Source organism: Corallococcus sp. AS-1-6 (assembly GCF_020037015.1).
GTDB lineage: Bacteria > Myxococcota > Myxococcia > Myxococcales > Myxococcaceae > Corallococcus.
Genome location: NZ_JAIQDE010000028.1, coordinates 1 through 55134 on the forward strand (window position 1 = coordinate 1; position 55134 = coordinate 55134).

52 protein-coding genes (1 of these 52 only partly in view) are annotated in these 55134 nt (G+C 70.7%); 27 read left to right on the forward strand and 25 right to left on the reverse strand.

What is annotated here, in order from left to right:
- Positions 1 to 118: 118 nt before the first annotated feature.
- On the reverse strand, positions 119 to 1792 hold the full coding sequence (locus K8612_RS30475) for a R3H domain-containing nucleic acid-binding protein (RefSeq protein WP_223764846.1): 1674 nt from the start codon (positions 1790 to 1792) through the stop codon (positions 119 to 121).
- 160 nt (positions 1793 to 1952) lie between these two features.
- Here K8612_RS30475 and K8612_RS30480 point away from each other — a divergent pair, with 160 nt between their 5' ends.
- Together K8612_RS30480 and K8612_RS30485 are read left to right on the forward strand one after the other, a co-directional pair.
- Entirely contained in the window at positions 1953 to 3515 is a 1563-nt protein-coding gene (locus tag K8612_RS30480) for an ATP-dependent DNA helicase RecQ (RefSeq protein ID WP_223764847.1), read from the forward strand.
- Positions 3516 to 3728: 213 nt separating this feature from the next.
- On the forward strand, positions 3729 to 4181 hold the full coding sequence (locus K8612_RS30485) for a response regulator (RefSeq protein ID WP_373692150.1): 453 nt from the start codon (positions 3729 to 3731) through the stop codon (positions 4179 to 4181).
- Here K8612_RS30485 and K8612_RS30490 read toward each other — a convergent pair.
- Positions 4115 to 4693 (reverse strand): GNAT family N-acetyltransferase, encoded by a 579-nt coding sequence (locus K8612_RS30490; RefSeq protein ID WP_223764848.1) that lies wholly within the window; start codon positions 4691 to 4693, stop codon positions 4115 to 4117. The genes K8612_RS30485 and K8612_RS30490 overlap by 67 nt on opposite strands.
- A gap of 364 nt (positions 4694 to 5057) precedes the next feature.
- Here K8612_RS30490 and K8612_RS30495 point away from each other — a divergent pair, with 364 nt between their 5' ends.
- The 4 genes from K8612_RS30495 (at position 5058) to K8612_RS30510 (ending at position 7657) form a co-directional block, all read left to right on the forward strand.
- A complete protein-coding gene (locus K8612_RS30495; RefSeq protein WP_223764849.1) occupies positions 5058 to 5687 on the forward strand; it encodes a class I SAM-dependent methyltransferase in 630 nt (209 codons plus the stop codon).
- A gap of 45 nt (positions 5688 to 5732) precedes the next feature.
- Entirely contained in the window at positions 5733 to 6656 is a 924-nt protein-coding gene (locus K8612_RS30500; RefSeq protein ID WP_223764850.1) for a DUF2381 family protein, read from the forward strand.
- 10 nt (positions 6657 to 6666) lie between these two features.
- Complete coding sequence (locus K8612_RS30505) at positions 6667 to 7164, forward strand: hypothetical protein (protein WP_223764851.1); 498 nt, start codon at positions 6667 to 6669, stop codon at positions 7162 to 7164.
- A gap of 139 nt (positions 7165 to 7303) precedes the next feature.
- Positions 7304 to 7657, forward strand: coding sequence for a hypothetical protein (locus tag K8612_RS30510; protein ID WP_223764852.1), 354 nt, complete (start codon positions 7304 to 7306; stop codon positions 7655 to 7657).
- A 2-nt stretch (positions 7658 to 7659) separates the two neighbouring features.
- Here K8612_RS30510 and K8612_RS30515 read toward each other — a convergent pair whose 3' ends face one another.
- Positions 7660 to 8958 (reverse strand): Fic family protein, encoded by a 1299-nt coding sequence (locus K8612_RS30515; protein ID WP_223764853.1) that lies wholly within the window; start codon positions 8956 to 8958, stop codon positions 7660 to 7662.
- A 179-nt stretch (positions 8959 to 9137) separates the two neighbouring features.
- On the opposite strand from K8612_RS30515, the gene K8612_RS30520 reads away from it, so the two are divergent.
- From K8612_RS30520 to K8612_RS30550, 7 genes are all read left to right on the forward strand, one after another.
- A complete protein-coding gene (locus tag K8612_RS30520; protein ID WP_223764854.1) occupies positions 9138 to 10226 on the forward strand; it encodes an outer membrane beta-barrel protein in 1089 nt (362 codons plus the stop codon).
- Between the two features lie 117 nt (positions 10227 to 10343).
- Positions 10344 to 10433: a K(+)-transporting ATPase subunit F gene (gene kdpF / locus K8612_RS30525; protein ID WP_223742579.1), complete on the forward strand. Its 90-nt coding sequence runs from the start codon at positions 10344 to 10346 to the stop codon at positions 10431 to 10433.
- A 9-nt stretch (positions 10434 to 10442) separates the two neighbouring features.
- The gene (gene kdpA, locus K8612_RS30530) at positions 10443 to 12161 is read left to right on the forward strand and encodes a potassium-transporting ATPase subunit KdpA (protein ID WP_223764855.1); all 1719 of its coding nucleotides are present in this window, start codon (positions 10443 to 10445) and stop codon (positions 12159 to 12161) included.
- A gap of 2 nt (positions 12162 to 12163) precedes the next feature.
- Complete coding sequence (kdpB, locus tag K8612_RS30535; protein ID WP_223764856.1) at positions 12164 to 14224, forward strand: potassium-transporting ATPase subunit KdpB; 2061 nt, start codon at positions 12164 to 12166, stop codon at positions 14222 to 14224.
- A gap of 23 nt (positions 14225 to 14247) precedes the next feature.
- Positions 14248 to 14847: a potassium-transporting ATPase subunit KdpC gene (gene kdpC, locus K8612_RS30540; RefSeq protein WP_223764857.1), complete on the forward strand. Its 600-nt coding sequence runs from the start codon at positions 14248 to 14250 to the stop codon at positions 14845 to 14847.
- Positions 14848 to 14860: 13 nt separating this feature from the next.
- Positions 14861 to 16024 carry a sensor protein KdpD gene (locus tag K8612_RS30545; RefSeq protein WP_223742575.1) on the forward strand — a complete coding sequence of 388 codons (1164 nt, stop codon included), beginning with the start codon at positions 14861 to 14863 and terminating at the stop codon, positions 16022 to 16024.
- On the forward strand, positions 16021 to 17856 hold the full coding sequence (locus tag K8612_RS30550) for an ATP-binding protein (RefSeq protein ID WP_223764858.1): 1836 nt from the start codon (positions 16021 to 16023) through the stop codon (positions 17854 to 17856). The genes K8612_RS30545 and K8612_RS30550 overlap by 4 nt, the downstream gene beginning before the upstream one ends.
- Positions 17857 to 17865: 9 nt before the next feature.
- Here K8612_RS30550 and K8612_RS30555 read toward each other — a convergent pair whose 3' ends face one another.
- A complete protein-coding gene (locus K8612_RS30555) occupies positions 17866 to 18327 on the reverse strand; it encodes a hemerythrin domain-containing protein (protein WP_223742573.1) in 462 nt (153 codons plus the stop codon).
- A gap of 106 nt (positions 18328 to 18433) precedes the next feature.
- Positions 18434 to 19771: a sigma-54 dependent transcriptional regulator gene (locus K8612_RS30560; protein ID WP_223764922.1), complete on the reverse strand. Its 1338-nt coding sequence runs from the start codon at positions 19769 to 19771 to the stop codon at positions 18434 to 18436.
- A 230-nt stretch (positions 19772 to 20001) separates the two neighbouring features.
- Here K8612_RS30560 and K8612_RS30565 point away from each other — a divergent pair, with 230 nt between their 5' ends.
- From K8612_RS30565 to K8612_RS30575, 3 genes are all read left to right on the forward strand, one after another.
- Positions 20002 to 20376, forward strand: coding sequence for a hypothetical protein (locus K8612_RS30565; protein WP_223764859.1), 375 nt, complete (start codon positions 20002 to 20004; stop codon positions 20374 to 20376).
- Positions 20377 to 20784: 408 nt separating this feature from the next.
- Positions 20785 to 22377: a methyl-accepting chemotaxis protein gene (locus K8612_RS39395; RefSeq protein WP_306799752.1), complete on the forward strand. Its 1593-nt coding sequence runs from the start codon at positions 20785 to 20787 to the stop codon at positions 22375 to 22377.
- A 146-nt stretch (positions 22378 to 22523) separates the two neighbouring features.
- A complete protein-coding gene (locus K8612_RS30575; RefSeq protein WP_223742571.1) occupies positions 22524 to 22874 on the forward strand; it encodes a DNA-binding protein in 351 nt (116 codons plus the stop codon).
- 8 nt (positions 22875 to 22882) lie between these two features.
- Here K8612_RS30575 and K8612_RS30580 read toward each other — a convergent pair whose 3' ends face one another.
- Complete coding sequence (locus K8612_RS30580) at positions 22883 to 23251, reverse strand: hypothetical protein (RefSeq protein WP_223764860.1); 369 nt, start codon at positions 23249 to 23251, stop codon at positions 22883 to 22885.
- Positions 23252 to 23383: 132 nt separating this feature from the next.
- Positions 23384 to 25036 carry a formate--tetrahydrofolate ligase gene (locus tag K8612_RS30585; RefSeq protein ID WP_223742569.1) on the reverse strand — a complete coding sequence of 551 codons (1653 nt, stop codon included), beginning with the start codon at positions 25034 to 25036 and terminating at the stop codon, positions 23384 to 23386.
- 178 nt (positions 25037 to 25214) lie between these two features.
- Here K8612_RS30585 and K8612_RS30590 point away from each other — a divergent pair, with 178 nt between their 5' ends.
- On the forward strand, positions 25215 to 25994 hold the full coding sequence (locus tag K8612_RS30590) for a hypothetical protein (protein ID WP_223764861.1): 780 nt from the start codon (positions 25215 to 25217) through the stop codon (positions 25992 to 25994).
- A 4-nt stretch (positions 25995 to 25998) separates the two neighbouring features.
- Here K8612_RS30590 and K8612_RS30595 read toward each other — a convergent pair whose 3' ends face one another.
- The 6 genes from K8612_RS30595 to K8612_RS30620 form a co-directional block, all read right to left on the reverse strand.
- Complete coding sequence (locus K8612_RS30595; RefSeq protein WP_223764862.1) at positions 25999 to 26667, reverse strand: hypothetical protein; 669 nt, start codon at positions 26665 to 26667, stop codon at positions 25999 to 26001.
- An 11-nt stretch (positions 26668 to 26678) separates the two neighbouring features.
- Positions 26679 to 27341: a DUF4276 family protein gene (locus K8612_RS30600; protein WP_223764863.1), complete on the reverse strand. Its 663-nt coding sequence runs from the start codon at positions 27339 to 27341 to the stop codon at positions 26679 to 26681.
- A gap of 3 nt (positions 27342 to 27344) precedes the next feature.
- The gene (locus K8612_RS30605; protein WP_223764864.1) at positions 27345 to 28508 is read right to left on the reverse strand and encodes an AAA family ATPase; all 1164 of its coding nucleotides are present in this window, start codon (positions 28506 to 28508) and stop codon (positions 27345 to 27347) included.
- Between the two features lie 98 nt (positions 28509 to 28606).
- Positions 28607 to 31318: an AsmA family protein gene (locus K8612_RS30610; protein WP_223764865.1), complete on the reverse strand. Its 2712-nt coding sequence runs from the start codon at positions 31316 to 31318 to the stop codon at positions 28607 to 28609.
- Between the two features lie 218 nt (positions 31319 to 31536).
- Positions 31537 to 32001, reverse strand: a complete 465-nt coding sequence (locus K8612_RS30615; RefSeq protein ID WP_223764866.1) for a fibril protein — start codon at positions 31999 to 32001, stop codon at positions 31537 to 31539.
- A gap of 160 nt (positions 32002 to 32161) precedes the next feature.
- Positions 32162 to 33043 carry an iron-containing redox enzyme family protein gene (locus K8612_RS30620; protein ID WP_223742563.1) on the reverse strand — a complete coding sequence of 294 codons (882 nt, stop codon included), beginning with the start codon at positions 33041 to 33043 and terminating at the stop codon, positions 32162 to 32164.
- 220 nt (positions 33044 to 33263) lie between these two features.
- Between K8612_RS30620 and K8612_RS30625 the strand changes: the two genes are divergently transcribed.
- Entirely contained in the window at positions 33264 to 34079 is an 816-nt protein-coding gene (locus tag K8612_RS30625; protein ID WP_223764867.1) for a dimethylarginine dimethylaminohydrolase family protein, read from the forward strand.
- Positions 34080 to 34152: 73 nt separating this feature from the next.
- On the opposite strand, the gene K8612_RS30630 is transcribed toward K8612_RS30625, so the two are convergent.
- The gene (locus tag K8612_RS30630; RefSeq protein ID WP_223742595.1) at positions 34153 to 34905 is read right to left on the reverse strand and encodes a sterol desaturase family protein; all 753 of its coding nucleotides are present in this window, start codon (positions 34903 to 34905) and stop codon (positions 34153 to 34155) included.
- A gap of 357 nt (positions 34906 to 35262) precedes the next feature.
- On the opposite strand from K8612_RS30630, the gene K8612_RS30635 reads away from it, so the two are divergent.
- Positions 35263 to 35598 (forward strand): hypothetical protein, encoded by a 336-nt coding sequence (locus K8612_RS30635; RefSeq protein WP_223742561.1) that lies wholly within the window; start codon positions 35263 to 35265, stop codon positions 35596 to 35598.
- A gap of 15 nt (positions 35599 to 35613) precedes the next feature.
- Here K8612_RS30635 and K8612_RS30640 read toward each other — a convergent pair whose 3' ends face one another.
- The 3 genes from K8612_RS30640 to K8612_RS30650 all read right to left on the reverse strand — a co-directional run bounded on the left by K8612_RS30640 (position 35614) and on the right by K8612_RS30650 (position 41217).
- The gene (locus tag K8612_RS30640; protein ID WP_223764868.1) at positions 35614 to 36714 is read right to left on the reverse strand and encodes a hypothetical protein; all 1101 of its coding nucleotides are present in this window, start codon (positions 36712 to 36714) and stop codon (positions 35614 to 35616) included.
- A 29-nt stretch (positions 36715 to 36743) separates the two neighbouring features.
- Complete coding sequence (locus tag K8612_RS30645; RefSeq protein WP_223742559.1) at positions 36744 to 38261, reverse strand: VWA domain-containing protein; 1518 nt, start codon at positions 38259 to 38261, stop codon at positions 36744 to 36746.
- 109 nt (positions 38262 to 38370) lie between these two features.
- Positions 38371 to 41217 (reverse strand): PAS domain S-box protein, encoded by a 2847-nt coding sequence (locus K8612_RS30650; RefSeq protein ID WP_223764869.1) that lies wholly within the window; start codon positions 41215 to 41217, stop codon positions 38371 to 38373.
- A 230-nt stretch (positions 41218 to 41447) separates the two neighbouring features.
- Here K8612_RS30650 and K8612_RS30655 point away from each other — a divergent pair, with 230 nt between their 5' ends.
- Positions 41448 to 43169, forward strand: a complete 1722-nt coding sequence (locus K8612_RS30655; protein WP_223764870.1) for a HAMP domain-containing sensor histidine kinase — start codon at positions 41448 to 41450, stop codon at positions 43167 to 43169.
- Positions 43170 to 43189: 20 nt separating this feature from the next.
- Here the strand turns inward: K8612_RS30655 and K8612_RS30660 are convergent, their stop codons facing one another.
- On the reverse strand, positions 43190 to 43705 hold the full coding sequence (locus K8612_RS30660; protein ID WP_120526938.1) for a GreA/GreB family elongation factor: 516 nt from the start codon (positions 43703 to 43705) through the stop codon (positions 43190 to 43192).
- A gap of 85 nt (positions 43706 to 43790) precedes the next feature.
- On the opposite strand from K8612_RS30660, the gene K8612_RS30665 reads away from it, so the two are divergent.
- Complete coding sequence (locus K8612_RS30665; protein ID WP_223742555.1) at positions 43791 to 44072, forward strand: rhodanese-like domain-containing protein; 282 nt, start codon at positions 43791 to 43793, stop codon at positions 44070 to 44072.
- Between the two features lie 17 nt (positions 44073 to 44089).
- The gene (locus tag K8612_RS30670; protein WP_223764871.1) at positions 44090 to 44980 is read left to right on the forward strand and encodes a DMT family transporter; all 891 of its coding nucleotides are present in this window, start codon (positions 44090 to 44092) and stop codon (positions 44978 to 44980) included.
- Positions 44981 to 44990: 10 nt separating this feature from the next.
- Here K8612_RS30670 and K8612_RS30675 read toward each other — a convergent pair whose 3' ends face one another.
- The 3 genes from K8612_RS30675 to K8612_RS30685 all read right to left on the reverse strand — a co-directional run bounded on the left by K8612_RS30675 (position 44991) and on the right by K8612_RS30685 (position 47507).
- Positions 44991 to 45923, reverse strand: coding sequence for an alpha/beta fold hydrolase (locus K8612_RS30675; RefSeq protein ID WP_223764872.1), 933 nt, complete (start codon positions 45921 to 45923; stop codon positions 44991 to 44993).
- Positions 45924 to 46081: 158 nt separating this feature from the next.
- A complete protein-coding gene (locus tag K8612_RS30680; RefSeq protein WP_223764873.1) occupies positions 46082 to 46654 on the reverse strand; it encodes a class I SAM-dependent methyltransferase in 573 nt (190 codons plus the stop codon).
- A gap of 49 nt (positions 46655 to 46703) precedes the next feature.
- A complete protein-coding gene (locus tag K8612_RS30685) occupies positions 46704 to 47507 on the reverse strand; it encodes a prolipoprotein diacylglyceryl transferase (RefSeq protein ID WP_223764874.1) in 804 nt (267 codons plus the stop codon).
- A 536-nt stretch (positions 47508 to 48043) separates the two neighbouring features.
- Here K8612_RS30685 and K8612_RS30690 point away from each other — a divergent pair.
- Together K8612_RS30690 and K8612_RS30695 are read left to right on the forward strand one after the other, a co-directional pair.
- A complete protein-coding gene (locus K8612_RS30690; RefSeq protein WP_223764875.1) occupies positions 48044 to 49453 on the forward strand; it encodes a S8 family serine peptidase in 1410 nt (469 codons plus the stop codon).
- A gap of 57 nt (positions 49454 to 49510) precedes the next feature.
- Positions 49511 to 49972 (forward strand): hypothetical protein, encoded by a 462-nt coding sequence (locus K8612_RS30695; RefSeq protein ID WP_223742548.1) that lies wholly within the window; start codon positions 49511 to 49513, stop codon positions 49970 to 49972.
- A 155-nt stretch (positions 49973 to 50127) separates the two neighbouring features.
- Here the strand turns inward: K8612_RS30695 and K8612_RS30700 are convergent, their stop codons facing one another.
- On the reverse strand, positions 50128 to 50730 hold the full coding sequence (locus K8612_RS30700) for a malonic semialdehyde reductase (protein ID WP_223764876.1): 603 nt from the start codon (positions 50728 to 50730) through the stop codon (positions 50128 to 50130).
- A 130-nt stretch (positions 50731 to 50860) separates the two neighbouring features.
- Here K8612_RS30700 and K8612_RS30705 point away from each other — a divergent pair, with 130 nt between their 5' ends.
- On the forward strand, positions 50861 to 51211 hold the full coding sequence (locus K8612_RS30705) for a helix-turn-helix domain-containing protein (protein WP_223742546.1): 351 nt from the start codon (positions 50861 to 50863) through the stop codon (positions 51209 to 51211).
- Between the two features lie 28 nt (positions 51212 to 51239).
- On the opposite strand, the gene K8612_RS30710 is transcribed toward K8612_RS30705, so the two are convergent.
- The 3 genes from K8612_RS30710 to K8612_RS30720 all read right to left on the reverse strand — a co-directional run bounded on the left by K8612_RS30710 (position 51240) and on the right by K8612_RS30720 (position 53841).
- Positions 51240 to 51986, reverse strand: a complete 747-nt coding sequence (locus K8612_RS30710; protein ID WP_223742545.1) for an SDR family oxidoreductase — start codon at positions 51984 to 51986, stop codon at positions 51240 to 51242.
- Between the two features lie 158 nt (positions 51987 to 52144).
- Positions 52145 to 53368 carry a PLP-dependent aminotransferase family protein gene (locus K8612_RS30715; protein ID WP_223764877.1) on the reverse strand — a complete coding sequence of 408 codons (1224 nt, stop codon included), beginning with the start codon at positions 53366 to 53368 and terminating at the stop codon, positions 52145 to 52147.
- Positions 53369 to 53370: 2 nt separating this feature from the next.
- Entirely contained in the window at positions 53371 to 53841 is a 471-nt protein-coding gene (locus K8612_RS30720) for an Lrp/AsnC family transcriptional regulator (RefSeq protein WP_120620617.1), read from the reverse strand.
- Between the two features lie 255 nt (positions 53842 to 54096).
- On the opposite strand from K8612_RS30720, the gene K8612_RS30725 reads away from it, so the two are divergent.
- Complete coding sequence (locus K8612_RS30725) at positions 54097 to 54807, forward strand: TetR/AcrR family transcriptional regulator (protein WP_223764878.1); 711 nt, start codon at positions 54097 to 54099, stop codon at positions 54805 to 54807.
- Positions 54808 to 54816: 9 nt separating this feature from the next.
- A protein-coding gene (locus K8612_RS30730) for a 3-oxoacyl-ACP synthase III family protein (RefSeq protein WP_223742542.1) crosses the window boundary here: on the forward strand, positions 54817 to 55134 show its 5' portion. 678 nt of this gene lie beyond the right edge of the window; 318 of the gene's 996 nt are visible here — the first part of the coding sequence; the start codon lies at positions 54817 to 54819; its stop codon lies off the right edge, out of view.

Sequence of the window (55134 nt, forward strand, 5' to 3'; positions counted from 1 at the left end):
TTCTTGCGATGTCACCCCACCTCTATGCGGCTCGTAGGACTGCTTATTCCGCGCAGACCTCCAGTCGGACAGGTTTCTCCAGGTCGCCGCCAGCGGGGAGCCCCCCGGGCCCGATGGCCTACGAGGCGCCTTCGTCCGGGGACGAAGCTTCCAGGCCTTCGCCCTCGTCTTCCTCCGGCCCCTCGCCCACGGCCGACGTGTCGTCGTCCTCCAACTCATCGTCCGGTTCCGGCGCGTCCAAGTACTCCGGCGCGCTGTCGGACGCCTCCGTGAGGACGGTGCCCAGCGGGTAGATGACCAGGTGGCGCTGGGGCTCGCTGCCCACGCTCACGGCCTCCAGGTGGTTCTTCACCACCAGCGTGTGCTGCACCTTCCGCAGGCGCGACGGGCGCGGCGCGAGCGGCAGGCTGATGCCCTCCGCGAGCACGCGCTGGATGGCCTCCTCCGCGTCCGCGACCGCGGCGTGCACGTCCGCGGGGTCCACGCCCTCCAACAGGTGGAACTCCGTGCGCAGCGCGCGGCGGATCTCCGTGGCGCTGTTGCGCTTGATGGCCAGCACCCGCGCGCCCACGCGTTCCGCCGCGCGGCGCAGCCGGGGCGAATTCGCGCGGCTTCGCAGCGTGAGCACCACCTCCGCGTTCTCCGGACGGCCCACCACCACGGCCTCCACCGGCAGGTCGCGCAGCACGCGCTCCAGCAGCTCGCGGCTCACCGCGTGCGCGGCGATGCGCGTGGGCCCGGGCCGGGGCGCTCCCAGCGCGGGCGTCCCCTTCGGCACGCGGCCTCCCGGTGGCGTGGCCTCCACCACCTCCGGCGCGGCCTCCACGTGCACGGCGCCGTCCTGTTGCCGCCGCTTCTCTCCGCCCACCTCCGCGCCCGTGAGCAGCCGGTCCACCGCGCCGGCCGTGTCGCGGTGCACGCGCACCTCGTCGCGGCTCACCATCTCCACCACGATGTCGAACGTGGGCGTGCCCTTGCGCTCCGTGACGGTCTTCTGCGTGCCCCGGCGCCGGGCCTCGTCGTCGCTCAGCGTGACGGTCTGCACGCCGCCCACCAGGTCGGACAGCGTGGGGTTCAGCACCAGGTTCTCCAGCGTGTTGCCGTGCGCCGTCGCCACCAACTGCACGCCGCGCTCCGCGATGGTGCGCGCGGCGGCGGCCTCCGCGGCGGTGCCAATCTCATCCACCACGATGGCCTCGGGCATGTGGTTCTCCACCGCCTCGATCATCACGTCGTGCTGACGGTCCGGCCGGCTCACCTGCATCCGCCGAGCGCCGCCGATGCCGGGGTGCGGGATGTCCCCGTCGCCGCCAATCTCGTTGGACGTGTCCACCACCATCACGCGCTTGCCCAGCGTGTCCGCGAGCACGCGCGCCACCTCGCGCAGCTTCGTCGTCTTGCCCACGCCCGGCCGCCCGAGCAGCAGCAGGTTGCGCCCGGACTCCACCAGGTCGCGCAGCATGTCGATGGTGCCCTGGATGGCGCGCCCCACGCGCAGCGTGAGCCCCACCACGCGGCCCTGGCGGTTGCGGATGGCGGACACGCGGTGGAGCGTGCGCTCGATGCCCGCGCGGTTGTCGCCGCCCACCTCGCCCACGCGGGCGAGCACCGCCTGGAGCGCCTCCTGCTCCACGGGCGCCTCCGACAGCCGCGCCACGCCGTGCACCAGCCGCGCCTCCGGCGGCCGCCCCAGGTCCATCACCACTTCCAGCAACTCCGCTTCAGGCAGCCGCCGCACCGCCTCCTGGAGCGACGGCGGCAGCACCGCCACCAGCAGGGCAAAGTCATCCATCCCCCAAAGCTGCCTCGCCCCGCCAGGCCGCGCACGGCTTTCCTGCGCGAGTCCTCGAACCGAACCTCTGGGAGTACACTCCCTCCCAGCCCGGCAGGCGGCCAGGCGCACCCCGCGTGACAGGGAGGAGCCGGGCGGGGGCCATCCCTACCTTCAGGCCATGCCCACCGCGACGCAGGACCGCTCCCCCCTCTGGCCCCAGCTCGAGCAGGAGGCGCGCGAGCGCTTCGGCGTGGAGGACTTCCGGCCCGGCCAGCGGGACATCATCGACGCGGTGCTCGCGGGGCGCGACGTGCTGGGCGTGCTGCCCACGGGCGCGGGCAAGAGCCTCACCTTCCAACTGCCCGCCCTCTTCGTGCCCGGCGCCACGCTGGTGGTGAGCCCGCTGCTCGCGCTGATGCACGACCAGCGCGAACACCTCACGGAGCGCTACGACCTGGACGCGGCGAAGCTGGACTCCACGCTGAAGGCCGGCGAGCTGCGGGCGCTCCAGAAGGAGATCCGCCGGGGCGAGCACGAGTTCATCTACGTCACCCCGGAGCAGTTGGAGAACCCGGAGCGGCTGGCGTTGCTCCAGCGCGCGAACGTGAGCCTCTTCGTGGTGGACGAAGCGCACTGCGTCTCGCAGTGGGGCCACGACTTCCGGCCCGCGTACCTCGCGCTGGGGGACGCCATCCGCGCGCTGGGCAGGCCCCGGGTGCTCGCGCTCACGGCGACCGCCACGCCCCGCGTGCGCGAGGACATCCGCGCGCAGTTGGGACTGGAGGACCCGGTGGTGGTGCGCACCGGCATCCAGCGCGACAACCTCACGCTGGAGGTCCACCGCACGGTGAACCCGGAGCTCAAGCGCCAGAAGCTGCTGGAGCTGCTGCGCGCCAACGACGGCAGCGCCATCGTCTACACGGCCACCGTGCGCAAGGCGGACGAGCTGTGGCGCTGGCTGCGCGCGGAAGGGCTGGAGGCGGGCCGCTACCACGGCAAGCTCAAGGCCTCCGAGCGCGAGGAGAACCAGCGCTGCTTCATGGACGGCACCACGCCGGTGGTGGTGGCGACGAAGGCCTTCGGGCTGGGCATCGACAAGCCGGACCTGCGGCTCGTGGTGCACTACCACTTCCCCGACTCGCTGGAGAGCTACTACCAGGAGGCGGGCCGGGCGGGCCGCGACGGGCTGCCCGCGAAGGCGGCGCTGCTGTACCGGCTGGAGGACCGGCGCATCCAGGGCTTCTTCCTGGGAGGCAAGTACCCGCGCCGCGACGAGAGCCAGCGCCTCTACCAGGCCGCGAACACGCTGTGCGCGCAAGGCAGGGCCGTGGCCCTCAAGCGGCTGGCCGAGGCGAGCGGCCTGGGCGACAAGCGCACCCGCGTGCTGGTGGCGCAGCTCGTGGCCGCGGGCGTGCTGGAGAAGGGCGCGCGAGGCCTCAAGCAACTGCGCGCGTTCGAGACCCCCGAGGAGCTGGACGCGTACCTGCGCGCCTACGAGGACCGCCACCAGGGAGACCGCGAGCGCCTGGACGCGATGATGCGCTACGGGAGCACCACCGCGTGCCGCTGGAAGGTGCTGGGCACCTGGTTCGACGAGCCGCTGGAGGACGACTGCGCCCGCTGCGACAACTGCCGCGCCCGCGCCGAAGGCCGCTTCGAAGCCCGTCCTCCCGCCCGCGCGAGGCCGCCCCTTCTTCACCGGGAGTCTCTGTCCGGGGTCGCCGTCGCCCCTGCGGCGTAGGGCCCTTTTTCCCCACCTCCGCGCGACATCGAGCCCTGGAATCCGTACTCAAAGTACAGGTCTCCCGGGTCTTCAGGCTTGGGGGCATTGTGCGCGAATACAGTTATGGCGTATATTGCACAGCATACCTGGACGTAATGCACTTCAGACCTTTCCCCCGAGGTCTTGAAAGGCGGAGACGCGATGGCGGAAGGCAAGTTGAAGGCGCTTGTGGTGGATGATGACCCACTCGTGCTGGAGCTGGTGGAGCGCTCCATCAGCCGCTACGGCTTCGAGGTCGTCACCACGCGCGCGGCGCTGGGCGTGGCCAACCTGCTGCGGACCGAGCAGCCGGACATCGTGCTCCTGGACGTGAACATCCCGGCGCTGAGCGGCGACCGCATCCTGGGCGTGGTGCGCCAGTTCGCGGGACCGGACACGCTCTTCATCCTGTACTCGTCCATGGACGAGTCGCGGCTGCGCGAGCTGGTGCGCGCGTCCGGCGCGGACGGCTACATCCCCAAGGGTGTCACCGGTCCGGAGCTGGCGCTGAAGCTGTCCGGCCTGCACCACAAGCGGATGGCGAACCGCCCCACGCCGGTGCGCGCGGATCCCCTGCTTCAGCGCGACGTGCCCGCGCCCCAGTCCCAGAGCACCACGGCCCAGGTGTCGCTGGCGTCGCGGTAGGTGTGGATGGTCTCGAACCCGACCCGCGCGTGCGCGCGCAGGGAGCGGGGGTTGCGAACGGAGACCTCGGTCACGACGCAGTCGAAGCGCGAGCGAAGCTGCTCGCGGTGCTGGTGGTAGAGCGCGTCGAAGAGGCCCTTCCCCCGGTGGGCCTTGTCGACGCACACCTGCCCCATCACGTAGAAGCGCTGGTCCCGCAGCGGCCGGCCCCGGTGTTCGAGCCCTTCGAGGAGCGCGAACATCGGGTCCAGGACCGGAACCCACGCGCGGCACTCGCGGGGCATCACCAGCGCGTACGCCACGACGTCGGAGCCCTGCACGGCGATGACGCTGGGCTCGAGCGCGTGCATGTGCTCCAGCGTGGCCAGGTCATGCTGGACGGTGACGAAGCCCTGGGCGTGCTGCTCCTCGGGTGACAGCGAGGGAGGCAGGTTGCGGCGCTGAAGGGCCAGCACCTGCTCCAGCTCGTCACGGGACTGCACGGCCCTCACGACATACGGATGCGACGTCATGGCGCACGAGCATAGGCCCGCGCCATGCCTCGAGGCGTCAGCGTTCGAAGACTGCCAGCCCCGGCGGAGGCCTGTCCGGCGGGTCGTCCTGGGGCGCGTCGCGCGGGCCCATGCCGCCGGGGAGTGCGGCGGGCGTTGGCGGAGGAGGGCAGCGACAACGGGGTCATCGGCCCGCTGCGCTCGTCGCTGGGCCGGTCGTGAGGAGGACGCCATCGAAAGATCCGCTGATTCCGTCTGAATCCCCGCTCTGCCATTCCGCGCGGGGTCAACGCATCTTCCGGTCATGACCCACGAACACTCCGCACATGCGCCGGTGCATGGCTTTGGAGCCGACCGCGCGCCCCATTACGACGCACAGGCAGCGGTGAGTCTCGCCGGCTATCAGGCGGCCTACGAGCTGGGCGTCAGCGCCCTGGCTGCGCACCTGGACGGACAGGAGACGGCGTCACTGCTCCACGTGGGCCTGGGCACGGGCGCGGAGCTGCTGCCCTATCATCGCTTCAACGTGCCGGGCTGGCGCTTCACGGGCGTGGAGCCCTCCGCGCCGATGCTCGCCGTCGCACGCAAGCGCCTGGAGGAGGAGGGGCTGCTCTCGCGCACGCAGTTGCACGAAGGTGAGCTGCGGACGTTGCCGCAGGGCGAACGCTTCGACGGCGCGCAGTTGATGGGTGTGCTGCACCACGTGGAGGGCGAGGAGGCCCGCCTCGAATTGCTGCGAGAGGTCGCGCGGAGGCTCAAGCCGGGAGCGCCGCTGGTGCTGGGCTGCCGCATCGGCCAGGACCTCGAGCTGACGAAGATCGAGTTCCGGCGGCTGCGGGCGTACGGCGTGGCGACGGAGAAGCTGGAGGCCCGGAGTCAGGCCATGGCGAAGATGCAGCCCATCGCGTCCGACGCCGCCCTGTTCGCGATGTTCGAGCGGACCGGCTTCGTGGCGCCGAAGACGCTCTTCGTGTCGCTCCAGTACAAGGTCTTCCTCGCGCACCGCGCGCCCTGAGCGCGGCTTGGTCCGCCAGGAGGTGGATGCTATGTCCCGGGTTGTATGCGAATCACTCTACCTGGGACGTGGGCACTGCTCGGGACGCTGCTCGCCGGGGCCGCCGTGGCGGAGGAGCACGAGCACGCCGTCATCCGGACGCTCTTCCTTCCCGAAGAGCCCGAAGCCGCGCCCCAGCGCATCTACGTGAAGGGACAGGTCGTGACGGTCCTCCGCTTCGAGCAGGACCTCGCGCCGCTCCGGGCACGGCTGGTGGGCGGAGAGGGGCGGTTCGAGCCGGTGGGCGTCGTGGGCCGGAAGGTGGTGCTGGAGCCCCGGCGCGACCTGGCTCCGGAGGAGGGCTTCTCCCTGCTCGTCACGTTGTCGGATGCGCGGGAGGTCCCCTTCCTCCTCCGGCCGCCGGGACGGCGCGAACATGGGAGCGCGGACCAACAGCTCAACGTCTACAAGGACCGGGACAGTTACGAGGCCATGGCTTCGGCGCTGTTGGATTCGGAGAAGGAGAACAAGACCCTCCGCGAGGAGAACGAGCGGCTCCACAAGGAGGAGGTCTCCGAGGACCATGCGCTGGCGGCCCTGCTGACCACGGGCGCGGTGGCGCAGACGCCATTCGGTGTCGCGGATCATTTCTCCGGCACGGATGGCGACACGGCAATGGATGGCACCGTCTACCGGGGCACGGGCAAGGCCGCGGTCGTGTTCAAGGTGAAGAACCTGACCGCTCGGCGCCCGTGGAGCATGAGCTCCGTGCGGCTCGTGGGCAGGTCGGACACGCGTGAGCGGCCGTTGGCGGTCCGGTCATCCTCCGCGGTGATTGCACCTGGGACCTCGGGCGTTATCGGGCTTGTCGTGGACGGGAGCGCGTTCGTGGACGGCGGGACCCTGACCTCCCTGTTCCTGGAGCTGTACCGGCACGATGGACTGCGGCAGGCGGTTGTTGAGTTGAGCCCGAGCTTGCTCGGGAAGTAGGAACAGCCGCATGACCTCGCGTCGATACGTGCTCGTGGCCTGGATGGGCCTGCTGGCCCTTCATCCGGGTTGTGCGACGACCCTGGGCGACGTCCGCCTGCATGCGGATGGGACGCCCATGTCGGAGAAGTGCCCGGAGAAGTCGCTGGAAGTGATGCGGTACCTGCAGCTCTACGTGGGCGAAGCCGCGTGGGTCCAACTGGATGCGAACCAGAGCCGGGCGGAGCACATCACGCTTCACGACGGGCCTATCGAGAGTGTGCTGGATGAAGACATCGGGACGTTGGAGGCGCCCATGCGCCTCTACGGTCGCGTCTGGACGGGCGGAGAGCAGCCGGTCATCCGGTACTACGAAGCGCAGTTCCTGAAGGGAAAGGACCGCGTGCCCATCTGCGCGGTGGCGAGGCTCGGCTTCGGGCAACTGCGCAAGCGCCCTGAGTCCAAGCCGGGGACAGCGATCCTCAACTCCTCGCGTGCGGGCGTGTACATCGTGGATGAGTTCCGCTGAGCCCTGAGCCGCCAGGGATTCGAGGCGGCATCAGAATTCCGAGGCCGCCACCTGCCGCCAAGCGCGCGGAATCGCTGAGCCACCCTTCTGGTCCACAGCTTGCTCCCGGCATGAGGCTTCACGATTCCAAGGAGCCACGATGCGCTGGATGCGGATGCTGGGCGGTTGTTTGGCGGTGATGACCCTGGCGGCCTGTGGGTCGGGTGACGAAGGCGGGCAGGGGAGGCTGAAGCTGAGGGAAGGGCAGTCGCTGGACCTGGCGCAGGAGTGCGGCGTGGACCTGCCCCAGTGTCCGCAAGGCCTGTCCTGCCTCGTGCTCAAGCTGGACGGCGTGTCAAAGGCACGCTGTGTGGACGATTCCAAGGTCTGCACCGAGCTCGTGTCCTGCACGGGCGGCACCACGTGCGCCATCCTGGACTCGTACCCCGGACAGGTCGCCTGCTCAGGCAAGTGCACCTCGGACTGCGACTCGTCCGTGTCCAGCAGTCCGTGAGGTCAGCGGAGCTGAAGCAGGTGCTGTATGGCGGCGGTCCAGAACTCCGTGGCAAGCTTGATCACGGAGACATCGGACTCGGCCTGACTGTCGTTCCCGTCGCTCACGACGCGAAAGGTGTGCCCTGTGGGAACCGCCTCGATGCGGTGGTCCCGGGGCGCGGCTTCCGTGCCGGGAAGGGTCAGTCGAACGCCAGTGCCCTCCTTGTTCCATCCGCCAATCCCTCCTCCCGGAGGGATCGCGCTGAAGGAGAGATCCATGTGGGCGCCGTGGCTGTCACCCACCAGACCGAAGAGCCAATAGGGAGCTTTCTGGATAGAGGCCCACTCACGCTCAGTCAGTGCAGGAAGGTCAGACACCTGCAGGCGCGGTCGATTGCCCTCCGGGAACTTCGCCATCAACTGCCCCGCGAAGTCCACGAGTGAGCCATGAAGCACACGGACGGCCTCGTACCAACGGCCGAACTGGGATGACGTCGCGGCTCGCGTCTTGCCCAACTGCTCCGCCAGGTAATCAATCGCGGGCTCACGGACCTCGGTGAGCTCACGGGACGCGCGCTCGTATTCTTCGAAGCTTTGGTCCAGACGGTCGAGCGTCAACTCTACCATCGCGGTGATGTCTCCCGAATGGGATGCATCGAGCGCCAGGTAATACCGGGCCCGGTCCTCGACGAGCAGGACGATGGCGGGGTAGTGCTCCCGCATCAGCAACAGGTTGGCGAGCAACCTCCCTGTTCGTCCGTTTCCATCCACGAAGGGATGAATCGTCTCGAACCACGCATGCGCGATGGCGCAGACGACCACCGCATGCTCGGTCTTGGCTCCAGCCAACCATTCGCCGAACGTCTGCATCTCCTCAGGTACCTGGACCGCTTGCGGAGGCACGTGCTTCGTTCCGCCGATCCGGACGTTGATGCGCCGATAGACACCGGCGTTCTCAGGATCAATGACGCGCAGGACGACGCCGTGTATCTCGCGCACGTCCCGCTCACCCAACACGGTCTCCTTGCTGGCCAGCGCTTCAACGAAGTCGAGCGCGTGCGCGAGGTTCACCGCCTCGAAGTGGTCCTTCAGTGACTTGCCCGCGATGGTGATGCCGTCCTCCACCACTGCGCGCGTCTCTGGCAGGGTCAGACGGTTCCCTTCGATCGCGTTTGAATTGTACGTGTGGTGGATCCGGAACCAGTGTCTCAGGTTCTCCACTGCGGCCGGTGGCATCCGAGTAGCACGCAGCCGACGCATCCGCTCGGTCGCCTGCTGAAGTCTGGGTTCGATGCTTTCGCTCCACCGGTACGGATGCACGCCAACCACCTCCGCCCCCCACTGTAACGCCGCCGCCCCCTTTCACCTCGCAGGGGCGCACGGGGTCGGTTCGTGCACATTGCAACCCGGGCATGAACCGTGCCCCCGCAACCCCTTGGAATGGTTGGGCCTGACCGGGGGCCGCTCCGGTACGGCGGATGCTCATGGGGGAGCCCGGTATGTGTGCTCCCGAACTCGCCTCCCGGCTGCTTCCCCTGCTCCTGTCCCAGGCCTCCCCCGAAGCGCCCTCCGCGCTCTCCCGGCTCCAGGTCGAGGGCGGGGTGGACGCCTACTACGGCTACAACCTCAACCGCCCCGGCAGCGACGTGAACTTCCTGCCGGGCACGGGCACCACCGCCCGGCGGCACGATGAAATCACCGTCAACCTGGCGTCGCTGGGAGTGAGCCTGGCGCCGGAGCCGGTGGGCTTCCGCGTCCTGCTCGGCTTCGGCACCGGCATCGACGTGCTGCACCGCGCGGAGCCCGAGGAGGACGCCACCGGCCCGGACGTCTGGCGTTACGTGCAGCAGGCCTCGCTGTCCTTCGCACGGGGCCCGCTCACCCTGGAGGCGGGTATCTACCCCAGCCACATCGGCTTCGAGTCCTTCCAGTCCCAGCTCAACTGGACCTACACCCGCTCGTGGATGGGCGAGTTCTCGCCCTATTACCAGACAGGCCTCAAGGGGACCTGGCGCTTCGATGAGCGCTGGAGCGCGCAACTGCATCTGCTCAATGGCTGGCAGACCATCGGGGACAACAACGACGGCAAGGCCCTGGGCACGCAGGTCGCCTACGCGGGCGACCGGCTGAGCGCGGCCTTCAACACCTTCGTGGGCGACGAGGGCGCTGACGGCGACGAAGGCCTGCGTCTGTTCGCGGACACGGTCGTCACCCTGAAGGTCACCGACGCGGTGAGCATCGCCGGCAGCGCGGACCTCGGCCGGCAGGCCCGCCCCGGGGCCTCCGCCGCCCTCTGGTATGCGGCGGGCGCGAACGTGCGCGTGCAGGTCGCGGGGCCCGTGGCCATGACCGCGCGCGCGGAGGTGTACCGCGACCGGGACGGCCTGCTCAGCGGCACCGCGCAGACCCTGGTCGAGGGCACCCTCACCCTGGAAGTGAAGCCCGCTGAACACCTCGTCCTCAAGGCCGAGGCCCGCCACGACCACTCGACCCAGAACGTCTTCGACGGTCCGGCGCGCGGGACGCAGCCGCCCCTGCCGCGCCAGCACCAGACGTTGTTCGTGGTGGGCGCGGCCGCCACCTTCTGAACCCCGAAGTGGAGCTTTCACCCATGGACCTCGTCCTCATCCTGGTGACCATCGGTTTCTTCGCGCTCTGCGCGGCCTACACCCACGGCTGCGAGCGCTTGTGAGGAGTCCCCTGCCATGACCTTCGAATACGTCGCTGGCATCGCGCTCGCGGTGCTGCTGTCCCTCTACCTCGTCTACGCCCTGCTCCAGCCGGAGCGCTTCTAGGACTCCGCCATGACCCTCGTCGGCTGGTCGCAGCTCCTGCTGTTCTTCGCCCTGGTGCTCGTGTTGACGAAGCCCGTGGGGACGTACCTCTTCCGCGTCTTCGAATCCGGGACGCCGCCCCTGCCGCGCGTGCTCGGCCCCGTGGAGCGGGTCCTCCTGCGCCTGTGTGGCGTGAACCGTGAACAGGAGCAGACCTGGGGCCAGTACACCGCCTCCCTGCTCGCCTTCAGCCTGTTCAGCGTGCTGGGCGTCTACGCGCTCCAGCGCCTCCAGCACGTGCTCCCCTTCAACCCCCAGGGGCTGCCCGCGGTGGGCCCGGAGCTCGCCTTCAACACCGCCGCCAGCTTCACCTCCAACACCAACTGGCAGTCATACGGCGGAGAATCCACGATGAGCTACGCCACCCAGATGTGGGGCCTGACGTGGCAGAACTTCGCGTCCGCCGCCGCCGGTCTGGGCGTCGCGCTCGCCCTCGCGCGCGGCCTCACCCGCCGCGCCGGTCCGGAGGGCCGCGAGACGCTGGGCAGCTTCTGGGTGGACCTGGTGCGCGGCACCCTCTACGTGTTCCTGCCCCTCAGCTTCGTCGTGGCCCTGTTCTTCGTGTCCCAGGGCGTGCTCCAGAACCTGGCCCCCTACCACGGCGTCTCCACCCTGGAGGGGGCGAAGCAGACGCTCGCCTTCGGCCCCGTGGCCTCGCAGGAGGCCATCAAGATGCTGGGCACCAACGGCGGCGGCTTCTTCAACGCCAACAGCGCCCACCCCTTCGAAAACCCCACCCCGCTCACCAACCTGGTCCAACTGCTGCTCATCTTCGTGCTGCCCGCGGGCCTCACGTACACCTACGGCAAGATGACCGGCGACACGAAGCAGGGCTGGGCCCTCTTCGCGGCCATGTCCATCCTCTTCCTCGTGGGCGCGGCGGCAAGCTACGCCGCGGAGGCCCAGCCCAACCCCGCGCTCGCCTCCGCGAGCGTCGCCCAGGCCGGGAACCTGGAGGGCAAGGAGACGCGCTTCGGCGTCGCGGCCTCCGCGCTGTTCGCCACCGTCACCACGGACGCGTCCTGCGGCGCGGTCAACTCCATGCATGACAGCTTCACCGCGCTGGGCGGGCTGGTGCCCCTGGTCAACATGCAACTGGGCGAGGTCATCTTCGGCGGCGTCGGCGCGGGCCTCTACGGCATCCTCGTGATGGCGGTGCTCGCGGTCTTCATCGCGGGCCTGATGGTGGGCCGCACGCCGGAGTTCCTCGGCAAGAAGATCGAAGCGCGCGAGATGAAGCTCGCCATGCTGTACGTGCTCATCTTCCCGCTGGTCATCCTGGGGCTGTCCGCGGTGGGCGCCGTGACTCCGCAGGGCACGTCGTCCCTCAACAACGCGGGCCCCCACGGCCTGTCGGAGATCCTCTACGCGTTCACCAGCGGCGTGGCCAACAACGGCAGCGCCTTCGCGGGCCTCAACGCCAACACCCCGTTCTGGAACATCGGCCTGGGCCTGGCCATGCTCGCCGGACGCTTCCTGATGATGGTGCCGGTGCTGGCGCTGGCCGGTTCGCTGGTGGGCAAGAAGGCCGTGGCCCCCGGCCCGGGCACCTTCCCCACCGAGGGCGCCCTCTTCACCGGCCTGCTCGTGAGCGTCGTCGTCATCGTGGGCGCGCTGACGTTCTTCCCCGTCCTGTCCCTGGGCCCCATCGTCGAGCACTTCCTCGGCGCGGCCGGAAAGGTGTACTGACCATGGCTCCCGCCAACAAGCCGGCCTCCCTGCTGGATCCGGCGCTGCTCAAGCCCGCCGTCTGGGAGAGCCTCAAGAAGCTCCACCCCCGCGACGTGGCCCGCAACCCCGTGATGTTCGTGGTGTGGGCCGGCAGCCTCCTCACCACGGTGTTCGTCATCAAGGACCTGGTGGCCCGCCAGCCGGACAGCGCGCCCGTGTGGTTCACCGTGATGGTGATGCTGTGGCTGTGGTTCACCGTCCTCTTCGCCAACTTCGCGGAGGCCGTGGCGGAGGGCCGCGGCAAGGCCCAGGCGAGCGCCCTGCGCCGCATGCGCCAGGACACCCAGGCCCGCCGCCTCACCCAGGACGGCCGGGAGGAGCGCGTGGGCGCCCCCGCCCTGCGCAAGGGAGACCGCGTGGTGTGCGAGGCCGGAGACCTCATCCCCGGCGACGGCGAGGTGGTGGAGGGCATCGCCAGCGTGGACGAGTCCGCCGTCACCGGCGAGTCCGCCCCCGTCATCCGCGAGTCCGGCGGCGACCGCTCCGCCGTCACCGGAGGCACGAAGGTGCTGTCCGACCGCATCGTCATCCGCATCAGCGTGGACCCGGGCGAGTCGTTCCTCGACCGGATGATCGGCCTGGTGGAGGGCGCGGCCCGCAAGAAGACGCCCAACGAAATCGCGCTGCACATCCTGCTGGTGGGCCTCACGCTGGTGTTCCTGCTGGCGTGCGTGACGCTGGTGCCGCTGGCGCTCTACTCGGGCGTGCCGCTGTCCGGCACGGCGGTGGTGGCGCTGCTGGTGTGCCTCATCCCCACGACCATCGGCGGCCTGCTGAGCGCCATCGGCATCGCGGGCATGGACCGGCTGCTGCGCAAGAACGTGCTCGCGCTCAGCGGGCGCGCGGTGGAGGCGGCGGGGGACGTGGACACGCTGCTGCTCGACAAGACGGGCACCATCACGCTGGGCAACCGCATGGCCTCGGAGCTGCTGCCCATGCCGGGCGTGCGCGTGGAGGAGCTGGCGGAGGCCGCGCAGCTCGCGAGCCTCGCGGACGAGACGCCGGAGGGGCGCTCCGTCGTCACGCTGGTCAAGGACACGTACAAGATGCGCCCGCGCGAGCTGCGAGCGCACCAGGCCACCTTCGTCCCCTTCACCGCGCAGACGCGCATGAGCGGCTGTGACCTGGTGGATCCGCATCCCCGGAGCATCCGCAAGGGCGCGGTGGACGCCATGGTGCGCCACGTGCAGGCGCAGGGTGGCACCGTGCCGGAGGCGCTGACCCAGGCGGCGGGCCGCATCGGTGACGCGGGAGGCACGCCGCTCGCCGTGGCGGACGGCGGGCGGGTGCTGGGCATCATCCACCTCAAGGACGTGGTGAAGGGCGGCATCAAGGAGCGCTTCGACCGCTTCCGCGCCATGGGCATCCGCACGGTGATGATCACCGGCGACAACCCGCGCACCGCGGCGGCCATCGCGAAAGAGGCCGGCGTGGACGACTTCCTGGCGGAGGCGACCCCGGAGGCGAAGCTCGCGCTCATCCTCGCGGAGCAGGGCAAGGGCAAGCTCGTGGCCATGACGGGCGACGGCACCAACGACGCGCCCGCGCTGGCCCAGGCGGACGTGGGCGTGGCGATGAACACCGGCACCCAGGCCGCCAAGGAGGCCGGCAACATGGTGGACCTGGACTCCAACCCCACCAAGCTCCTGGAGGTGGTGGAGGTGGGCAAGCAGTTGCTGATGACGCGAGGCACGCTGACGACGTTCTCCATCGCCAACGACGTCGCGAAGTACTTCGCCATCCTCCCGGCCCTCTTCATGGGCGTCTTCCCGCAGATTGCCCCGCTCAACGTGATGGGCCTGACGTCGCCGTTCAGCGCCATCCTGTCCGCCGTCATCTTCAACGCGCTCATCATCGTGGCGCTCATCCCGCTGGCGCTGAAGGGCGTGCGCTACCGCCCGCTGGGCGCGGCGGCCCTGCTGCGCCGCAGCCTGCTGCTCTACGGCGTGGGCGGCGTCATCGTCCCGTTCGTGGGCATCAAGGTCATCGACGTGCTGCTCACCACCGTGGGCCTGGCCTGAGCACACAAGAAAGGAACACCCTCATGGTCTCCACGCTCCTCACCGCCCTGCGCGTCAGCGCCGTCACGCTGGCCCTCACGGGCGTGCTGTACCCCCTGGCCGTCACCGGCGTGGCGCAGGTGCTGTTCCCGCATGAAGCCAACGGCTCGCTCGTGAAGGACGACCAGGGCCGGGTGGTGGGCAGCGAGCTCATCGCCCAGGGCTTCACGCAAGCCGGCTACTTCCAACCGCGCCCCTCCGCCGCCGGCGCGGGCTGGGACGCGACGGCCTCCGGCGGCAGCAACCTGGGGCCCACGTCCCGGAAGCTCCAGGACCGCGCGGTGGCGGAGGCGGACCGGCTGCGCCGCGAGAACCCCGAGGCCGAGGGCCCGGTGCCCGCTGAATTGGTGACCGCCTCCGCGTCCGGGTTGGATCCGCAGGTGTCGCCGGAGGCGGCGCTGTGGCAGGTTCCCCGCGTGGCGCGGGCGCGCGGCGTGGACCCGGCGCGCGTGCGGGCGCTGGTGCTGTCACGGGTGGAGGGACGGACGTTCGGCGTGCTGGGAGAGCCCCGGGTGAACGTGCTCACGTTGAACCTCGCGATGGACCGTCAGTTCGGCGGACCCGCGCCCACGGCCTCCCGGTGAGGAGAAGGCAGGCATGACGACGCGGCGCCCTCGCGCGGAGGACTTCCTGGAGCTGGTGGAGCGCGGCCGGCGCGGCCGGCTGAAGCTCTACATCGGCTTCGCGGCGGGCGTGGGCAAGACGTTCCGCATGCTGGAGGAGGCGCACGCGCTCAAGGCGCGCGGCGTGGACGTGGTGCTGGGCTTCGTGGAGACCCACGGCCGTCCGGAGACGGAGGCCCTGGTCGAGGGCCTGGAGGCCGTGCCCCGCCAGCGCATCACCTACCGGGACGTCACCGTGGAGGAGATGGACCTGGACGCCATCCTCGCGCGCAAGCCGCAGGTGGCCATCGTGGACGAGCTGGCCCACACCAACGCGCCCGTGTGCCGCCACCGCAAGCGCTACCAGGACGTGCAGGAGCTGCTGGCCGCGGGCATCAACGTCATTGGCGCCTTCAACGTGCAGCACCTGGAGAGCCTCAACGACCTGGTGGAGCGCAACACCGGCGTCACCGTGCGCGAGACGCTGCCGGACAGCTTCCTCAAGACGGCCGACCAGGTGGTGAACCTGGACCTCGCGGTGGAGGACCTGCACGAGCGGCTCCGGGCGGGAAAAATCTACGCGCCGGACAAGGTGCCGCACGCGCTGGAGCGCTTCTTCACCGGAGACAACCTCTCCACGCTGCGCGAGCTGGCCCTGCGCGAGGTGGCGGAGAGCCTGGACCGCGCCACCGCCGGCAGGCAGGCCCGGGCGGGCGAGGACGCCTCCCAGAAGGGCGGCGCGTGGGGCCGGGTGCTGGTGGCGCTCTCCAGCCACCCGCCGCGCGCGGCGACCCTGCTGCGCCGGGGCTCGCGCATGGCGGGCCGGCTCAACACGGACTGGTTCGTGGTGTACGTGGAGACGCCGCGCGAGGCGCCGAACCTCATCGACGCGGAGGCGCAGCGGCACCTGCTGACGAACATCGAGAAGGCGAAGGAGCTGGGCGCGGAGGTGGTGCGCCTGCGCTCCAGCGACCCCGTGGCGGCGCTGCTGGACTTCGCCCGCTCGCACGGCGTGGGGCACATCATCATCGGCCGCTCCCACCAGGCGAAGTGGCGTCAGCGGCTGGGCATGACCGCGGACGCGCGCCTCCTGCGGGAAGGGGAGGGCTTCGACATCCACGTCGTGTCCTTCGAGTCCCACGAGGAGAAGCGCCCATGACGCTGCGCTCGCGTCTGCTGCTGGCCCAGGCGCCGCTGGTGATGGCGCTGCTCTTCCTGGGGGCCACGGCCGTCATCACCCTGGAGCGCGTGGGCCGCGCCGGCCAGCAGGTGCTGGCGGACAACTACCGCAGCGTGCTCGCCACCCAGCGCATCACGGAGCAACTGGAGCGCATGGACAGCGCGGCGCTGTTCATCATCGCGGGCGAACGCGAGCGGGGCCTCACCCAGCAGGCCGCGCAGCGCTCGCCGCTGGAGACGGAGCTGGGCGTCCAGCAGGGCAACATCACCGAGCCCGGCGAGGCGCAGGCCACGCGGCGGCTGCGCACCGCGTGGACGCGGTACCGCGAGGCGTTCGACGTCTTCCTCCAGGCCCGTGACCCGGACGCCGCGCGCACGCGCTACTTCGAGTCACTCGCTCCCGCCTTCCAGGAGGCGAAGGCCGCGGCGGCGTCCGTGCTCGCGCTGAACCAGGACGCGATGGTGCGCAAGAACGACCGGCTGCACCAGCAGAGCGAGCAGGTGAACACGCTGATGATGCTGGCCGTGGTGGTGGCGCTGGCCTTCGGTCTGCTCTTCACCACGTCGCTGGTGCAGCGCGCGCTCCGGCCGGTGTCCGTGCTGTCGCAGGCGGTGCGCCGCCTGGGGCAGGGCGACGTGGAGGCGCGAGCGGTGGTGGAGGGGCAGGACGAAATCGCCGGGCTCGCGCGGGACTTCAACACCATGGCGGAGCGGCTGGCGCAGTACCGCAAGAGCAGCCTGGGCGAGCTGCTCCAGGCGCAGGCGGTGTCCCAGGCGGCCATCGACAGTCTGCCCGACCCCGTGCTGGTGCTGGGCGCGGAGGGCGGGCTGCTCAACGTGAACGCCGCGGCGGAGGCCGTGCTGCGCCTGCGGCTGGACGAGGGCGGAGACGCGCTGGGCCGCGTGGAGCCGGAGGTGCGCGCCGTGCTGGAGCGGGTGCGGGCGCACGTCGTGGGCGGGCGGGGCGCGTACCAGCCCCGGGGCTACGAGGAGGCGGTGCGCGTCGAGTCGTCTCCAGAGGGCGTCCGGTGGCTCCTGCCGCGAGGCAGCCCGGTCCACGGAGAGACGGGGGACGTGGTGGGCGCCACGCTCATCCTCCAGGACGTGACGCGGCTGCGGCGCTTCGACGAGCTGAAGAACGACCTGGTGGCCACGGTGGCGCACGAGGTCCGCACGCCGCTGACGTCGCTGCGCATGGCCATCCACCTGGTGACGGAGGGCGTCGTGGGGCCGGTGACGGAGAAGCAGGCGGACCTGCTCTTCGCGGCGCGCGAGGACTGCGAGCGGTTGCAGGGCATCGTGGACGACCTGCTGGACCTGTCGCGCATCCAGTCCGGGCAGCTCCAGTTGGACGTGCGGGAAGTGGGCACGGAGGAGCTGGTGGAGCAGGCGCTGGCCGCGCAGCGCACGCTGGCGGAGGACCGGGGCGTGCGCCTGTCGCAATCCCTGTCACCGGACGTGGAGACGGTGCGCGTGGATCCGGACCGGCTGCAGTTGGTGCTGGGAAACCTGGTGGGCAACGGCGTGAAGCACACGCCGCACGGCGGCGAGGTGTCCGTGCACGTGTCGCGCGAAGGCGCCCACGTGCGCTTCGAGGTGCGGGACACCGGCGAGGGCATCCCCGCCCAGGAGCAGGCGCGCATCTTCGAGCGGTTCTACCGGGCCCCGGGCGCCCCGGCGGGAGGCGCGGGGCTGGGGCTGTCCATCGCGCGCGACATCGTCCAGGCCCACGGCGGCGAGCTGGGCGTGGTGAGCACCCCGGGGCAGGGCAGCACCTTCTGGTTCACGCTGCCTCAGCCCGAGCAGGGCTGAGGCCCGCGCTCACATCGGCGCGGACGTCTCCAGTTGGCGCATCGCTTCGTTGCGCGCGTCGGACGCGGAGCGGACGATTTCAGCGCTGGACAGGCCGAACGCGCCCGCGTCCACCTTGCGCAGGGGGGGAAGGACCTCGCGCTCCTCCTCCGCCATGTGCTGGGCCACCACCGCCTCCAACTGGCGCACCGTGGCCTCGCGGCGGCGCGGGTCGTGGCGGACGCGCAACAGTTCGGAGAGGAGCTGGGTCATCTCCCCGTGCTCCTCCACCGCGAAGTCGATGCGCGGCCCTTCGACGACGCTCCTCGCGACGGGGTACACCCAGCGCTCCTCGACGGTGCTGTGCAGTGTGAGGGTTTCCGCCAGCCGCAGGCACAGCGCGGGCTTCTCTTCGTCCGGCGCGTGGTGCCAGGCCTCGAAGAGGGCCTCGGCGTCGCGGTGCTGCTGGATGACCACGTCGATGAGGTTCATGACGGGCCAGGGTTCGCACGCGCGCGCAAGGGCGCAATCCACTCTCCAGGACGAGCGCCCCTGCACGCCCCGGCCGCCAGTGCCGGACTGCATGCACTGGCGCACGTCACGGCTCCGCTTCGTACTTCTTGCGCTTGCGCCACAGCGTGGACGCGTCGATGCCGAGCAGCCGGGCCGCCTCCTCCAGCGTCGGCACGGAGGCCATCACCCGCAGGATGTGTTCGCGCTCCACCGCTTCCAGCGTGTGCGGCCCGCCCAGCGTCACCCCCGGCCCCACCGCGGACGCGATGCGCTCCGGGAACGCCTGCGGCTCCACCACGCCCGACGCGCCCACGATGAGCGCCCGCTCCAGCGCGTTGCGCAGCTCGCGCACGTTGCCCGGCCAGGGGTAGGCCCGCAGCATCGCCTCCGTGGCGGGCGACAGCTCCGGGGCCGGACGTCGCGCGGCCTTCGCGAAGAAGGCGACGAAGCGGCGGGCCAGCGGGAGCAGGTCCTCCGGCCGCTCGCGCAGGGCGGGGAGCTTCACCTCCAGGACGTTCAACCGGTACATCAGGTCCTCGCGGAAGCGCCCCTCCGCCACGTCCTTCTCCAGGTCGCGGTGCGTGGCCGCCACCACGCGCACGTCCGCCTTGCGCGTGCGCGCCTCGCCCAGCCGCTCGAACTGCTTCTCCTGCAGGAAGCGCAACAGTTGCGCCTGGAGCGCGGGGCTCATCTCCGCCACCTCATCCAGGAAGAGCGTGCCCCCTTCCGCCTGCTCCACGCGCCCCGGCTGGTCCTTCACCGCGCCCGTGAAGGCGCCGCGCGCGTGGCCGAACAGCTCGCTCGCCAGCAGTTGTTCGGACAGGGTGGGGCAGTTGATGGTGACGAAGGGCCGCTTGCGCCGCGCGCTCATCGAATGCAGCGCCCGCGCGAGCACCCCCTTGCCCGTGCCGCTCTCCCCGCGCAGCAGCACGGAGGCGTCGGACGTGGCCGCCCGCTGGATGAAGCCGATGGCCGCGTGCATGGCCGGCGACGCCGTCTCCAGCGTGGCCTCCGGCACCGCCTGCGCGAGCTGGCCCTCCAGGTCCCCCAGGTGTGACGTCAGCTCGCGCTGCGCCTTCGCGCGCTCCAGGACGTGGTGGATCTGCGCGGGGGTGAACGGCTTGGGCAGGTAGTCGCGCGCGCCCCGCTTCACCGCCTCCACGGCCGTGTCGAACGTCGCGTAGGCGGTGATGAGGATGACGTCCAGCGCGGGGGACTCGGCGAGCAGGCGGGGCAGCAGCTCCAGTCCGGACGCGTTGCCCAGGCGCAGGTCCACGAACGCCAGGTCCGCCGGGCCCTGGGCGAGCGCCGCGAGCGCGGCCTCCGGCGTGGCGGCCTCGCGCACCTCGCAGCCCAGGCCCTCCAGGCACACGCGCAGGGTGTGGCGGATGTTTCGCTCGTCGTCCACCACGAGCACCCGCATGGGGCGCTCGGTCGCCTCGGCACTGGCACGCACTTCCATGGCCTCAGTCTAAGAGCACGCCGTGTGCCGGGCCCGTCTGTCGGATGCCGGGCGGCGCAAGGGCCGGCGGGCGCATCGCGTCCCGCACGATGTGCCCCGGATGGCGGTTGCAAGGTGCAACGTGGGACGGGCTGGTGTCTGCTGCGGCCCGGGCCGTGCGGCTGGCACGCGCCATGGATGGAAGGGAGCCCATGGGCAACGAAGGGACGCCTCCGGACGCGGGGGGCGAAGACAAGAACATCTTCGCGAAGGAGCTGGCCCCGCCGCCCAGCATCTGGCTGCGCAAGGGCACCTGGCTGGGCCTCGTCTTCGTGGCGATGGTGGGCGTCTTCATCTGGCTCCAGGGCGGGGAGAACCGAGCGCTGGACGCCATGTCCCCCTCGCAGCGCGAGGCCCTCTTCTCCGACACCCGCGACGAGTTCCGCCTGCTGTGTCTGGCGGATGGTGGCGCCTCGCGCTGGCCCAAGAAGTGCGCGAGCCACGCGGCGTTCCTCGTCCGCTTCTCCGAGTGCGACGACGCCTGCCGCCGCGAGGTGGAGCCCTTCCTCCCCCAGCCCTCGCGCTGAGGGCCACCGGGCGGCCGGCCCGGGGGCCGCCTGGACGCCCCCCCACCTCCGTCACCGCCGGTGAAGCCATGCCGGGGGGCTGGAATGATCGCGCCAGGGTGGCCCGAAGGGCCATTCCGGCTGACGTGCGGCGTCCTCCGCCACGAGTCCCACCTGACAGGGCGAAGTGTCGCGCATGACCCTGCGGGGCAATGCCGACCCGTTTCGGAGACATTTCAAGGGACGCGGGCTTGAGTCGGGGGGAGAGGTGTTGTCTATCCTACGAGTCCTGACGGAGCCCCGGCCCCCGGGAGAGCCCGTGGGGGCCGCGGAAGGATGAGCGACAATGAGCTGGCGCAGCAGGCCCGGCGCGGGAGCACGACCGCGCTTCATCGGGATGGGTGACATGGGCGCGCGAGGGGGTGCGTGATGGCGATGCGGCTCAAGCAGAAGATGATGGTGCTGCCGACGGTGGCGGCGGCGTTCCTGGTGGCCATCGTGGCGGTGACGGTGGTGCTGGGGGCGCGCACGCGGAACGCCTCGGAGCGCATCGGGTCCAGCCTGGCGCCGTCGGTGAGCCAGGCGCAGACGGCCCGTGCGGGGTTCGCGGCGCTGCACCAGGACGTGGGCGACGCGGTGGCGCTTCACGCGGTGAAGCAGGAGACGCTGGACGCGCAGGTGGCGGAGCTCCAGAAGGGGCTCACGGCGCTGCGGGCGTTTCCGGACGTGGATGGCCCCAAGGTGGAGGCGCTGCAGCAGGCCTTCACGCGCTACTGGAAGGAGGCGTCGCAGGTGGTGGCGCTGGCGGCGCGCAATGACGCGGCCGCGGAGGCCGCGCTCGCGAAGCTGGAGCCCGCGTACCGGACGGTGCACGCCGACCTGGAGTCCGTGACGGCGCAGCAGGAGGCGTCGCAGCGCGAGACCTTCGTGGAGGTGTCGTCGCTGCACGGCCTGACGCTGACGTGGGTGCTGGTGCTGTCGGTGGCGTGCATCCTGGCGCTCGCGGTGGCCACGGTGTGGCTCTTGCGCGAGGTGACGACGCCCCTGGCGCGCCTGACGGCGACGGCCACGCGCATCGTGCGGGAGGGCGACCTGTCGCTGGCCATCGACACGAGCGCGCAGGACGAGGTGGGCGAACTGGCGCGGAGCATCCAGTCGCTGATGACGCGGCTGGGCTCGGTGCCCAACACGCTGCACTCGGTTGTGACGGAGCTGACGGCGGCGGCGGCGCGGCTGAACGCGGCGAGCCACGAGCAGCTCAACTTCCTGACCAGCCAGTCGCGCAGCCTGACGGAGGCCAGCTCCACCATCGCGGAGATCGCCCAGACGTCCGGCATGGCGGCCAGCCGCGCGGAGATGGTGTTGAAGGTGGCGGCGCAGGCGGACGCGTACAGCGCCTCCGGGCAGGTCTCCATCGAGCGCAGCGCGGAGGGCTTGCAGCAGATCCGCGCGCGGGTGGGCGCGCTGGTGGGGAGCATCGGCGTGCTGTCCGAGCAGGCGGTGCACGCGGGTGAGATCATCGGCAGCGTGAAGGACCTGGCGGACCAGTCGAACGTGCTCGCGTTGAACGCGGCCATCGAGGCGGCGCGGGCGGGCGAGGAGGGCCGGGGCTTCGCGGTGGTGGCGAAGGAGATGCGGGCGCTGAGCAGCCAGTCGCTGCAGAGCACGCAGCGCATCGGGAAGATCCTCCTGGAGATCAACCAGGCCATCCGGGAGACGGTGGGCATCGCGGAGGAGGACAGCCAGAAGATGGAGGAGGGCATCGAGCAGGTGCTCTCGTCCGCGACGACGCTGAAGGACATCACGCAGGTGGTGCAGGAGAGCAGCCAGGCGGCGCGGCAGATCGTCGCCTCGGTGACGCAGCAGAACGCGGGCATCACGCAGATGACGGAAGTGGTGACGCAGTTGTCGGAGATGATGAGCGACGTGGTGATGGCCACGAGCAACGCCGAGCAGGCGGTGGGGCAGATCAACACCTCCCTGGGCAAGCTCCAGGAGCTGTCCACCACCTTCCGCGTCTAGCCGTCCAAGCCAGCGTCCAGCAGGGCCCACGGGCCGCTCCGGAACACCGGGGCGGCCCGTCGTGCATTGTGGAAGGGGGGCTGTCAGGAGGCCGCGTCAGGCGTAACTTGCATGCTACGCCCTGGATGTGAGCCTGGAGCCCTGCGATGACCCCCACGGGATTCGACCGTTACTTCGAGAAGAAGCTCAAGCGTCCGGCCTTCGCGGAGGCGTACGCGAAGGCGCGCGCCGAGGTGGATGCGGCGGACCGGCTCATCCGCGCCCTGGATGCGCGGCGTGAGGAAGCGGGCCTGAGCAAGGCGGACCTGGCCCGGAAGGCGGAGACCCCGCCGGAGGTCGTGCGCCGTCTGTTCACGGCCCCTTCCGCGAACCCCACGCTGGCCACGGTCACGAAGCTGGCCGCCGCGCTGGGCTGCCGCCTGCAACTGGTCCCGGCCCCCGTCCGCCGCAAGGCCGTGCGGCCACGGGCTCCCGCCCCCCGCGTCCGCCGCAAGTAGGGCAGCCCTCAGCCAGCCCACACGCTCCGGGGGCGGCGGCGCTGGTACTCGTCCCGGAGCGCCCGGACCCTCGCGTAGTCATGCTCGGAGAGCACGGTGCGGAACGCCTTCGTCTTCCCGGTCAGGAGGACGAGGCTCGGGCCGCCCAGGCCCAGCGCTGCCCCGTCCCGCTCCAGGAGGCAGAAGAGCCGGTAGTGACGCCGGCCCCTGCCATCCGCCCGGACCTCATGGAGCCCCGCCATGGCGCCGTGCATGGCCTCCCATTTGCCGCCGCCGCTGAAGGCGGGCGGTGGTGCGTCCGCCACGGCCTTCACGACAGCGAGCAGCTTCGCGCTGACGGTGTCCGGACACGCGTCGAGGAAGTCGCGGGCAGGCACGGTGCGCGCCGGATCCTCCTCCGGATGGCGCTGGAAGAAGTGGATGCGCCAGGGCTGAGCGTGCTTCGGGTGGGGCAGGGGCGAGCGCTCCCGTCGAGAGAAGACGGGAGACGCTACGCCCTACCCCTGACGTCACTCGCCCTGCATCAGGCCCGTGATGCTGCCGTCCGGGTGGACCGTGACGCGGCGGGCGGCGGGCTCTCTTGGCAGGCCCGGCATGGTGAGCAGCTCTCCCGTCAGCGCCACCAGGAAGCCCGCTCCCGCGGACAGGCGCACCTCTCGCACCGTCAACGTGAAGCCCCGGGGCCGGCCCGTCTTCGCCGGGTCGTCCGACAGGGACAGGTGCGTCTTCGCCATGCAGACCGGCAGCCCCGCGCCTCCCAGCGCCCTTGCCGTCTCCAGGTCCTTGCGCGCCCCCGCCGTGAAGGCCACGTCGTCCGCGCCGTACACCGTGCGCGCGATGGCGCGGATCTTCTCCTCCGGCGTCTGCTCCAGCTCGTAGAGGAAGCGCGGCTTCGGCGGCGCCGCGTCCGTCGCGTCCAGCATCGCGAGCACCGTGTCCGCCAGCTCCAGCGATCCCTCGCCGCCCTTGCCGAACCCGTCGCAGACGGCGATGCCCACGCCCCGCGCCTTCGCGAACGCGCGCAGCTCGTCCAGCTCGCCTTCCGTGTCCTGCGGGAACCGGTTCACGCACAGCACCGCCGGCAGGCCGAACGCCGCCACCGACTCCAGGTGCTTCTCCAGGTGGTTGAAGCCCTTCAGGAGCGCCTCGCGGTCCGGATCCGCCACCTTCGCCGCCGCCGCGCCGCCGTGGTGCTTCAGCGCCCGCAGCGTCACCACCAGCATCACGCCCCGGGGCCACACGCCCGCGCTCCGGCACTTGATGTCCAGGAACTTCTCCGCGCCCAGGTCGAAGCCGAAGCCCGCCTCCGTCACCACCTCGTCCGCGTACGCGAGCGCCAGCCGCGTGCCCACCACGGACGAGCACCCGTGCGCGATGTTGCCGAACGGCCCCGCGTGGACGATGGCCGGGCCACCCTCGCGCGTCTGGGCCAGGTTGGGCATCAGCGCGTCCTTGAGCAGCGCCACCATGGACGCCGCCGCGTTCACGTCGTTCGCGCGCACCGGCGAGCCGTCCGGCGCCTGCCCCACCACGATGCGCCCCAGCCGCGCCTCCAGGTCCTTCAGGTTCTCTGACAGCGCGAGGATGGCCATCACCTCGCTGGCGGCCGTGATGTCGAAGGACGTCTCGCGCGGCACGCCGTGCGCCTTGCCGCCCAGCCCCACGATGACGTTGCGCAGGAACCGGTCGTTCATGTCCATGGCGCGGCGCCAGCGCACCCGCGTGCCCTCCAGCGCCACCGGGTGGCCGTAGTACACGGCGTTGTCCACCAGCGCGGACAGCAGGTTGTGCGCGCTGGTGATGGCGTGCAGGTCGCCGGTGAAGTGCAGGTTGATGTCCGCCGCCGGCTCCAGGCTCGCCTGCCCGCCGCCGGTGCCGCCGCCCTTCACGCCGAAGACGGGCCCCAGCGACGGCTCGCGCAGCGCCGCCACCGCCCTGCGGCCCCGCTTGCGCAGGCCCATGGCCAGCGCCACGGACATGGTCGTCTTGCCCTCGCCCGGGGGCGTGGGGTTGATGGCGGACACCAGCACCATGCGGCCCTGGCGCGAGCCGCGGCCCAGGGCGTCCAGCGACACCTTCGCGCGGTCGCGGCCCCAGGGGAGGACATCTTCCGGCGCGAGCCCCAGCTCGGCGCCGACTTCAGTGATGGGACGGAGCGTCATGGCGGGGGACTCTCCGTGCCCGGCGGGAGGAGGTCAACGCTCGCGAACGGAGGGCAGGCAGGCGCGCGTCGCGGGACGTTTCCCCAGGATGCAGGCGGGTGGGAGGATGCGGACCGCAGGGCGGGGCTTTGGGGGCGCGATGGAATACGCGGCCGGGAGTTCCGTCAGGGAGAGCATCATGAACCGCATTCTCGGCATCGCATCGGTGGGGATGGCTTCGCTGGCGCTCGGGGTGGCCCTGTGGGGGCCTGGCAGGTCGGAGACCCCTGCCGTCCAGGAGGCGCCCCGCGTGCAGGACTCGACGGCGGACGTCCGGGCGCTCCAGAACCGGGTGAAGGCGCTGGAGGAGACGGTGCAGCTCCTGTCCCGGCGGATGATGGCCTTCGAGCAGGGCGGCGGCACGGCCCAGGCCGGCACGGGCGGTCCTCCGCCCGCGGGCCTGGAGGCGGAGGTGGCGAAGCTGCGCGAGGAGCTGCGCGGCGTGATGGTGGGCGAGGCGCTGAGCAACGACAGCGCGAAGCAGTCGCTGAAGGAGCTGATGCGCACGGTGCAGGACGAGCAGCGCACCGAGCAGCGCCAGCAGTGGCAGCAGCAGGTGGACCAGATGCGCGCGCAGGCGGAGACCGAGCGCTCCCAGCGCATGAAGGACTTCATCCGCAACGCGGGGCTCAACTACAGCCAGGAGCAGGCGCTGACGAAGGCGATGCAGGCCGAGGACGCGAAGCGCCAGGAGCTGGCGTCGGCGATGGCGGGAGGCCGGCCGGGGCGTGACATGCGCCAGCAGATGCGAGACCTGCGCACGCAGACCGACGCGGAGATGCAGAAGGTCCTCAGCGCGGAGCAGATGACGCAGTACCAGCAGATGCGCCGCGACGACATGAACCCGCGCGGCGCGGGCGGCCCCCGGGGCGGCCCCATCGGCGGTGGCTGGGACACGCGCGCCGCTGGCGGGCAGTAGCCGCTCAGGCCCGCAGGACGTCTTCCAGGTCGAAGGCGTCCGCCAAGGCCAACGACGGGGTGCATAGCAGCACAGGGATTCGTGAGGACGCCGCGCGAGCGGATTGGCCCCGGTCCCAGACAGCATTCGCGGGCAGGTCCACGTCCCGTTCCTCCAGGAAGAGGAACGGGACGTTCGCGTCGAAGGACTCCGCGGGCTGGACACGGAAGCCCCGCAGGAAGCCGTTCATCGCCCGCGAGGCACTGTCGGCGATCTCCCCCAGCCACGCGGCTTCTCCGTCGCCCAAGGAGACCGTGGGGCCGGGAGGGAAGGTGGAGAGAAAGGCCTCGTCGCGAGGCGCGTCGGGCTCCACGAAAGGGATTGATAGCCCCGCGCGCAGGGACAGTTCTTCCTGGACGACGCGCCACCGGCCATCCGGGAAGCGATGCAGCGCCACGGTGTAGTCGTAATCATCCACGCCCAGCACCAGCGTCACGGGACCGTCGACCGCGTCCAGCACCTGCGACTGTTGAAGCCGGCCGTGGGCCAGGTCGCGCAGCAGCGTGAATAAGGTCACCAAGTCGCGCGTGGCCTCGCCTTCCGGATCCAAGAGGACCGTCAGCCGGGGCTTCGGCACGAGATCGCGCAGCGAGCGCAGGCCCTCGGCCTGGATGCGCGTGATCCGGTTGGACATGGGCTAAGAGCCTATCCCTCCGCGAGCGCTTCGAGCTTCGACAGCCACTGGGCGAAGTGGGGGCACGCGGCGCGGATGGCAGGAAGCCCGATGCTCATCACCGCCAGTGGGCCGTGCAAGGTCTTCTGATAGCCGGGAGAAACAGACAGGACGCGCTTGGAGGGAGCTGTGTCTGGATGCTCGTTGATCTCCTCGGGAGATTGCACGCTGGCTCGGATGGCCTGGAGCTTCGTGATCTCCTCCGTGGAAAACGAGATGGAGCACTGGCTGGGGTCGGTGAACAGCAACGCCTCGAACTCGTGCAGCACCAGATGGGGAAGGAAGCGGCGATGGCCGATGTCCTCGGCGAAGGCACGTTCCACATGTTCGACGCGTGCGTAGCAGTCGCCCTGAGGACGGGTCGCGAGTCCTGGGAAGTCCTTGGGCAGGCCGTAGTAGTCGAGCATCGATGTCACGCACGACGCTCCGGTATCACCAAGCAGGCGCCGCAGGTCCCCCTGGACGAGAGCATACTGGGGAACACCGCCTTTGAAGCTGCCGCCTTCCTTGACGTACTTGGTGACCACCAGTCGAGGAATGAGTGCCAGTCCCAGGCGCAGCAGATGGGGCGCGAGCACTTCGCGGACGAAGGTCTCCTCGGTCTGCCCCTCAACGAGAATGAGGACGCGCTTCATGGCTCAGCCCGGACGACCGCCCAGGACGTTCTTCTCCCAGAGTTCTCCCAGGCTGTAGCTCTCTAACCACGAGGCCGTCTCTTCCGCAGTGGGGCGGTGGAACGTGGACGCGCGATCCTGGCGGTCCACGATGACGAGGTCCTCCGGGGTGAACTGATTCACCAGCGTCACGGACTGGGTGGAGAGGATGATCTGCGACTTCTGCGAAGCGCTGCGCACCATGCCTGCGAGGAGCTGGATGGCATAGGGATGCAGGCCGAGTTCTGGCTCATCGATGATGATCATCGGTGGGAGTTCAGGCTGGAGCAGGAGCGTCGCGAGGCAGATGAAGCGAAGCGTCCCGTCAGAGAGCGCATGCGCGTTGAAGTAATCGTCGGAGTCGCGCTCAGACCACTCCAGCAGGATCTTCTGGTCGTTGAATGGGCTGGGGCGCAGACGGAAGTCGTCGAAATAGGGCGCCGCGAGCCGGACCGTCGCCACGATGCGGCGGTAGCTCTCGAGGTGTTTCTCGCGCAGGAGATAGAGGAACGCAGCGAGGTTCGAAGCATCCGCGCGGAGCGCTTCGTTGTCGTTGATGTCATGGGTCTGCTTCAGATGGGCACCCGAACTTGTGTCCTGGAAGTGGTAGACCTTGAGACCGCTGAAGATAATTCCGACCCGATTAAGAAGCACTCTGAAGTCATTAATGCCTTGCAGCCTTGTTGGAGCCTCTGTCTCCAGCTCAGAGAAGAGTTTCTGCAGGTGCGGTTCGTATCTGCGCGACCAGCTTGCTTCAGTTAAGAAATTCTGGGCTGATGCTAAGGGTATGGCATTGAATTCCGCGCGGAGCGGAAGCATCACGGAATCATTCGTGATGATGAATGAGTCCTCATTCGTGGGTGTCAGCTCGAACTGCTGTGCAAATTGCTGTGCATTAAAAGTGAGCTTAAACCGGAGGAATGGCGTCTGTTTCCGACCGTAATGCAGCAGGCTGTCCGCGCCGCCCGCCTGCGCGATGTGTTGCTGAAGCCGACCCTCTCTCATCCTCTGAATCAGCGTGAACACGGAGATGAAGTTGCTCTTCCCCGCGCCGTTCGCGCCAATCAGGACGTTGATGGGACGCAGGTCGAGCGCCATCTCCCTGATGGACTTGAACCCCGCGATTTCAATCCGCTCCAGCGTAGGCATCGTCCACCCACCTTACGACGTCAGCCCCTGAAACAGCCACGCCGCGAAGCTCCCGGAGGAACCTCGCGGCGCGAGTGATGCCAGGCCCCTGCCGGCGCCTACTTCCCGCCGAAGATGCCCTTGAGGCGCTTCTTCGCCTCCTCCTCGGCGCGCTGCTTGGCCTTCTCCTGTTCGAGGCGGGCCTGGTCCTCCAGCTTCTTCTTCTCCTCGTTGGCGCGCGCCTCCATCTCCTGGCGCTTCGCCTCCGCTTCGGCCTTCGCCTTGTCCTGGCCGCCCGTGAGGAGGTCCTCCACGGCCTTGCCCTTCTCACCCAGCAGGCTGCCCGCCACGGACGCCCCGGCCAGCTTCAGGATGGTCGCCGCCGCCGGCTTGACGTCCACGCCCGTCACCTCCGGGCTCCACGCCTTGCCCGAAATCTTCAGCCCCACCGGGATGGACTCCGTCGGCGTCACCTTGCCCACCGTCAGCGTCTTGATGGTCGCGGGCGTCAGCGACACGCCGCCCGTCAAATCCAACGTGCCGTCCAGCCCGATGCCGCCGTCGAAGCTCATCGCCGCCTCCGGCCGCGTCCAGGTGATGGGCTTGCTCAACTGCGCCACGCCGTTCTTGATGGTCACGCTGAAGGGCAGGTCCGCGCCCAGCGACGTCACCTCGCCGCTCTTGAGCGCCTTCGCGAAGGGCAGCGCCTTGGCCAGCGGCCCCGTGACGGATGACACCAGGTCCTTGCCCAGGAACGTGCCCTCCAGCAGGTTGCCGTTGATGCCGCCCAGCAGCGTCTGCTTCAGCCTGTCCGGCGTGTAGCCCACGCCCTGCACGTCCACGTTGCCGTTGAACTTGCCCGTCAGCACCTGCTTCGGCGTGCGCGCCGCCAGCGCCTGCGCCATCTCCAGGCCCTGCACCTGCACCTTCGCGGTGAAGGGCCGGGCCTCCGGCGCGGGCCCCAGGCGGATGGTCGTCCCGTCCGCCACCACCTTGCCGCCGTAGAGGCCCGTCGAGAACTTCTCCACCGTGATGAGGTCGTCCACCATCTTCACGACGCCCGTCACGTTGGTGAGGTCCATCGCCGTGTAGCGCAGCGACCCGATGGCGAACTGGATGTCACCCCGGTAGCCGTTGAAGCGGTTGGCGTCCACCGGCGGCTCCGGCGGCGGCTTGCCGCCGTTGCGCGCCAGCACCTCCTCCTCGCTCATCAACAACTTCTCCGCATCCAGCTTCGCGGCCTTCACGTCCGCCTTGAACGTCGTCGTCGCCTTCTTGCCCGTGCCCGCGAGCGTCACCGTGGCGTTGCCCGTCACCGTGTCCTCCAGCGCGCCCAGGCTCATGCTGGAGACGTTCACCGTCATCCCGCTGCCCGTCTTCGCTGGCGCGTACGTGCCCGCCGCCGTCATCTCCAGCCGCTGCCCCGGCGCCTTGTTCACCAGCAGGCCCGGCCGCAGGTCCACGCCGTTCAAGTCCGCCTTCGCGTCGAAGCGCAGCGCGCCGCCGCTCGCCGCCGCGCCCGTCACCTTCGCGTTCAGCTTCATCGCGCCGCCGGCTTCCTTCGACAGTTGATCCGGCACCCGCAGCCGCACCGGCGTCAGGTCCACCGCGATGTTGATGGCCTGCGCCTCCTGCGTGCCGCTGCCGCGCACGTCCAGGCCGATGGGGCCGGCCACCATCCCGTTGAGCTGCTTGCGCAGCGGCGGGTAGTACTCGGCGAGCACGGCCGGGTCCAGGTTGCGGCCCACCAGCTCGAGCCCCTCCACCGCGGGCTTGTCCGTGAGCAGCCCCTTCACCTTGCCCTTGCCCGTGATGGCCGCGGGGCCCAGGTTCAAGTTCAGCTTGTCCAGCGCCAGGTCGCCGGTGGCCATGTCGCCCGTCACGTCCGTGTCGAGCACCACGTCCAGCGCCTTGCCGCCCTCGGAGCCGGCGAACTTCATCCCCAGCGCCTTGATGACGCCCACGAGCTTCGTGGGGCCCTTGCCGCCGGGCACCGCGCCGCCCAGGTCCGCCTTCCAGTCCGCGTCCAGCGTGCCCGCCTGCAGCCCCACGTCCGGGGGCAGGAACGGCCCCAGCGGCGACAGGTCGATGTGCTCCGCCTTCAGCGTCACCTGCTCAGGCGTGGGGATGAGCGTCGCCGGCAGCGGCGCCGCGGCGAGCGTCATCTTCAGGTTCTGCTTGTCCGCCAGCACCGCGGCCGCCAGGTCCACCTTCAGCGGCTGGCCCACGCGCAGGTCCTTCACCTCGATGTCCAGGTCCTTCACCGCCAGCTCGCGCGCCTTGTCGCCGCCCGCGCGGTCCACGAAGCGGATGACGCCGTCGGTGAGCGCCGCGCGCTCCACGTGCACGCCCGACAGGTCCGTGGGCTGCGTCTCCTCCTCCGGCGTCTGCTCCTTCGGCTGCTGCGCGGCCAGCTTCTCCTGGAGGCGCTGCACGTTGGTGGTGCCATCCGCCAGGCGGAGGACGTTCACGGTGAGCCCGGACACCTCCGCGTCCTGCACTCGGATGTCCTTGCCCTTGGAGGTGAGCAGCGGCATCGCCGCCACGCTCACCGTCACGTCCTTCACCTCCGCGAGCGGCAGGTCCTCGCCCTCGGCGGCGCCCACGCTGACGTTCTGGATGCGAGCGCCCACGTAGGGAAAGAGCTTCGTGGAGACGTCGCCAATCTCGATGGGGCGCCCCAGCTTCTGCGAGTACGTCGCGGCCTGGTCCCGCGCCGTCTTCAGCAGGATGGCGTCCAGGCGCCACAGCACCACCGCCACGATGGCGATCAGGAGGACGAGGATGCCTCCCAGCACATACGGCCAACGCTTCTTCTTCACAGCCGCCACGGTTCCTCCTCCGTCGGGAGAGCGGTCGAACGCTTAGCGCAGCGCCAAGGGGGCCGCACCTCCCATCCGAGAGGGGAGGTTGTAAGCGTGACGGTGAACACCCGGGGGAACGTCACACTCCCGTCGACCCTTGCATCTAGGCACGGCGGCCCCTGCTCGGAAGGGGGTCGCTTGAGTCCCCACGACTTCGCGGATTCAGGGAGTTTGGCGGCGGCGCCCTACAGGTCGATGATGTCCGGCTCCGTCCCGGAGGGCGGCGGCGCGTCGCCCTGGCCCTCCAGCAGGAAGCCCCAGGGCGCGTACACGCTCCCGCCGGTGAAGGCGTCCACGTAGAGCACCACCGGCGTGTCCAGCCCGTCGTAGGTCACCTCGAAGATGGACAGCCGGCCCTTTCCCTCGCCCTGGCCGTCCACCTCGGTGAACTCGCAGCAGTCGCCCATGCGGCGCCACGCCACCGGCTGTCCCTGCGGGCCTCGCAAGAGCTTGAAGTACGCCATCACGCCCTTGTCGCCCCAGCCCACCCGCACCGGGTTCTCCGGCCGGGTGCCGTAGGTCAGCGGATCCGGCCGCTTCGGCATCAGGGGCGCGGTGCGGCGCATCACCTCCTCCATGGACGTGCCCGGGGAGGCGCACGCCGTCAGGAGGAGCAGCGCGGCGGCGGGGATGCTTCGGAACAGGGACATCGGGACCTCCAGCTCGGCCTTGGGAAACGCCCCAAGCTGGCGCCCGCCCCGGCTCCGGCGCATCCCCGGCCCCGGGCGGACCGTCCTTCGGGAAACGCACCCCCGAGCCTGGCGCACACGCGCAAGGTCCCGGGGGGAAGGACGGCCAGGCTGCGCCGCTTCAACTGAGCGACTTCAGGTCCAGCCCCAGCTCGTGGCGGTAGCGCTCGAAGCACCGCGCGCCCGCCGTCAGCCGCAAGAGGGCCCCTTCCGCCAGGGGCCGCGCGCACGCGGGGTTCGCCTCCACCAGCGGACGCAGGACCTCCTTGTTCCAGGTCTCGGAGTGCTTCACGTCCAGCGTGGAGTGCAGCGCGTAATAGCGCCGCACGCGCATGTCGAACCCCAGACGCTTGAGGCCCTCGTTGACGCACGCGGTGCGGCCCGGCGCCGTCTCCTCCACGATGCCCAGCGCGCCCACCGCGTGGAACGTGTAGCGGCGGTTGAGCGCGAACGCGCAGAGCAGGTTCGCCAGCGCGTGCGCTTCCCACACCGTGTCCTCGTCCGTGGGCTTCAACCCCAGCTTCCGGGCCATCTCCGCGAGCATCGGCCCGTGCATCGCGTCCTCGCGCCCGCGGCCCATCTCGTCCCAGTAGTTGCGCGCCAGCTCCAGCTTCGCCCGCGTGGGCAACTGCAACTGCGTCAGCGCCACCAGGTCATCGAAGCCGGCCTCGCCCGCGACCTCCTGCGTGAGGAACCAGTCCATCTGCTCGCGCGTGGCCTGCGTGGCGAGCCACGGGAACAGCGGATCATGCTGTCCGGGACCGGACTCCTTCAGGTCCTCGAACCACGCGATGAACCCGTCCGCGTCCTCCGGCGCCTCGGCGGCCCATGCCGCCACGCGCTGTCGCTCCGCCTCCACGTATTCGCCCTCCAGCAACCGCAACTGCGTCTCCTCCTGCACGGCTGCTCGCCAGCCCTCGGTGGGAAAGCCCGGCGCCAGTCGTGCGCGGTTGAAACGCAAGAGGGTCCTGTGAAGCCGTTCGGACAGGCGTGCGTCCTCCATTCCCGCTTCCCCAGCCACCTCGCCAAGCCCGCTCATGGTGCGCACCCTCTCTTCACATACCGGAAGGCGGGAGTGCCTTCCGGTCACATGTATGGGGATGACCTTGCACACCGGCCACATCGCTCCCGCCACCTTCGCCGTCAGTCAGGTGCGTTGCGAAAAGGACCACGTCCGCTCTCGCGACTGCGCGTATCAGGTCGCATGGAACATCAACCCGCATATGAAGCCCGGCGCCGTCGCGTGGCGGCGCGCGTGCACGCAGCACCGCGAGCTGCTGCGCGCCCTGCGTGAAGCGGGCGCGGGCTTCTTCGAGCTGCCCTTCGTCCACGGCGCGTTCGACTCCGTGTTCGCCAAGGACAACGCGGTGCTCGTCTCCCAGGAGGGAGAGCTGCGCGCCCTGCTCGCCACCATGCGCCACGGCCAGCGCCGCGGTGAGCAGCTCGCGCGCGCCCGGTGGCTGTCCGCGCGCGGCTTCGACGTCATCGAGCCGCCGCGCGTGCACATCGAAGGCGGCGACGTGGCCATGCTGCCCTCGGGCCGGGGCGCCTTGCTGGGCTGGGGCATGCGCTCCACGCAGCGCGCCGCGGGCGTGCTGGAGGCGTTCCTCTCCGCGCCCGTCACGCCGCTGGAGCTGTGCGACCCGTACCTCTACCACCTGGACACCGCGCTCACCGTCCTGTCGGACGGCACCGCGCTGGTGTGTCCGGAGGCCTTCACGCCGGAGTCGCTGCGCATGCTGGAGCGCACCGAGGGCATCCAGCAGGTGGTCCCCATCGCGCGCGAGGACGCGCTCGCGTTCGGGCTCAACCTGGTGGAGGTGGGCAACACCGTCATCGTCGGCGCGCGCGTGCCCCGCGTGGAGGCGGTGCTGCGCGGCCTGGGGCGCCGGCCCGTCAGCGTGCGGTTGGATCAATTCCACCTGGCCGGCGGCAGCGCGGCGTGCCTCGTGGCGCGCGTGCACACCCTGCCGCCCCTGTCCGCCCGGCGCTTTCGCGAGGAGCAGGCGCGGGACGTGGCCCAGCCGCTCTCCGCGTGACGTGCGCATAAACGAAGACCTCCCCGGGCGACGAAGCGCGCGGGGAGGTCCGGGGTGAAGCGGGAGCGGAGGCTCAGGACTGCTGTTCGCCGGAGGCCTCCGGCGCGCTCAGCCCCTCCGCGCCCCAGAAGCGGCGCGGGTGGCCGTCACCGCGGGTGCCGCCGGAGAGCTTGTCCACCCAGGGGTACTTCCGCGCCTCTTCGGCCGTGTAGCCCAGGTTGAAGACGGTGGGGCTCTTGGGCTTGTCGGAGGCCTTCTCGTACAGCGTGCCGAACACGCGGTCCCAGAAGTAGTTGGTGATGCCGTAGTTGCCCTGCTCGTTGTGGAAGTGGTGGGACATGTGCAGCCGCTTGATGTCCTTCAGCCACTTCTGCTGCGGGGCGTAGTTGAGGTGCTGGATGCAGTGGCAGAACTCGTAGAAGCACGTGGTCACCATGCCCCAGCCCAGCGCCGCCGCCGCGCCGGCCTTGCCGCCGATGAGGTAGCCGATGGGCGTGAGCACCAGCGCGATGGTGGGCAGCGTGGTGTGCAGCGCGCCGAAGAGCACGCGCAGGTCGTGCGGGTCCTGGTGGTGGTCGAAGTGGATGCGCTTCCACGTCACCGCCGTCGCCGCGGACTTGTAGAGGAAGCGGCCGTGCAGGATGTACCGGTGGATGAGGTACCAGCCGAACGGGTACGCCACCGTGGCCAGCAGCACCGCCGCGCCCATGCGCACCGGCGCCTCGAACCACTTCACGGACAGCACGATGCAGGTGATGCCGATAAGGATGTAGGCGACGACGGCGTAGTAGGTGAAGAACGAGTAGACCAGGTCGCGCAGCGACATCCGGTCCAGGTTGTGCTTCCGGTTCAGGAAAGAGACCGCCACGGGGATTTTCTCACTCTCCGCTCCGGCGCGTGGCCCGGGCTGCCGGGGTGCGCGGGGCTCGAAGGCTTGCTCGCATCCCGGCCCTGGGGGTGATGCGGAGTCCCTGAGCTATCAGTCAAGAGGCCCCTTGGCCCAGGAACAGTGGGGGCTCTCTTAGCGCCTTCCTGGAGGCGTTGAGAAGCTCCACTGTTGCCGCGCCCGCACATTGTCTGGCTGTCCGGCCCCCATCCGACCCGAAGGCAGACTTCCATGCGGGAAGTCCACACCCCACCTTTCCGTCCACGGACGCGAGCGATCGCACGAGGGGGCAGACAGATGGCGCGCAAGGCACAGGGACAACAGGACAGCGGGACCCAGGCGGGGGCACGCCCCGCGCGGCGGAAGACGAGCACCCGGAAGACGGCCAGCGCCCCCAGCGAGGGCCGCCTGGAGCTGCGCCGGGACATCGCCGAGTACCGCGCCGCCGCGGAGGCCCAGGCCGACATCGTGCGCGAGCGCATCAACGCCGCGCTGGAGGTCAGCCGCCGCACGCGCGAGGAAATCGAGCAGCGCATCGCCAGCGAGCTGCACACGCCCCGCGTTACCGCGAAGAAGGCCGCGGCTCCGGCGCGCAAGCGCACCCGCGCTGCCTCGCGCGCGTCGACGAAGTAGGCCGAGGCCCGGCGCTCAGGAGCGGACCGCGGGCGCCCGCGCGGCCTGCGCCGCTCCCTCCGGGCCGGAGGACTCCAGGTCCAGGGCGGAGAGCTTCTCCGCCAGCGCCTGGACCTGGTCGCCGCCGCCCGGGTGGGACGCGGCCCGGGCGCCGATGAAGCACACGCGGGCCCGCTCCAGCAGGGCCACCTGTGCGTGCAACTGCGCGAAGAGGCGCTCCTGCCGGCGCGACAGCGCATCCAGGTGGTTGAGCTCCTCACCCAGCGACGCGGCGGCGCGCTCCAACTGGCGGCGGGCCACGCCGTCCTGCGCGTCCTGGGCGCGCTTCTTCAACTCCTGCACCTGCGAGTCCACGCTCCCCTGGGACGCGGAGGCCAGTTGCGCCTCCAGCTCGGTGTGGGACTCGGCCAGCGTGAAGGCGTCCCGGGCCAGCTTCCCGAGCACGGCCTGGAGCTTCTCCAGCCCCGGGCCCCGGGCCAGCTTGCGCGCCTCATCCTGGCACTGGCGGTAGAGCGTGAGCGCCCGGGCCACCAGGCCGCGCACCTCGCCGGAGAGCGTGGCCTCCAGCCGCATGCCCCGGGTGGCCACCGCGTCCAGGTCCATGGCCAGGTTCGCCGGCAGCGTGCCGATGCTCCAGAACAGCGCCACCACGGCGTAGTCCACCATCAGCGGGAAGTAGCCCCACGCCGGGAGGAAGCGCGCGTCGAGCACCTGGTGCACGTACAGCCCCAGCGCGGTGGTGACGCCCGCCGCCCCGGCGCACAGCGCGACCTGGAGCGGCGTGCCCACGCTGTCGCGCCCGTTGCCCCGCCACGCCAGCAGCCCCGCGGCGATGGCGCCCGCCACCGCGTGGGTCCAGTCCGGCGCCAGCCCCAGCACGTAGGGCAGGGCGGGCAGCAGCACCAGCCCCGCGCGCACCAGGAGGTTCTCCGCCGCCTTCGGCTTCACCGCGGTGATGGCCGCCGCCATCAGCGCGAAGTAGCCCGGCTCCACCGGCACGCGCAGCACCTGCCGCGCCACGCCGGCCACCATCGCCATGGCCCCGGCGCCCACGAGCGCGTACAGGCAGCGCGACTCGAAGTCCTCCCGCCGGATGAGTTGGATGGAGAGCGACATGGCGCACCGGCTTCCGGACCGCGGGGGGACTAATAGCTGTTGTTCTGCCCGAAGTTCTTCATCGACTTCTTCTTGAGGTTGAGGGCCTCCTGGCGGACCTCGGAGTCACTGCGGGCACTGCCATAGGCTGCCTGGGTCCTGTCCAGGTCCGCAAGCTCCCCCGAGAGCGCGGACGCCGAAGCGCCGAACAGTTTACGCGCGTTGCCCAGGAGGTTGAGCGCGCTCTCGCGGTTGCCGCTCTGCATCTGTTCAGCGGCCGCCTGGAGCTGCTGGGTGCCCAGCGCGCGGATGGCGTGGACGCGCACGTCGCGGTCCAGGTTCGCGTGCACCACCTGCACGTCGTTCGTCACCTTCGCGCCCAGCGCCAGCGTCACCCGCGACGGCAGGTCCGCCACCACGTCCACGTACGACGCCGAGGCGTCCAGCACGTTCATGTCCGCCGCGTTCGCCGGCGCGTCCAGCGTCAGCTTCGCCACCACGCGCGCGGACTGGCCGCCCGTCAAGTCGTAGAGGGGGATGCGCACGGCGTTGCCGTCGCGGGTGGAGGGCAGGCCCATCACCTCCACGCCGCTCACGCCGGGCGGCAGGGTCAGCGTCAGGCTCACGTCGCGGGCGACGGTGCTGGCGGCCTGCTCCAGCTCGCGGGTGAAGATGGCGGCCAGCTCCGAGGAGTCGCTGACGAAGCCGGAGAAGCCGCCGCCGCGCTCGGCCATGCCGCGCATCAGCGTGTCGTTGAAGCCGCTGCCCACGCCCAGCGCGCTCACGGTGATGCCCGCCTCGCGCATCCGGCCCACCGCGGAGAAGAGGCCGTCGTTGGTCGTCACGCCCTCGGTGGGCTCGCCGTCGCTCAGCAGGATGGCGCGCGTCACCCGGTACTGCTTCGCGTACGTGCGCACCGCGTCCGCGCCCGCCGCCAGCCCGCCGCTCATGTGCGTGCCGCCGTTCACCTGGATGGCGTCGATGGTGCTCAAGAGCTCGCGGCGCGTGGCGTCGTTGATCTCCACGCTGGGCACCACCTTCACGTCGGAGCCGTAGTGCACCAGCGCCAGGCGGTCCCCGTCGCGCAACTGCCGCACCAGCTCCTGGGCGGCGCGCTTCGCGTCCACCAGCTTGGAGCCATCCATGGAGCCGGAGCGGTCCACCACCAGCGCCAGGTTCACCGGCACGCGCTGCTGCTTCTCCGGCGCGCGCGCCTTCAGCTCGAACACGGCGAAGGCCTCACCCGGGCCCGCCTTCACGTACGCGCCGGACAGCTTGCCCGTGAGCTCCACCCGCCCCGCCGTGCCGGACGCGGGCTGCCCCAGGATGACGGGCAGCACGCCCTGGATGGGCGCCTCACCCGGCTGCACCACGGTGTGGGTCTGGTCCACGGAGGAGGTGGCCACGGGCGGGGTGCGGCGCGTGTGCCCGTTGGGGAGCCGGTCGGAGACGGGCCCGGTCATGGGCGGGTGCGACGTGCCCTTCGCGAAGAACGAGCGCGCGTCCAGCGCGAGCGCGCCCACGAACAGCAGGCCAGCCAGGGTCAGCAACAGTTTGGTGCGGTTCATGCGCGACGGACCTTCCCCCAAGGGGTGCGAGCGGACGAGCACACGCTCGCAGACCCGTCACGGGGGCGCATCGGTCAGCGGGAGGACCCTCCTCCCGATGACCGATGGGTCAGGCCGCGTCCGGCGGGCCGTGCCGCACCAGCTCCTCCACGGCGCCGCGCACGCGCGCCTCGTCGAAGGGCTTCTCCAGGAGCGGGTTGGGGACGTGCTCCAGGAACTCGCGCGCCCCCGCGGTGAAGGCGCCGCCGGACACGAAGACGAAGCGGCGCTCCAGGCCCGGGTGGTCGCGCCGCACGGCCTCGTACACGTCGCGGCCGGCCAGGTCCGGCATCATCACGTCGCACAGCACCGCGTCGAAGCCCGGCGCCCGCGACATGCGCTCCAGCGCCTGACGGCCGCTCGTGGCCACCTCCACGTCGTGGCCGCGCAGGAGCCGCTGCAGCACGCGGCCCACCGCGGGCTCGTCGTCCACCACCAGCACGCGGCCCCGGGGCACCACGGGCGCGGCGGGCAGCGGGACCTCCGGCGCGCGGACAATGGGCTCGGGCTGGGGCGCGGGCAGCACCACGCGGAACGTGCTGCCCCGGCCCGGGGTGCTGTCCACCTGGATGTCGCCGCCCAGCCCCGTGATGATGCCGTGGCAGATGGACAGCCCCAGGCCGGTGCCCACGCCCACGGGCTTGGTGGTGAAGAACGGGTCGAAGATGCGCCCCAACACCTCCGGCGCGATGCCGCTGCCCGTGTCGCGCACCTCCACCACCACCTGCCCGCCGGACGCGCGCGTGACGAGCACCACCTCGTGGTCGTGCGCGGAGCCCTCCGGAATCGCCTGCGCCGCGTTCACCACCAGGTTGAGGAACACCTGGCAGAGGCGGCCCTCGTTGGCCATCACCTGCGGCACGGTGCCGTAGTCCCGGCGCAGCCGCGCGCGGTGCCGGATTTCATTGGCGGCCATCATCACCACCGAGTCCAGCACCGCGTGCACGTCCACCGGCGTCATGCGCTCTTCGTCCGGCCGCGAGAACGTCTTCAACTGGCGGACAATCTGGCGCACGCGCTCGGCGCCCTCGCACGCCTCGCTCAGCACCTCCTGCCACTCCGCCACGTCCGGCGGGCGCACGCCGCGCGCGCCGGGGGCGGGGGACAGGTGGTGGCGGAACTCGTCCGACAGGAAGCCCAGGTTGGAGACCACGAAGGCCAGCGGGTTGTTGATTTCGTGCGCGATGCCCGCCGCGAGCGTGCCCACCGACGCCAGCCGGTCCGCCAGCGTCAGCCGCGCCTTCAACTGGCGCTGCTCCGTCACGTCGCGCGCGATGGACACCACCGCGGGCTGGCCGTCGAAGCGCAGGGGCAGGCTCGCCAGCTCCACCACGCGCGTGCGCCCGTCGCGCAGCACCAGGCGCCGCTCGCTGGTGAGCGGCGTGCTGTCCCCGGACGCCACGTCCGTGCCCGGCACGTCCGCCAGGAACTCCGACAGGCGGCGGCCCACCAGCTCCTCCGCGCGCTCGAAGCCCAGCGTGGTGACGAGCACCGCGTTGGCGTAGACGATGTGGCCGTCGCGCTCGATGGCCGCGGGGTCGGGGAAGCCCTCCAGCAGCGCGCGCAGGCTGGCCTCGGAGCGCTTCAGCGCCTCCTCCACCTGCCGCCGCTCCGTGATGTCGCGCGCCAGGCCCTCCACCGCCACCACGCGGCCCGCGGCGTCCGTCACCGGCGCCACCACGTGCTCCAGCCACAGCAGGCTGCCGTCCGGGCGCAGGAAGCGCAGCTCCACCGTGGCGCCGTCCACGGACTGGGGCGACTCCAGCAGCCGCTCCAGCGCGGCCCGGTCATCCGGGTGCACCTGCCGGTACCACAGCTCCGGATCCGCGTAGTGCGCCTCAGGCCCCAGGCCCAGCTTCGCGTGCGCCACGCGGCTGACGTACGCGAAGCCGCGCGGCGCCTCCCGCCGGTAGAGGTACAGCACGTCCGACGCGTTCTCCGCGAGCTGGCGGAAGCGGTGCTCGTGCTCGCGCAGCGCCCGTTCGGACGCGCGGCGCTCCAGCGCCACGGAGATGGCGCCGCTGGCCGCGGACAGCAGGTCCACCTCCAGCCGGTCCCACTCCCGCGCCTCGAAGCAGTTGTCGAAGCCCACGAACCCCACCAGCCGCCCCTGCACGCGCAAGGGCAGCACCAGCAGCGTGAGGATGCCCTGCGGCTCCAGCAGCTCCCGCTCGATGGGGGGGAAGGTGGCCACGCGCCCGGTGACGACCTCGCCGCGCCCCAGCAGGTTCGCCCAGCGCCCCAGGATGGGCAGCACCGGGAGGTCCTGGAGCATCGGGTTGTCTATTTCCGGCGTCACCCCGGGCGCGCACCACTCGGCGCGCTGGCTGCACAGCAGCGCCCCCTTCGCGTCGGTGAAGGTCTCGAAGACGTAGACGCGGCTGGCGCCGGAGGCCTGCCCCAGCGGCGCGAGCGCGGGGCTGTACAGGTCGCCTCCTTCCGGCACCGACAGCAGCCGCTGCTGCATGTCCACCAGCGCGGTGAGGTAGCGCTCGCGCCGGGCCAGCGCGTCGCTCGTGCGCTTGCGCTCGGTGATGTCGTTGAGCGTGCCGGCCATGCCCACCAGCGTGCCCTCTTCGTCGAGCGTCACCCGCGCGAAGACGTCCACCCACCGGAAGCCGCCGTCGCGCGTGAGGTAGCGCACCTCGTGCTGCACGTAGTCGCGCTCGCGCGTGAGCAGCGAATGGCACACGTCCAGCACGCGCGCCCGGTCGTCCGGGTGCACGAAATCCAGCGCCACCCGGCCCAGGCACTCCTCCACGGGGAAGCCCGTCACCTCGGTCCACGCGGGATTGAGGAAGACCCACGTGCGCTCCGTGTCCGTCTGGAACACGACCTCCTGGAGCGTGTCGATGACCTGACGGAAGCGGCGCTCGGTGGGGGTGGTGCCGTCAGGCCGGGGAAACGGCATCTGCATGCAGGGGACTCGCGGTGGAAGAACTTGGCCGTGCGGGCGGAACGTCCGCGGCGCGGACGTGGATTGTCGAACGATTGAGGATCGCCGTCATGCAGGCAAGGGGGCCCGCGGGAAGAGCGCGGGGATGGGAAGCATTCCCTGTTCTTGAGGATGGAGTGGGCTTCAGGTCCTGTCTTCCTTTCTTCCCGGGAGGCGGAGATGACACCATGATGCGTGCGGAAAGCCTTGGCATGTCCGGCATCACCTCTCCAGCCTCGGAGGCCCGCGTGACGGACGGGGAGGGCCCGTCCCCGTCGACGCGCGTCATGGACGCGGAAGGCGTTGTGCTCGTTGAATGCACGGGCCGTGTGACTGTTTTCAACTCACAAGCCGCGGCGCACTTCGGCATCCCGGTGCCGCTCCACATCGAGCACGCCCGCCTGCCCGGGTGTGAATGGGTGCGGGAGGACGGCACACCGCTGCCGCCAGGGGACTCACCGCTGGCGCGAGCGCTGGCGGGTGAGCCGGTGGACGCGTCCTCGTGGCACGTGCTCCGTCCGGATGGGACGCGCGCCGCGCTGCGGTGCAGCGCGGTGCCGGTGCGGGCCGGGGACGGGCAGGTCGCCGCGGCGCTGCTGCGCACGCAGGCCGCGGAGGGGGTGCCCGCGTCCGTGCTGGACGCCACGCGCCTGCTGGCGGAGGCGGGAGCGCTGCTGGGCACGTCGGTGGACGCGGAGGCGCGGCTGGAGCCGCTGCTCAAGCTGCTGGTGCCCGCGCTGGGGGAGGGGGCCCTGCTCATCCTCCGGACGCCGGGCAATGGCGCCCTGCGCGTGGCGGCGTCCCTGCATGCGGACGCGGGGCGGCACGCGCTGCTGCGCGACCTGCTCACGCGCTATCCGCCGGACCCCTCCGCGCCGGAGGGGCTGCCCCAGGTGTTCACCACCGGGGCGGTGGGGCGCCTGCCCATCCTGTCCGAGGAGCACGTGGGGGCCATCGCGCGGGACGCGGAGCACGCGCGGCTGTTGCGCGAGCTGGGGCCGCACGGCTGCCTGAGCGTGCCGCTGGGCGCGCGCGGCGGCGTGCTGGGGGCGCTGCTGGTGCTGCGCTCCAACGTGCTGCGGGCCTTTGGCGCGGAGGAGGAGCGCTTCCTCACGGAGCTGGCCCACCGCACCGCGCTCTACCTGGAGAACGCGCGGCTGTACCGCGAGGCGCGCGAAGCGGTGCGCCAGCGCGACGAGTTCCTGGGCATCGCCAGCCACGAGCTGAAGACGCCGCTCACGCCGCTGAGCCTCAAGGTGCAGTTGCTCCAGAAGCAGGTGGTGGTGCTGGCGCGCGAGGGCAAGGACGTGCCCACCGACCGCGTCGCGGACGCGCTGGACGTGGTGCAGCGCCAGGTGCGCCGCCTGTCGGGCCTGGTGGACAACCTGCTGGACGTGTCGCGCATCACCGCGGGCCGGCTGCGGCTGGAGCTGGAGGAGATGGACCTGGCGAGCGTGGCCGCCGAAATCCTCTACCGCTTCTCCGCCGCGGCGGCGCAGGCCGGCACGGAGCTGGGCCTGGAGGCGCCGGTGCCGGTGGTGGGCCGGTGGGACCGGCTGCGGCTGGAGCAGGTGGTGACGAACCTGGTGTCCAACGCGCTCAAGTACGGCGCGGGCCAGCCCGTCATCGTGAGCGTGGAGGCGCGCGGCCCGCTGGCGCGGCTCACCGTGAAGGACCACGGCATCGGCATCGCGCCGGACGACCTGTCGCGCATCTTCGAGCGCTTCGAGCGCGCGGTGAGCGACCGGCACTACGGCGGGCTGGGCCTGGGGCTCTACATCACGCGCCAGATTGTCGAGGCGTTCGGCGGCACGGTGAACGCCGTGAGCACGCCGGGACAGGGCGCCACGTTCCTCCTGGAGCTGCCCCGGGGCGACATTCCGGAGGAGTGGCTCGTCGCGCACGCGGCGCCGGGGCCCACCGGAGGCGGGTAGGCCCGCGCCGGGGGCTCAGCTCAGGCGACCTCCAACACCGTCCACTCGCGCACCTCGCCCGCGAGCGTCACCTCCACGGTGTCGCCGGCCTTCTTGCCCAGGAGCGCGCGGCCCACGGGGGAGCTGGGCGTGATGACGGACAGGAAGCCGTCGCCGCCGGGGCCGGTGAGCTCGGTGCCCGCGCCCGCGGGGAGCACGAAGAAGGTGCGCTCGGCGAAGCCGTCCTCGTCCTCGGTGCTGCAGTCCACCAGGGCGCCCAGGCCCACGGGGCCCTGGCGGGGGAAGCGGGGCAGCTCCTTCTGGCTGAAGGCGGTGAGGGCCTGGAGTTCTTCCTGGAGGCGGCGGGCGCGCTGGGCCTGACCGGTGGCGAGGCTGCCGTACTCGATGGCGGCGCGGCCGTCCTCCTTCTTCTCGGACTCCGTGGCGAGGCTGCGGGCGGCCTCGCGGGCATCGGCCTCCGCGCGGTGGGCCAGCCGGTCGCTCTGCTGGAGCCGCTCGGACAGTTGGTGGAGCAGGGTGAGCTTGTCGAGTCGCATGGGTATCGTTACAGGACTGTAGCGCCCGGTGCGGCGGCCTCCAGTTTTCAGCCCGGCGGGGCCCCGGGCTTGATTGAATGGGCGCATGACGCCTCAGGAACGCTCGCAGAAGGCCCACGAACTCGTCGCCCAGGGCGCGGTGCTGCTGGATGTGCGCACCCCGGAGGAGTTCCAGCAGGGACACCCGGAGGCCGCCCGCAACATCCCCGTGCAGGTGCTGGCCCATCGCCTCTCCGAGGTCGGCCCGGTGGGCACGCCCGTGGTGGTGTACTGCGCGGCGGGGGGCCGCAGCGCGGTGGCCGCGGAGCTGCTGCGCAAGGGCGGCTTCCCGGACGTGTTCGACCTGGGGTCCGTGAAGAACTGGTAGGCGCGCTGAAAAGCGCCATGCGGACCCGCACCGCCGGCTTCCTCCTCGTCGCCCTGTCCGGCGCCTCCTTTGGCGCGCTGGGCCTGTTCGCGCGCCTCGCCTACGCGGCGGGCACGGACATGCCCACGCTGCTCTTCCTGCGCTTCACGCTGGCGGGCCTGGTGCTCGCGGGCGTAATGGTCGCGAAGGGCGGAAGGTGGCCCCGGGGCCGCCTCCTGTGGGGCCTGGTGGCGCTGGGCGCGGTGGGCTACTTCACGGAAGGCAGCGTCTACTTCATCGCGCTCCAGCACGCGTCCGCCGGGCTGGTGGCGCTCCTGCTCTACCTCTTCCCCGCGCTGGTGGCCCTCATCCAGGTGGCCCTGGGGCGCGAGCACCTGAGCCGCCGCCGCTGGCTGGCGGTGGCCCTGGCCCTGTGTGGCACGGCGCTCACGGTGGACCCCGGCCCGGACGCGAAGCCGCTGGGCATTGGCCTGGGCGTGCTGTCGGCGGTCATCTACGCGCTCTACGTCCTGTCCAGCGCGCGGGTGGCGGGGCCGGCGGGGCCGCTCGCGGCGAGCACCGTCGTCCCGCTGTCCGCGGGGGTCGCCTTCGGGGCGCTGATGCTGGTGAAGGGCCCGTCCTTTCCGCGGACGCCGGGGGGCTGGGGCGCGGTGGCGGGGCTGGCGCTGCTGTCCACGGTGGTGGCCATGCTGACGTTCTTCGCGGGCCTCAAGCGCATTGGCCCGGTGAACACGTCGCTGCTGTCCACGTTGGAGCCGGTGATGGCGGTGGTGCTGGGCGCCATCTTCCTGGGCGAGCGGCTGTCCTTGCGGCAGGGCCTGGGCGGCCTGCTCATCCTGGTGGCGGTGGTGGTGCTGGCCCGGGGCGACCCCGGCCGCCCGGCGGAACCCGGGGCGGCCGGAGCCTGAGCCCGGAGGGTTACAGGCGCTGCAGGAAGTGGTGCACGTCGTTCACGAAGCGCTGCGGGCGCTCGGCGTGCGGCGCGTGGCCGGTCTCCGGGTAGAGCAGGTACCTGGAGCCGGGGATGGCGCGGGCCAGGGCGCGCTGCTCCTCCACGGAGAAGAAGCCGTCGTGGTCCCCGCCGATGATCAGCGTGGGCACGCGGATGCGGCCCAGGCGCGCGGAGTGGTCCTCCGCGATGAGCCCGTCCAGCGCGTCCTGCCACACGCGCGCGGGCAGCTTGGCGCTCTCCGACACGAGCGTGTCCAGGTACGACGCGGGGATGGGCGCGTAGAAGGTGCTGGCCTGGAACTCGTGGATGAAGGCGGGGTCCACGGGGTCGGTCAGCGTGTCCACGACCTCCTTGAGGCCCAGGGCCACTTCATTGCCCGCCACGGTGGGCGCGGAGCCCACGAGCACCAGCCCCTTCACGCGCTGGGGGAAGTCCAGCGCCACCTGCTGCGCGATGAAGCTGCCCATGGAGTGGCCCACGAGCACGGCGCGCGACACGTGCTTCGCGTCGAGGAACGCCACCACGTCCTTCGCGAACGCCTGCTGCGTGTAGCAGCACGCCGGGCGGGACGAGTCCCCATGGCCGCGCTGGTCCAGCGCGTAGAGGTGGAAGTCGCGCGGGAAGCGCGGCAGGTCCAGGTCCCAGGTGTGATGCGAGTCCGTATAGCCGTGCAGGAAGACGACGACGGGCCCGTCCTGGCGGCCCTGCTCGACGTAGCGGAGCGTGACCCCGGTGGACAGCCGCACGGAGCCCTCACGGGGACTGGCGCCACCGTGACGGTCGGAGTCCGCCAGGGCGGCCGGAGCACTCACGAGGTCGGGCGCGGACTCCGAAGCGACGTCGGGTCCACAGCCGGCGAACACCAGCACTGCGAAGAGGGGGCGAAGGGCGCGCAACATGCGTCAGGGCCTCACAAGATGGGACGCGGCGGGGAGGTCCGCCGCGAGCACTCACGCCATCCTAGGGAGACCTCTGACATCCCGTCGGTGAATCCATCCTGGCAGGTCGGAAGTGACCTGCCGGGGCGGGTCGTACGAGCCCCGTCCTGAAGTGGGGCTCAGGGCCGCCGCGCGAAGATGAGCTCGCCCACGCCGCCCAGGTGCTGCTCGCGCTTGAGGATGTGGAAGCCCGTGGCCTCCACCAGCCGGAAGGTGTCCCGGTTGAGGCGGCAGCCGCCGGTCAGCTTGCGCCACGCGGGCGTCAGCAGGTCCTGCGCGGTAGCCACGGCCGGGTGGGGGGCTCGCACATGCTCCAGCAGGCGCAGCTCGCCGCCCGGCTTGAGCACCCGCATCACCTCCGAGAGCGCCGTCGCCGGTGCGTCCACGCAACAGAACACCAGGCTGGACACCACCGCGTCGAACGAGCCGTCCGTGAACGGCAGCGCCTGCGCGTCCGCCTGGAGCAGCGCCACGCCGCTCCGGCGCATCCGAGCCCGCGCCAGCGCTCCCAGGTCCACGTCCACCGCGGTCACCGACGTCACCGTGGCCGGGTAGCCCGGCAGCGCCATGCCCGTGCCCACGCCCACCTCCAGCACCTTGCCGGACAGCCCCTCCACCAGGTGCCGCCGGGCGGCGTTCAACCCCACCCAGCCCAGCGGCGCCATCAACGCGTCGTACGCCAGTGCCTTCACGCGGTACCCCCCACGAAGCGAGACGAAGCGATGCGAAACGTGGGCGCTGCTACCGCGCCGTCTCCACCCGGCCCTGCGGCGCGGACGGCTTGTGCGAGGACGCGCTCGGCGCCTGCTTGCGCAACAGGCCCCACAGGCCGTACGCCACCAGCAGCAGGCTGCCGTACTGCGCGGGCGTCAGGCCGAAGTAGCGCGCGTCCACGTACGACAGGTCCGTGGCCCGCAGGAAGTCCAGGCCGAAGCGGCACGCCGCGTACAGCAGCGCCAGCAGCGGCAACAGCCGGCCCTTCATCTTCGGCAGGTCCCGCACCGCGTACAGCAGGCCGGTGAGCGCGAAGAGCACCACCGCGTCGTAGAAGCCCAGGTCGTGCCGGTTGCCATTGGGGAACTGCACCGCCAGGAAGAAGTCCGTCAGCTTCCCCGGGTGGTCGTGCACCGCGAAGCACCCCAGCCGCGCCACCGCCCAGCCCGGCGCCACGCCCAGCGCGAAGCTGTCCGCGTAGTCGTTGAAGCGCAGCTTCTTCACCCGGAAGAACACCACCGCCGCCAGGATGCCGCCCAGCAGGCCGCCAAAGGAGGACAGGCCATCCCAGAACCGGAGGATCTGGAACGGGCTCTTGGACAGCTCCTCCGGGTGGTAGAAGAACAGGTGCACCCAGTGGCCGAAGAGCATGCCGGCCGCCACCCCCCACATCGCGAAGTCCGCCAGCGGGTTCGGGTCCAGCCCCTCGCGCTCCGCCTGCTTCGTCAGCAGCCGGGCGGCCAGCAGGATGCCCGCCGCCACGAAGACGTTGAAGGGGTTCAGCTCCAGGGGCCCCAGCTTGAACGAGGGGGCGTGCCAATAGGGAATCAAGGGGGCTCCAGAAAGGCCAGGGCTCCGCGCGGACGTACTCCGGGCGGATGGAAGCCGAACAATCGGCGCATCCCGGGCTTCCCTCCACCTCTTTTTCACCCCCGCGCCCGCCGGGCTCGCAAGCCCCGCCCGGACGCCCTCTTGGGCCCCCGCCCCTCCTGCCTGCCCCTTCCCCACATCCGCTGGTGGACAGAACCCGTGTGCGCCCCCCGCCACTGCCCTCGTCCCACGGAGGGAATCCGTTGTCTTTCCGGAGGTTCGGGGAAGCCGAGTGAGGACCGAGACCCCAGACAAGAGGTGTCTATTACGGGAATCCCGTGATTTTTTGTCAGGGGGTCGCGGTCAAATCCCCCGGTTGGCCCCCAGCGCATGGGGAGAGGGGAGGGCAGGTGATGCAACGGCTCCGGGCGCGCGCCCGCGAGCCCGACCCACCGGATCCGAAGGGGCTTGTCAGGGTCCCCAGGTGGGCGCGGTCGTACCGCAGGTGCTCTTCCTTCAGGGCCCGGCGCGGATTGAGCGGTCCAAGGAGCACACCCATGAAGTCTTTCCTGTTGGTACCCAAGGAGTCCATCGAGACGCAGGCCCGGCCCGGAGTGCGTGGCACGGCGCAGGGCGAGCGCGTCCTCAGCCGCAGCACCGCGCTGCGCTTCAGCGCGGCCCAGAAGGCGCCGGACGCCCTCACCGCGCTCGGCCTGCGCTCGGCCACGCTGCCCGGCATGAAGCCGGAGGTCAGCGGCCCGGCGCGGCGCGGCCGCAAGGGCGCCCGCGGCAAGAAGGCCAGCGACGTCGACGCCACGCCCATGCCGGGCGCGCCCGTGACGGAGCAGGCCGGCGCGGAGGCCGGCAGCTACCGGTTCATGCCGCTCATCGGCGCCACCATGGCGCACTTCTACTCCCGGGACGCGGAGAAGGCGGCCCGGGGCGAGCTGGCGAAGGAGTTCGAGTTCATCCCGGACGTGGTGCCCCTGTCCTTCCCCGGTCCGGTGTCCGCCGGACAGACGGGGCCGCGCAACCGCGGCATGAGCTCGCTCGCGCAGCGCGAGTGGCCTGACGAGTCCGGCGTCCCCCTGGCGCACGCCCAGGGCATCCGGGGCGCCGGCGTGATGCTGGGCATCCTGGACACCGGCGTGGACGCGGACCACCCGGAGCACGCGAGCAAGACCATCCAGTTCCGCTACGTCTCGCTCTTCCCCAACTCGCCGCACAACCCCGCGCGCGACGTGCGCGGCTTCGACCCGGACGGCCACGGCACGCACGTGTGCGGCATCGCCGCGGGCGTGCACCACGGCGTCGCGCCGGAGGTGGACCTGTACGCCGCGTCCGTCATCGAGTCGGAGACCATCCGCACCAGCCTGGGCCGCGTGGCCGCCGGCATGGAGTGGCTGCTGCACCAGTTCAGCCGTCCGGAGAACGCGTCACGTCCCGCCGTCGTCAACCTGTCGCTGGGCTTCCCGCTGCAGCCGCCCCCGGGCATCTCCGAAGCGGACTACCTGCTCAACCAGCGCGCGCTGCAGGCCATGCTGCGTCGGCTTCTGGACAGCAACATCCTGCCCATTGTCGCGGCGGGTAACAGTGGACCCGACACGGTTGGTTACCCAGCGGCCTTTCCCGAGGCGCTGGCGGTGGGGGCAGTCGACTTCGAGCGCAACGTGGCCACCTTCTCCGCCAGCGGCGCCGTGGGGCGTCGCGTCGTGCCTGACGTCATGGGCTACGGGGTGAATGTGTATTCGTCTACTGAACGCCGCTGCAACAATCAGGCGTTCTATGAACGAATGAGCGGCACAAGCATGGCGGCGCCATATGTCGCGGGAATCGCCGCGCTGTATCGTTGCCGTGCCCCTGACTTGACGGCGTTGGAAGTGAGAGATTTGATTCTGGCCAATGCCATCAAGCTTCCTCGCTCGGCGAACCACCGGACGGGGAAGGGCCTGGCTGTTTTCAGGTGACGCGGTAGTTGCCGGGGCCGGTGCCACGTGAGCACCGGACCTGGGGAGGATGTGGCCATGCGCAGGAAGAATGGCGTGCCGGGCGAACCCCAAGACATTTCGGCCCGGATGTCCTCCGTCGCCGCCGTGCGTCCGCTGCCGGGCAGCGGAGGCACGGTGCGCGCGTTGCCGGGCTCCGGCGGCGTGGAGCGTGACGCCCAGCCGGGGGGCGACATCGACGTCACGGTGATGCCCCGGGAGTCGGCCGCGCCGAAGCGTCCCGCCGCGGCCTCACGGGCACCCATGCGTTCGCGCGCGGACATCTACAAGGAAGGCCAGGCGGAGAACGCCCGCTTCCGCGAGAGCTTCATGCGCTGGCTGGAGGCACACCAGTTGGTGGGCGCCGTGCGCGCCATGAGCGAGCCGGGCGGTTCCCTGCCCATGCTGCACCTGAGGTGCGCCCCGCGCGTGCTGGACCAGCTTCGCCGCGCGCCCGAGTTCGAGGCGGGCACGATGATGCCGCTCGAGCAGTTGTACTAGGCCCGCCCCACCGCGCTTGCCTCCCGTCACCGGCCCCGCGCCCCGTGGAACCGACGCCGGGGCAGCTTCTTCCTGATTAACCTAGAAACTCAGGATTGTAGCCGCCTGATGCCATTGAACGGGGGGCCGAGTGCGCTGTCTGGGATTGGACGGCGTCAGGCCAGCCGGCAGGCGTCCTCGAAAGACAGGCGCGGGTTGCGCGGGAAGAGCTTCGCCGGGTCGCCGTAGCCCAGGTTGAGGAGGAAGTTCGACTTCCAGCCGGTGCCCTGGAGGAAGGCCTCGTCCACCTTCGCCTTGTCGAAGCCGCCCATGGGGCCGCAGTCGAGCCCCAGCGCGCGCGCCGCGAGGATGACGTAGGCGCCCTGCAGGGTGCCGTTCAGGAAGGCCGCCTGCTCGCGCGCCTCCGGCGTCTGCGCGGCGAAGACGCTCTTCATGTCGCGCGAGGGGAACAGCCGGGGCATCTGCTCGTGGAACGCGGTGTCGTACGCCACGATGACCGTCACCGGCGCCTGCATCGTCTTGTCCACGTTGCCCGGGGACAGCGAGGGCTTGAGCTTCTGCTTGGCCTCGTGGCTTCGCACGAACACCAGGCGCACCGGCTGGCTGTTGACTGCGGTGGGTGCCATGCGCGCCAGCTCGTAGATGCGGCGCAGCGTCTCGTCCGTCACCGGCCGGTCCTGCCAGCCCGAGTGCGTGCGGGCCTCCGTGAAGAGCTGCTCCAGCGCGTCCGTGTCCAGGGCCGTGTTCGGCGTCGCCATGCGTGTCGTCCTCCGTTGCGAACCCCCCATGGCTACCCGCGTCACTTTTAATTCGCAAGTAACTTCCAAAAAGTAAGTGTGTGCCGCGAGGAGGGGGCGGGCGCTATACTTCCGGGGGGAGGCGGACACGATGCATGACGACTCAAGCCCGCTGTGCACGCGGTTCCTGGCGGCGGCGGACCTGCTGGGCCGGCGCTGGACGGGCGTCATCCTGCGCATCCTGATGGACGGGCCGTGCCGCTTCGGGGAGCTGACGGAGCGCATCGGCACCATCAGCGAGCGCGTCCTGTCGGAGCGGCTCAAGGACCTGGAGGCGGAGGGCATCGTGGAGCGCCACGTGGACCCGGGCCCGCCCATCCGCTCCGAGTACCGCCTGACACAGAAGGGTCAGGCGTTCTGGAAGGTCATCGACGAATTGGGCAAGTGGGCGGAGCGCTGGGTGGACGTGAAGCCCGCGCCCCGGAAGCGCAAGAGCGCCTGAAGCCCGGGGCGCGGTTGCAGCGGGCGGCCTAGAAGTTGTGGCCGCCGTCCACGTCGATGGTGCGGCCGTTGAAGTAGTCGCACTCCACGATGAACTTCACGGCCTGCCAGATGTCCTCCGGCTCGCCGATGCGGCCCACCGGGATGGCGGCCACCAGCGCGTCGCGGGCCTTCTGGTTCATGCCCTGCGTCATGGGCGTTTCAATCATGCCCGGGGCGATGGCGCCCACGCGGATGCCGAACGGCGCGAACTCGCGCGACCAGGTGACGGTGTTGGCGGCGAGCGCGGCCTTGGCGGACACGTAGTTGGACTGGCCGCGGTTGCCGTGCCGCGCGATGGACGACATGTTCACGATGACGCCGGGGCGCTGGTCCGTCTCCACCATCTTGGAGACGACCTCGCGCACCATCAGCGTGGCGCCGGTGAGGTTCACGCCGATGACCGCGTTCCAGTCCGCCGTGGACAGCTTCTTGATCTGCCCGGTGGTGCGGTCCTTCTTCACGAGCAGCGCGTCGCGCAGGATGCCCGCGTTGTTGATGAGGCCGTTGAGGCCGCCCATGGCGCCGTGCGCCCACTGCACGAAGTCCGTGACGTCCTGCTCGCTGGACACGTCCAGCTTGCGGCGGTGGATGCCCGCCGGCAGCGCCGCGAGCTTCTCCTCGTTCACGTCGCCAACGGCCACCTGGCCGCCCGCCTCGTGGATGCGCTGCGCGAAGTGCGCGCCCATGCCCTGCGCGCCACCGGTGACGATGATCTTCAGGTCCTTCAGATGCATGTGCCTCTCCTGGGCGTCCAAAGAAAAAACGCGCGCAAGGGTACGCACACCGCGCGGGCGCTGGCCAGCGCCGCGGAGGCTGAAACCTGAATCAAGCTTCAACTTCTCATGAGCCCCGGACCCCCGACGCGGTGCGTTGGGGGCCGGAGCACGGGGAACTAGAGGGCGTCCGAGATGACGGAGCCCAGCCGCTTCATGCCCTCGACGATGAGCTCGGGCGGGCGGTTGGAGTAGTTCAGCCGCATGAACTGGGGCTTCTGGTCGTTGGCGAAGAAGGGCGCGCCGGGGACGAAGGCGACCTTCTGCTCCACGGCGCGGGGCAGGAGCTTCGCCGCGTCCAGACCGCCGGGCAGCTCCACCCAGAGGAACATGCCGCCGTCCGGCCGGGTCCACTGGGTGCCCTGGGGCATGTGGGCCTTGAGCGCGTCCAGCATCGCGTTGGCGCGCTGGGCGTAGATGGGCATCAGCGCCTGGATGTGGCCCGCGTAGTCGAACGTCTCCAGCAGCCGCGCCGTGGCGCGCTGGGCGAGCGTGGCGGTGTGCAGGTCCGTGGCCTGCTTCGCGATGGTCATCGGCTTGAGCAGCGCCTTCGGGCCCGTCACCCAGCCCAGGCGCAGGCCCGGGGCCAGCGTCTTGGAGAAGGTGGACAGGGACAGCACCACGCCCTGGTCGTCCAGCGACGCCAGCGACGGCAGGTGCACGCCCTTGAAGCGCAGCTCGCCGTACGGGTCGTCCTCCAGGATGATGAAGCGGTGCTCCTGGGCCAGCCGCACCAGGGCCTTGCGGCGCTCCAGCGACAGGGTGGTGCCCTTGGGGTTCTGGAAGTTGGGGATGACGTAGAGCAGCTTCGGCTGGCGCTTCTTCAGCAGGGCCGCCAGGTCATCCATGTCCATGCCCGCGTCGTCGCTGCGCACGGTGGCGAACTCCACCTCGTAGCCGCCGAAGGTCTGGAGCGCCGCCAGGTAGCTGGGGTCCTCCACCACCACCAGGTCACCCGGGTCGAGCAGGATCTTCCCCGCCAGGTCCAGGCCCTGCTGCGAGCCGCTGGTGATGAGCACCTGGTCCGCGTGGACGTTCTGGCCCTTGCGGGCCAGGTGCCCGGCGATCCACTCGCGCAAGGGGGCGAAGCCCTCCGTGGTGCTGTACTGGAGCGCGGAGCGCCCGTCCGCGTCGCTGGCGAAGGTCTCCGCGAACGCCCTGGCGATGGCCTCCTTCGGGAAGAGCTCCGGGGCGGGCAGGCCGCCGGCGAAGGAGAGGATGTCCGGGCGCTCGGCGATCTTGAGGATTTCGCGCACCGCGGACGTCTTCATCCGGGACATGCGCTGGGACAGCCGGTAGGCCGGAGGAGGGGGCAGGGGTGCACTCATAGCGTCCGCGCTCATGTTCATTCTCCGTTCAACAGCTCATCGGGGACACGCACGTGCGTGTCTTCCTTCAAGGTCGACAGGACGATGGTGGTGCTCGTGCGGGTGACGCCCGGGATGGTGCGCAGCGTCTCCACCAGCAGCGAGTCCAGCGTCCGCGTGTTCGCGGTCTTCACCTTCAAGACGTACGAGTCCTGCCCCGCGACCCGGTGGGCCTCCAGCACGTCCGGCAGCTCCGCCACCTTGCGCGCGAAGCCCTCGAAGTGCTTGGGGTGCTCGATGCTCACCCCGATGAAGGCGGTGATGTCCTTGCCCAACTGCGTCGCGTCCACGCGCGCCGTGTAGCCGGTGATGACGCCCTTCTCCTCCAGCTTGCGGATGCGCTCCGCCACCGCCGGCTGGGACAGCTTCACCCCGCGTGACAGCTCCAACTGCGTGGCCCGGCCATCGCGCTGAAGCATGTCCACGATGCGATAATCCAGGGCGTCCATGGGGCTTTAGACCTTATTTTTATAAGCGGTCTTGGCAGTGGACGGTGAAGTTATATGCACTTGTCCGGAAGTGCAAGTCCGTTTGCACGCAAAATGGTTGAGGGTGGCGGAGCGTCCTCCACCCGACCCCCCGGGGCCCCAGGCAGCCAGGCGCGCGAGGTGTTTGACGCCGCGCGTCCATGTCTGTCTTTGACGCAAGGAGCCATCCATCCGCTTTTGACAGGGCGGTCGGCCGGGTGCTACCCGTCCTGAAAGATGAATCGCCCTTCAACTTCAGAACGCGTCCCTGTCACGCCGCGCGGCCAGCGGACGCGGCAGAAGTTGTTGAAGGCCGCGGAGGCGGTGTTCGGCGACAAGGGCTACGAGCGCGCGTCCATCGCGGACCTCACGCGCAAGGCCAGCGTCGCGCTGGGCACCTTCTACGTGTACTTCCCGGACAAGCAGTCCATCTTCGTGGAGGTGGTGGACGAGCTGGGCGCGCGCCTGCGCCGCCTCATCGCGGAGTCCACGGCGGCGTGCACCACGCGCCTGGAGGTGGAGCGCGAGGGCCTGCGCGCCTTCTTCCAGTTCGTGCGCCAGCACCCCAACCTCTACCGCGTGGTGCGGCAGGCGGAGTTCGTGGACGCGGACTGCTACCGCCGCTACTACGACCGCTTCGCCAAGGGCTACGTGCGCGGCCTCCAGCAGGCCATGGACGCGGGCGAGGTGCGCCGCATGGACCCGGAGGCGCTCGCCTACTGCCTGATGGGCATTGGCGACTTCCTGGGCATGCGCTGGGTGCTCTGGGAGGAGGACATGGGCCTGGAGCGCGTGCTCGACACGGCGATGACGCTGCTGTCCCACGGCCTGCCTCCCCACCTCCAGTCCGTGCCGCCTCCCCCGAAGGCCGCGGCGAAGCCGTCGAAGCCCACCCCCCCGAAGTCGAAGTCCTCCCCCCGTCGTCCGTCACGCGGTCCCCGGAGCTGAAACACCGTCATGCGTTACGCGAACATCCTGTCCACCGGCCGCTACGTCCCCGAGAAGCTCCTCACCAACGCCGACGTGGAGAAGATCCTCGGCGAGAAGGTGGACGAGTGGCTCCAGCAGAACGTGGGCATCAAGCAGCGCCACGTGATGGCGGACCACCAGGCCACCAGCGACCTGGCCGTGGCCGCCGCGAAGGAGGCGCTCGCCCGCGCGAAGGTGGACCCCAAGGAGCTGGACCTGGTGCTCGTGGCCAGTGACACGCCGGACTACCTCTCCCCAGGCACGTCGTCCGTGGTGCAGGCCAAGCTGGGCGCGGTGAACGCGGGC

Bases quoted from the DNA above. Each gene is read 5' to 3' on its own strand.
- K8612_RS30475 (WP_223764846.1), bottom strand. From the start codon at position 1,792: ATGGATGACTTTGCCCTGCTGGTGGCGGTGCTGCCGCCGTCGCTCCAG.
- K8612_RS30480 (WP_223764847.1), top strand. From the start codon at position 1,953: ATGCCCACCGCGACGCAGGACCGCTCCCCCCTCTGGCCCCAGCTCGAG.
- K8612_RS30490 (WP_223764848.1), bottom strand. From the start codon at position 4,693: ATGACGTCGCATCCGTATGTCGTGAGGGCCGTGCAGTCCCGTGACGAG.
- K8612_RS30500 (WP_223764850.1), top strand. From the start codon at position 5,733: ATGCGAATCACTCTACCTGGGACGTGGGCACTGCTCGGGACGCTGCTC.
- K8612_RS30505 (WP_223764851.1), top strand. From the start codon at position 6,667: ATGACCTCGCGTCGATACGTGCTCGTGGCCTGGATGGGCCTGCTGGCC.
- K8612_RS30510 (WP_223764852.1), top strand. From the start codon at position 7,304: ATGCGCTGGATGCGGATGCTGGGCGGTTGTTTGGCGGTGATGACCCTG.
- K8612_RS30520 (WP_223764854.1), top strand. From the start codon at position 9,138: ATGTGTGCTCCCGAACTCGCCTCCCGGCTGCTTCCCCTGCTCCTGTCC.
- kdpF (WP_223742579.1), top strand. From the start codon at position 10,344: ATGACCTTCGAATACGTCGCTGGCATCGCGCTCGCGGTGCTGCTGTCC.
- kdpA (WP_223764855.1), top strand. From the start codon at position 10,443: ATGACCCTCGTCGGCTGGTCGCAGCTCCTGCTGTTCTTCGCCCTGGTG.
- kdpB (WP_223764856.1), top strand. From the start codon at position 12,164: ATGGCTCCCGCCAACAAGCCGGCCTCCCTGCTGGATCCGGCGCTGCTC.
- kdpC (WP_223764857.1), top strand. From the start codon at position 14,248: ATGGTCTCCACGCTCCTCACCGCCCTGCGCGTCAGCGCCGTCACGCTG.
- K8612_RS30545 (WP_223742575.1), top strand. From the start codon at position 14,861: ATGACGACGCGGCGCCCTCGCGCGGAGGACTTCCTGGAGCTGGTGGAG.
- K8612_RS30550 (WP_223764858.1), top strand. From the start codon at position 16,021: ATGACGCTGCGCTCGCGTCTGCTGCTGGCCCAGGCGCCGCTGGTGATG.
- K8612_RS30555 (WP_223742573.1), bottom strand. From the start codon at position 18,327: ATGAACCTCATCGACGTGGTCATCCAGCAGCACCGCGACGCCGAGGCC.
- K8612_RS30560 (WP_223764922.1), bottom strand. From the start codon at position 19,771: ATGCGGGTGCTCGTGGTGGACGACGAGCGAAACATCCGCCACACCCTG.
- K8612_RS30565 (WP_223764859.1), top strand. From the start codon at position 20,002: ATGGGCAACGAAGGGACGCCTCCGGACGCGGGGGGCGAAGACAAGAAC.
- K8612_RS39395 (WP_306799752.1), top strand. From the start codon at position 20,785: ATGGCGATGCGGCTCAAGCAGAAGATGATGGTGCTGCCGACGGTGGCG.
- K8612_RS30575 (WP_223742571.1), top strand. From the start codon at position 22,524: ATGACCCCCACGGGATTCGACCGTTACTTCGAGAAGAAGCTCAAGCGT.
- K8612_RS30585 (WP_223742569.1), bottom strand. From the start codon at position 25,036: ATGACGCTCCGTCCCATCACTGAAGTCGGCGCCGAGCTGGGGCTCGCG.
- K8612_RS30590 (WP_223764861.1), top strand. From the start codon at position 25,215: ATGAACCGCATTCTCGGCATCGCATCGGTGGGGATGGCTTCGCTGGCG.
- K8612_RS30595 (WP_223764862.1), bottom strand. From the start codon at position 26,667: ATGTCCAACCGGATCACGCGCATCCAGGCCGAGGGCCTGCGCTCGCTG.
- K8612_RS30600 (WP_223764863.1), bottom strand. From the start codon at position 27,341: ATGAAGCGCGTCCTCATTCTCGTTGAGGGGCAGACCGAGGAGACCTTC.
- K8612_RS30605 (WP_223764864.1), bottom strand. From the start codon at position 28,508: ATGCCTACGCTGGAGCGGATTGAAATCGCGGGGTTCAAGTCCATCAGG.
- K8612_RS30615 (WP_223764866.1), bottom strand. From the start codon at position 32,001: ATGTCCCTGTTCCGAAGCATCCCCGCCGCCGCGCTGCTCCTCCTGACG.
- K8612_RS30620 (WP_223742563.1), bottom strand. From the start codon at position 33,043: ATGGAGGACGCACGCCTGTCCGAACGGCTTCACAGGACCCTCTTGCGT.
- K8612_RS30625 (WP_223764867.1), top strand. From the start codon at position 33,264: ATGAAGCCCGGCGCCGTCGCGTGGCGGCGCGCGTGCACGCAGCACCGC.
- K8612_RS30630 (WP_223742595.1), bottom strand. From the start codon at position 34,905: ATGTCGCTGCGCGACCTGGTCTACTCGTTCTTCACCTACTACGCCGTC.
- K8612_RS30635 (WP_223742561.1), top strand. From the start codon at position 35,263: ATGGCGCGCAAGGCACAGGGACAACAGGACAGCGGGACCCAGGCGGGG.
- K8612_RS30640 (WP_223764868.1), bottom strand. From the start codon at position 36,714: ATGTCGCTCTCCATCCAACTCATCCGGCGGGAGGACTTCGAGTCGCGC.
- K8612_RS30645 (WP_223742559.1), bottom strand. From the start codon at position 38,261: ATGAACCGCACCAAACTGTTGCTGACCCTGGCTGGCCTGCTGTTCGTG.
- K8612_RS30650 (WP_223764869.1), bottom strand. From the start codon at position 41,217: ATGCAGATGCCGTTTCCCCGGCCTGACGGCACCACCCCCACCGAGCGC.
- K8612_RS30655 (WP_223764870.1), top strand. From the start codon at position 41,448: ATGTCCGGCATCACCTCTCCAGCCTCGGAGGCCCGCGTGACGGACGGG.
- K8612_RS30660 (WP_120526938.1), bottom strand. From the start codon at position 43,705: ATGCGACTCGACAAGCTCACCCTGCTCCACCAACTGTCCGAGCGGCTC.
- K8612_RS30665 (WP_223742555.1), top strand. From the start codon at position 43,791: ATGACGCCTCAGGAACGCTCGCAGAAGGCCCACGAACTCGTCGCCCAG.
- K8612_RS30670 (WP_223764871.1), top strand. From the start codon at position 44,090: ATGCGGACCCGCACCGCCGGCTTCCTCCTCGTCGCCCTGTCCGGCGCC.
- K8612_RS30675 (WP_223764872.1), bottom strand. From the start codon at position 45,923: ATGTTGCGCGCCCTTCGCCCCCTCTTCGCAGTGCTGGTGTTCGCCGGC.
- K8612_RS30690 (WP_223764875.1), top strand. From the start codon at position 48,044: ATGAAGTCTTTCCTGTTGGTACCCAAGGAGTCCATCGAGACGCAGGCC.
- K8612_RS30695 (WP_223742548.1), top strand. From the start codon at position 49,511: ATGCGCAGGAAGAATGGCGTGCCGGGCGAACCCCAAGACATTTCGGCC.
- K8612_RS30700 (WP_223764876.1), bottom strand. From the start codon at position 50,730: ATGGCGACGCCGAACACGGCCCTGGACACGGACGCGCTGGAGCAGCTC.
- K8612_RS30705 (WP_223742546.1), top strand. From the start codon at position 50,861: ATGCATGACGACTCAAGCCCGCTGTGCACGCGGTTCCTGGCGGCGGCG.
- K8612_RS30710 (WP_223742545.1), bottom strand. From the start codon at position 51,986: ATGCATCTGAAGGACCTGAAGATCATCGTCACCGGTGGCGCGCAGGGC.
- K8612_RS30715 (WP_223764877.1), bottom strand. From the start codon at position 53,368: ATGAGCGCGGACGCTATGAGTGCACCCCTGCCCCCTCCTCCGGCCTAC.
- K8612_RS30720 (WP_120620617.1), bottom strand. From the start codon at position 53,841: ATGGACGCCCTGGATTATCGCATCGTGGACATGCTTCAGCGCGATGGC.
- K8612_RS30725 (WP_223764878.1), top strand. From the start codon at position 54,097: ATGAATCGCCCTTCAACTTCAGAACGCGTCCCTGTCACGCCGCGCGGC.